This window comes from Pseudoalteromonas sp. NJ631 (assembly GCF_000276645.1).
Classification (GTDB): domain Bacteria; phylum Pseudomonadota; class Gammaproteobacteria; order Enterobacterales; family Alteromonadaceae; genus Pseudoalteromonas; species Pseudoalteromonas piscicida.
On the sequence record NZ_AKXJ01000021.1, the window covers coordinates 1 to 56,990 of the forward strand.

The 56,990-nt window shown below is 45.0% G+C and carries 58 protein-coding genes, 2 tRNA genes and 1 pseudogene (1 of these 61 running past the window's edge); 22 read left to right on the plus strand and 39 right to left on the minus strand.

Annotation, left to right across the window (positions count from 1 at the left end; all coding sequences use genetic code 11):
• Positions 1-310: 310 nt before the first annotated feature.
• The gene (locus A587_RS0122350) at positions 311-496 is read left to right on the plus strand and encodes a hypothetical protein (RefSeq protein WP_010378060.1); all 186 of its coding nucleotides are present in this window, start codon (positions 311-313) and stop codon (positions 494-496) included.
• Between the two features lie 17 nt (positions 497-513).
• Here the strand turns inward: A587_RS0122350 and A587_RS0122355 are convergent, their stop codons facing one another.
• From A587_RS0122355 to A587_RS0122375, 5 genes are all read right to left on the minus strand, one after another.
• Entirely contained in the window at positions 514-894 is a 381-nt protein-coding gene (locus A587_RS0122355) for a hypothetical protein (RefSeq protein ID WP_017219369.1), read from the minus strand.
• Between the two features lie 8 nt (positions 895-902).
• The gene (locus tag A587_RS0122360) at positions 903-1,403 is read right to left on the minus strand and encodes a hypothetical protein (protein ID WP_017219370.1); all 501 of its coding nucleotides are present in this window, start codon (positions 1,401-1,403) and stop codon (positions 903-905) included.
• Positions 1,404-1,510: 107 nt separating this feature from the next.
• On the minus strand, positions 1,511-2,887 hold the full coding sequence (locus A587_RS0122365; RefSeq protein ID WP_010378065.1) for a class II fumarate hydratase: 1,377 nt from the start codon (positions 2,885-2,887) through the stop codon (positions 1,511-1,513).
• An 8-nt stretch (positions 2,888-2,895) separates the two neighbouring features.
• A complete protein-coding gene (locus A587_RS0122370; protein WP_017219371.1) occupies positions 2,896-3,306 on the minus strand; it encodes a hypothetical protein in 411 nt (136 codons plus the stop codon).
• A 117-nt stretch (positions 3,307-3,423) separates the two neighbouring features.
• Positions 3,424-3,606 (minus strand): hypothetical protein, encoded by a 183-nt coding sequence (locus A587_RS0122375; protein ID WP_010378070.1) that lies wholly within the window; start codon positions 3,604-3,606, stop codon positions 3,424-3,426.
• A 166-nt stretch (positions 3,607-3,772) separates the two neighbouring features.
• Between A587_RS0122375 and A587_RS0122380 the strand changes: the two genes are divergently transcribed.
• The gene (locus A587_RS0122380; protein WP_017219372.1) at positions 3,773-4,363 is read left to right on the plus strand and encodes a DUF938 domain-containing protein; all 591 of its coding nucleotides are present in this window, start codon (positions 3,773-3,775) and stop codon (positions 4,361-4,363) included.
• On the opposite strand, the pseudogene A587_RS24300 reads toward A587_RS0122380, so the two are convergent.
• The 3 genes and pseudogenes from A587_RS24300 to A587_RS0122395 form a co-directional block, all read right to left on the minus strand.
• Positions 4,343-5,482 (minus strand): annotated as a pseudogene (locus tag A587_RS24300) (GNAT family N-acetyltransferase). The gene A587_RS0122380 and the pseudogene A587_RS24300 sit on opposite strands and share 21 nt — an antisense overlap.
• Positions 5,466-6,740: an alpha/beta hydrolase gene (locus A587_RS0122390; protein ID WP_017219375.1), complete on the minus strand. Its 1,275-nt coding sequence runs from the start codon at positions 6,738-6,740 to the stop codon at positions 5,466-5,468. Before A587_RS0122390 ends, A587_RS24300 begins: the two are co-directional and overlap by 17 nt.
• Before the next feature lie 63 nt (positions 6,741-6,803).
• Positions 6,804-7,271, minus strand: coding sequence for an Lrp/AsnC family transcriptional regulator (locus tag A587_RS0122395; RefSeq protein ID WP_026001098.1), 468 nt, complete (start codon positions 7,269-7,271; stop codon positions 6,804-6,806).
• Positions 7,272-7,387: 116 nt separating this feature from the next.
• On the opposite strand from A587_RS0122395, the gene A587_RS0122400 reads away from it, so the two are divergent.
• Both A587_RS0122400 and A587_RS0122405 read left to right on the plus strand, forming a co-directional pair.
• The gene (locus A587_RS0122400) at positions 7,388-8,575 is read left to right on the plus strand and encodes a PrnB family protein (protein WP_017219376.1); all 1,188 of its coding nucleotides are present in this window, start codon (positions 7,388-7,390) and stop codon (positions 8,573-8,575) included.
• Positions 8,562-9,674 (plus strand): aminotransferase class V-fold PLP-dependent enzyme, encoded by a 1,113-nt coding sequence (locus tag A587_RS0122405; RefSeq protein WP_017219377.1) that lies wholly within the window; start codon positions 8,562-8,564, stop codon positions 9,672-9,674. Before A587_RS0122400 ends, A587_RS0122405 begins: the two co-directional genes overlap by 14 nt.
• Here A587_RS0122405 and A587_RS0122410 read toward each other — a convergent pair.
• The 4 genes from A587_RS0122410 to A587_RS25230 all read right to left on the minus strand — a co-directional run bounded on the left by A587_RS0122410 (position 9,671) and on the right by A587_RS25230 (position 11,120).
• The gene (locus A587_RS0122410; RefSeq protein ID WP_017219378.1) at positions 9,671-10,420 is read right to left on the minus strand and encodes an MBL fold metallo-hydrolase; all 750 of its coding nucleotides are present in this window, start codon (positions 10,418-10,420) and stop codon (positions 9,671-9,673) included. The two genes, A587_RS0122405 and A587_RS0122410, sit on opposite strands and share 4 nt — an antisense overlap.
• A 127-nt stretch (positions 10,421-10,547) precedes the next feature.
• Positions 10,548-10,640: transfer RNA gene (locus tag A587_RS0122415), tRNA-Ser, on the minus strand.
• 18 nt (positions 10,641-10,658) lie between these two features.
• Positions 10,659-10,749: transfer RNA gene (locus tag A587_RS0122420), tRNA-Ser, on the minus strand.
• Positions 10,750-10,973: 224 nt separating this feature from the next.
• Complete coding sequence (locus A587_RS25230; protein ID WP_017219379.1) at positions 10,974-11,120, minus strand: hypothetical protein; 147 nt, start codon at positions 11,118-11,120, stop codon at positions 10,974-10,976.
• 285 nt (positions 11,121-11,405) lie between these two features.
• Between A587_RS25230 and A587_RS0122430 the strand changes: the two genes are divergently transcribed.
• Entirely contained in the window at positions 11,406-12,248 is an 843-nt protein-coding gene (locus A587_RS0122430) for a diacylglycerol/lipid kinase family protein (protein WP_017219380.1), read from the plus strand.
• A 41-nt stretch (positions 12,249-12,289) separates the two neighbouring features.
• Here A587_RS0122430 and A587_RS0122435 read toward each other — a convergent pair whose 3' ends face one another.
• On the minus strand, positions 12,290-13,204 hold the full coding sequence (locus A587_RS0122435; protein ID WP_017219381.1) for a DMT family transporter: 915 nt from the start codon (positions 13,202-13,204) through the stop codon (positions 12,290-12,292).
• Between A587_RS0122435 and A587_RS0122440 the strand changes: the two genes are divergently transcribed.
• Positions 13,203-14,762, plus strand: coding sequence for an aminotransferase-like domain-containing protein (locus A587_RS0122440; RefSeq protein ID WP_017219382.1), 1,560 nt, complete (start codon positions 13,203-13,205; stop codon positions 14,760-14,762). The two genes, A587_RS0122435 and A587_RS0122440, sit on opposite strands and share 2 nt — an antisense overlap.
• 38 nt (positions 14,763-14,800) lie before the next feature.
• Here the strand turns inward: A587_RS0122440 and A587_RS0122445 are convergent, their stop codons facing one another.
• Entirely contained in the window at positions 14,801-15,586 is a 786-nt protein-coding gene (locus A587_RS0122445) for a YggN family protein (protein ID WP_017219383.1), read from the minus strand.
• Positions 15,587-15,874: 288 nt separating this feature from the next.
• Here A587_RS0122445 and A587_RS24305 point away from each other — a divergent pair, with 288 nt between their 5' ends.
• Positions 15,875-16,060 carry a PA3496 family putative envelope integrity protein gene (locus A587_RS24305; RefSeq protein WP_010604204.1) on the plus strand — a complete coding sequence of 62 codons (186 nt, stop codon included), beginning with the start codon at positions 15,875-15,877 and terminating at the stop codon, positions 16,058-16,060.
• Between the two features lie 189 nt (positions 16,061-16,249).
• Here the strand turns inward: A587_RS24305 and A587_RS0122455 are convergent, their stop codons facing one another.
• The 3 genes from A587_RS0122455 to A587_RS0122465 form a co-directional block, all read right to left on the minus strand.
• On the minus strand, positions 16,250-16,696 hold the full coding sequence (locus tag A587_RS0122455) for a c-type cytochrome (RefSeq protein WP_010378096.1): 447 nt from the start codon (positions 16,694-16,696) through the stop codon (positions 16,250-16,252).
• Positions 16,697-16,797: 101 nt separating this feature from the next.
• Positions 16,798-17,262 carry a DUF2721 domain-containing protein gene (locus A587_RS0122460; protein ID WP_017219384.1) on the minus strand — a complete coding sequence of 155 codons (465 nt, stop codon included), beginning with the start codon at positions 17,260-17,262 and terminating at the stop codon, positions 16,798-16,800.
• Positions 17,263-17,274: 12 nt separating this feature from the next.
• Positions 17,275-17,787, minus strand: coding sequence for a TlpA family protein disulfide reductase (locus A587_RS0122465; RefSeq protein WP_017219385.1), 513 nt, complete (start codon positions 17,785-17,787; stop codon positions 17,275-17,277).
• A gap of 106 nt (positions 17,788-17,893) precedes the next feature.
• Here A587_RS0122465 and A587_RS0122470 point away from each other — a divergent pair, with 106 nt between their 5' ends.
• Positions 17,894-18,322 (plus strand): YqaA family protein, encoded by a 429-nt coding sequence (locus A587_RS0122470; protein ID WP_017219386.1) that lies wholly within the window; start codon positions 17,894-17,896, stop codon positions 18,320-18,322.
• Between the two features lie 44 nt (positions 18,323-18,366).
• On the opposite strand, the gene folX is transcribed toward A587_RS0122470, so the two are convergent.
• The 6 genes from folX to A587_RS0122500 form a co-directional block, all read right to left on the minus strand.
• Positions 18,367-18,729: a dihydroneopterin triphosphate 2'-epimerase gene (gene folX, locus A587_RS0122475; protein WP_010378103.1), complete on the minus strand. Its 363-nt coding sequence runs from the start codon at positions 18,727-18,729 to the stop codon at positions 18,367-18,369.
• 7 nt (positions 18,730-18,736) lie between these two features.
• Positions 18,737-19,291, minus strand: coding sequence for a GTP cyclohydrolase I FolE (gene folE, locus A587_RS0122480; protein WP_010378105.1), 555 nt, complete (start codon positions 19,289-19,291; stop codon positions 18,737-18,739).
• A 6-nt stretch (positions 19,292-19,297) separates the two neighbouring features.
• Complete coding sequence (gene folM, locus A587_RS0122485) at positions 19,298-20,014, minus strand: dihydromonapterin reductase (protein ID WP_017219387.1); 717 nt, start codon at positions 20,012-20,014, stop codon at positions 19,298-19,300.
• Positions 20,015-20,084: 70 nt separating this feature from the next.
• Entirely contained in the window at positions 20,085-20,921 is an 837-nt protein-coding gene (gene nadE, locus A587_RS0122490) for an ammonia-dependent NAD(+) synthetase (RefSeq protein ID WP_017219388.1), read from the minus strand.
• Positions 20,922-20,981: 60 nt separating this feature from the next.
• Complete coding sequence (locus A587_RS0122495) at positions 20,982-21,608, minus strand: YceH family protein (protein WP_017219389.1); 627 nt, start codon at positions 21,606-21,608, stop codon at positions 20,982-20,984.
• A gap of 95 nt (positions 21,609-21,703) precedes the next feature.
• On the minus strand, positions 21,704-25,060 hold the full coding sequence (locus A587_RS0122500) for an ATP-binding protein (RefSeq protein ID WP_017219390.1): 3,357 nt from the start codon (positions 25,058-25,060) through the stop codon (positions 21,704-21,706).
• A gap of 195 nt (positions 25,061-25,255) precedes the next feature.
• Here A587_RS0122500 and A587_RS0122505 point away from each other — a divergent pair, with 195 nt between their 5' ends.
• Entirely contained in the window at positions 25,256-27,541 is a 2,286-nt protein-coding gene (locus A587_RS0122505) for a penicillin acylase family protein (RefSeq protein WP_017219391.1), read from the plus strand.
• A gap of 27 nt (positions 27,542-27,568) precedes the next feature.
• Here A587_RS0122505 and A587_RS0122510 read toward each other — a convergent pair whose 3' ends face one another.
• Complete coding sequence (locus A587_RS0122510) at positions 27,569-28,639, minus strand: GGDEF domain-containing protein (RefSeq protein ID WP_017219392.1); 1,071 nt, start codon at positions 28,637-28,639, stop codon at positions 27,569-27,571.
• A gap of 157 nt (positions 28,640-28,796) precedes the next feature.
• On the opposite strand from A587_RS0122510, the gene A587_RS0122515 reads away from it, so the two are divergent.
• Together A587_RS0122515 and A587_RS0122520 are read left to right on the plus strand one after the other, a co-directional pair.
• On the plus strand, positions 28,797-30,323 hold the full coding sequence (locus A587_RS0122515; protein ID WP_010378119.1) for a carbon-nitrogen hydrolase family protein: 1,527 nt from the start codon (positions 28,797-28,799) through the stop codon (positions 30,321-30,323).
• 1 nt (position 30,324) lies between these two features.
• The gene (locus A587_RS0122520; protein WP_017219393.1) at positions 30,325-30,639 is read left to right on the plus strand and encodes a DMT family transporter; all 315 of its coding nucleotides are present in this window, start codon (positions 30,325-30,327) and stop codon (positions 30,637-30,639) included.
• Here A587_RS0122520 and A587_RS0122525 read toward each other — a convergent pair.
• On the minus strand, positions 30,626-31,495 hold the full coding sequence (locus A587_RS0122525) for a DMT family transporter (protein ID WP_017219394.1): 870 nt from the start codon (positions 31,493-31,495) through the stop codon (positions 30,626-30,628). The genes A587_RS0122520 and A587_RS0122525 overlap by 14 nt on opposite strands.
• A gap of 305 nt (positions 31,496-31,800) precedes the next feature.
• On the opposite strand from A587_RS0122525, the gene A587_RS0122530 reads away from it, so the two are divergent.
• On the plus strand, positions 31,801-32,187 hold the full coding sequence (locus A587_RS0122530; RefSeq protein WP_017219395.1) for an MAPEG family protein: 387 nt from the start codon (positions 31,801-31,803) through the stop codon (positions 32,185-32,187).
• Between the two features lie 23 nt (positions 32,188-32,210).
• Here the strand turns inward: A587_RS0122530 and A587_RS0122535 are convergent, their stop codons facing one another.
• Positions 32,211-32,903, minus strand: a complete 693-nt coding sequence (locus tag A587_RS0122535; RefSeq protein ID WP_026001100.1) for a pseudouridine synthase — start codon at positions 32,901-32,903, stop codon at positions 32,211-32,213.
• 80 nt (positions 32,904-32,983) lie between these two features.
• Here A587_RS0122535 and A587_RS0122540 point away from each other — a divergent pair, with 80 nt between their 5' ends.
• The gene (locus tag A587_RS0122540; RefSeq protein WP_017219397.1) at positions 32,984-33,289 is read left to right on the plus strand and encodes a DUF6482 family protein; all 306 of its coding nucleotides are present in this window, start codon (positions 32,984-32,986) and stop codon (positions 33,287-33,289) included.
• A gap of 3 nt (positions 33,290-33,292) precedes the next feature.
• Here A587_RS0122540 and A587_RS0122545 read toward each other — a convergent pair whose 3' ends face one another.
• Positions 33,293-34,162 (minus strand): dTDP-4-dehydrorhamnose reductase family protein, encoded by an 870-nt coding sequence (locus tag A587_RS0122545; RefSeq protein ID WP_017219398.1) that lies wholly within the window; start codon positions 34,160-34,162, stop codon positions 33,293-33,295.
• Positions 34,163-34,276: 114 nt separating this feature from the next.
• Here A587_RS0122545 and A587_RS0122550 point away from each other — a divergent pair, with 114 nt between their 5' ends.
• Positions 34,277-35,617 (plus strand): hypothetical protein, encoded by a 1,341-nt coding sequence (locus tag A587_RS0122550; protein WP_017219399.1) that lies wholly within the window; start codon positions 34,277-34,279, stop codon positions 35,615-35,617.
• 29 nt (positions 35,618-35,646) lie between these two features.
• On the opposite strand, the gene A587_RS0122555 is transcribed toward A587_RS0122550, so the two are convergent.
• The 7 genes from A587_RS0122555 to lptM form a co-directional block, all read right to left on the minus strand.
• Positions 35,647-37,158 (minus strand): peptide MFS transporter, encoded by a 1,512-nt coding sequence (locus A587_RS0122555; RefSeq protein WP_017219400.1) that lies wholly within the window; start codon positions 37,156-37,158, stop codon positions 35,647-35,649.
• An 84-nt stretch (positions 37,159-37,242) separates the two neighbouring features.
• Positions 37,243-37,944, minus strand: coding sequence for an HAD-IA family hydrolase (locus A587_RS0122560; protein WP_017219401.1), 702 nt, complete (start codon positions 37,942-37,944; stop codon positions 37,243-37,245).
• 2 nt (positions 37,945-37,946) lie between these two features.
• Positions 37,947-38,870, minus strand: a complete 924-nt coding sequence (locus A587_RS0122565) for a tyrosine recombinase XerC (protein ID WP_017219402.1) — start codon at positions 38,868-38,870, stop codon at positions 37,947-37,949.
• A complete protein-coding gene (locus tag A587_RS0122570) occupies positions 38,867-39,493 on the minus strand; it encodes a DUF484 family protein (protein WP_017219403.1) in 627 nt (208 codons plus the stop codon). Before A587_RS0122570 ends, A587_RS0122565 begins: the two co-directional genes overlap by 4 nt.
• Positions 39,490-40,320, minus strand: a complete 831-nt coding sequence (gene dapF / locus A587_RS0122575) for a diaminopimelate epimerase (RefSeq protein ID WP_010378136.1) — start codon at positions 40,318-40,320, stop codon at positions 39,490-39,492. Before dapF ends, A587_RS0122570 begins: the two co-directional genes overlap by 4 nt.
• 127 nt (positions 40,321-40,447) lie before the next feature.
• Positions 40,448-41,701 carry a diaminopimelate decarboxylase gene (gene lysA, locus A587_RS0122580; RefSeq protein ID WP_017219404.1) on the minus strand — a complete coding sequence of 418 codons (1,254 nt, stop codon included), beginning with the start codon at positions 41,699-41,701 and terminating at the stop codon, positions 40,448-40,450.
• 1 nt (position 41,702) lies between these two features.
• Complete coding sequence (gene lptM, locus A587_RS24860) at positions 41,703-41,879, minus strand: LPS translocon maturation chaperone LptM (protein ID WP_017219405.1); 177 nt, start codon at positions 41,877-41,879, stop codon at positions 41,703-41,705.
• Positions 41,880-42,034: 155 nt separating this feature from the next.
• On the opposite strand from lptM, the gene cyaY reads away from it, so the two are divergent.
• From cyaY to add, 7 genes are all read left to right on the plus strand, one after another.
• Positions 42,035-42,355 (plus strand): iron donor protein CyaY, encoded by a 321-nt coding sequence (gene cyaY / locus A587_RS0122590; protein ID WP_010378141.1) that lies wholly within the window; start codon positions 42,035-42,037, stop codon positions 42,353-42,355.
• Entirely contained in the window at positions 42,355-43,011 is a 657-nt protein-coding gene (locus A587_RS0122595; RefSeq protein ID WP_010604231.1) for an alpha/beta hydrolase, read from the plus strand. Before cyaY ends, A587_RS0122595 begins: the two co-directional genes overlap by 1 nt.
• A 45-nt stretch (positions 43,012-43,056) precedes the next feature.
• On the plus strand, positions 43,057-43,920 hold the full coding sequence (locus A587_RS24925) for a DUF2914 domain-containing protein (protein WP_017219406.1): 864 nt from the start codon (positions 43,057-43,059) through the stop codon (positions 43,918-43,920).
• 103 nt (positions 43,921-44,023) lie between these two features.
• Positions 44,024-44,962 carry a hydroxymethylbilane synthase gene (hemC, locus tag A587_RS0122605; RefSeq protein ID WP_017219407.1) on the plus strand — a complete coding sequence of 313 codons (939 nt, stop codon included), beginning with the start codon at positions 44,024-44,026 and terminating at the stop codon, positions 44,960-44,962.
• Complete coding sequence (locus tag A587_RS0122610; RefSeq protein ID WP_017219408.1) at positions 44,963-46,780, plus strand: uroporphyrinogen-III C-methyltransferase; 1,818 nt, start codon at positions 44,963-44,965, stop codon at positions 46,778-46,780.
• On the plus strand, positions 46,777-47,880 hold the full coding sequence (locus A587_RS0122615) for a heme biosynthesis HemY N-terminal domain-containing protein (protein ID WP_017219409.1): 1,104 nt from the start codon (positions 46,777-46,779) through the stop codon (positions 47,878-47,880). Before A587_RS0122610 ends, A587_RS0122615 begins: the two co-directional genes overlap by 4 nt.
• Before the next feature lie 132 nt (positions 47,881-48,012).
• Positions 48,013-49,008 (plus strand): adenosine deaminase, encoded by a 996-nt coding sequence (gene add, locus A587_RS0122620; protein ID WP_017219410.1) that lies wholly within the window; start codon positions 48,013-48,015, stop codon positions 49,006-49,008.
• A gap of 20 nt (positions 49,009-49,028) precedes the next feature.
• Here add and A587_RS0122625 read toward each other — a convergent pair whose 3' ends face one another.
• The 3 genes from A587_RS0122625 to ubiD form a co-directional block, all read right to left on the minus strand.
• Positions 49,029-49,439 (minus strand): CBS domain-containing protein, encoded by a 411-nt coding sequence (locus A587_RS0122625; protein WP_232288104.1) that lies wholly within the window; start codon positions 49,437-49,439, stop codon positions 49,029-49,031.
• Positions 49,440-49,791: 352 nt separating this feature from the next.
• The gene (gene fre, locus A587_RS0122630; RefSeq protein WP_017219412.1) at positions 49,792-50,505 is read right to left on the minus strand and encodes an NAD(P)H-flavin reductase; all 714 of its coding nucleotides are present in this window, start codon (positions 50,503-50,505) and stop codon (positions 49,792-49,794) included.
• Between the two features lie 77 nt (positions 50,506-50,582).
• Positions 50,583-52,055 (minus strand): 4-hydroxy-3-polyprenylbenzoate decarboxylase, encoded by a 1,473-nt coding sequence (gene ubiD, locus A587_RS0122635; protein WP_017219413.1) that lies wholly within the window; start codon positions 52,053-52,055, stop codon positions 50,583-50,585.
• A 316-nt stretch (positions 52,056-52,371) separates the two neighbouring features.
• Here ubiD and A587_RS0122640 point away from each other — a divergent pair, with 316 nt between their 5' ends.
• A complete protein-coding gene (locus tag A587_RS0122640) occupies positions 52,372-54,984 on the plus strand; it encodes a sensor domain-containing protein (protein WP_017219414.1) in 2,613 nt (870 codons plus the stop codon).
• On the opposite strand, the gene A587_RS0122645 is transcribed toward A587_RS0122640, so the two are convergent.
• Both A587_RS0122645 and A587_RS0122650 read right to left on the minus strand, forming a co-directional pair.
• A complete protein-coding gene (locus A587_RS0122645) occupies positions 54,981-55,751 on the minus strand; it encodes a tetratricopeptide repeat protein (protein WP_017219415.1) in 771 nt (256 codons plus the stop codon). The two genes, A587_RS0122640 and A587_RS0122645, sit on opposite strands and share 4 nt — an antisense overlap.
• Before the next feature lie 89 nt (positions 55,752-55,840).
• Positions 55,841-56,990, minus strand: partial view of a M20/M25/M40 family metallo-hydrolase gene (locus A587_RS0122650; RefSeq protein WP_017219416.1) — the 3' portion only. 245 nt of this gene lie beyond the right edge of the window; only the last 1,150 of its 1,395 coding nucleotides appear in the window; its start codon lies off the right edge, out of view; it ends in the stop codon at positions 55,841-55,843.

Consider the following 56,990-nt stretch of genomic DNA (forward strand, 5'->3'; position numbering starts at 1 on the left):
GAAATTTGAGATATAAAAAATCTCGCAAGCTAATCAACACATCGCGAGGTAAACTCGCTCCCACCACAGTATCAGCACAGCGCAATATGGTAGGGGGTGGTTCACCCACCGATAGGTTGCAATGAAATTCCGGAAAAAACCTCGCGAGGTAAACTCGCTCCTACCACAGTATCAGCACAGCGCAATATGGTAGGGGGCGGTTCACCCGCTGAGCATTTGCAAGCAAGAAGCAGCTATATGGTTTTATGCAATAAGGGCTATAAGGAAGGGTCAATTAACGATATGATGGGCTAAAAACAGGGGATTTAGCGTGTCATTTCATTTAATTGCACTGTTGGTAATATTTGCATTGTTTGGTACTTCAGCCACTTACCTAATTCGCTTTATGTATAGCTATTGGATTAAGAAGCAGCTTGAAGTGAAGTATATTATTAATGCGAGTATTTGTGCGCTGTTAGTGATGGTGATCTCAGTGATCAATGAGCTTATCCGATAACCTGAGTGCTCATCAGTCTATAGAGGTACAGCCTGACAGGTATGGGCAATACATAGTGTTTGTATTGGCATCACAGGTTCACAACTAACCGCTGGCGCTTTTCCTTTGTTATTCTGCTTTTCTTGCTCAGTAATAGCGCTAACGACTGCTTCTACATCTTGCTCATCAGTATGCTTCGTTGAATAGATCAGGTATTCTCTTGGTCCACCACAGGTTAATCGCTCACCTACTCCAATTACTTTACACTGATAGCTTGCATCACATCCTATATTTGCTCTTATATCGCTGAGTGTATGCGCAGTATTAGAGCGACTTGTTGTATCGCTTGGTGTCATTTCACAGCCAGATAACGCCGCAATTAGTGTGCCGATGCAAGCGAGAGAAATAGCTAACTTCATTATTGCCTCTAGTATGTAGGACGACTATTTTCTAGTTTAACACACTTATTTTCAACGCATTGTGTTGCGGGTTCAATTAAATGCTGACAGATACTCATCATCTGATTTTGCATATTATAGGCGCGCTCTAATGTAGTAATTTGCTCCGCTAGCTGCTCAACTTGCGCCTCATCTGCTGATCTTGTTGAATACACTAGATAAGAAGAAGGGCCACCACAGGCACGATCGCCAACGGCAATGACTTTACAATGGGTATCGTTATCACAGCTTTTGTCGGCCACGATGTTTTCCAATGATTGTTTATGGGTTTTGATATCAGAGGTATCGAGCTTTTTACCATCTTGTTGAATAGGCAAGCTTGCTTCTTTTGATTCTTTAATTTCGGTGTGCTTTTCGCTTACAGTTTTGGTTTCCTGTGCTTTTTGTTCTGTGGTTTCTTTTTTAGTTACTTCTTCTTGGCAACCAAACAGCAAAAAGGTTGTCAGTAAAGTGGGGATCATCTTGTTCATTATATGCTCTCCTAATGTTTGCTAATTAAACTACGCAAGTCCTTAAGGAATAGCAAGCTCTGCAGCCTGCATACACTATATGTGATTGCAGGCTTTGAAGGACGGCGCTATAGACCGCCTTTGGTGAGTTTTTGTGGATCGAGTAATGATTGAAGTTCGTCTTCACTCAGATCGGTTTGCTCAGCAGCGACCTCAATGATTGGACGTCCTTCTTTGTAGGCAAGCTTGGCAATTTGTGCTGCTTTTTCATACCCGATCACAGGATTTAACGCGGTAACTAAAATCGGGTTTTTAGCCAGTGCCTTTTGAATATTCTGCTCATTTACTTTAAAGCTTGAGATAGCTTTGTCCGCAAGTAGCCTCGCGGTATTTGAGAGGATCTCAATGCTTTGCAAAATATTTAATGCAATCACCGGCAACATAACATTCAGCTCAAAATTGCCAGACTGGCCTGCAACACTAATCGTTGCATCATTACCTATCACTTGAGCACTGGCCATTGCAGCCGCTTCTGGAATAACTGGGTTTACTTTACCTGGCATGATTGAAGAGCCTGGTTGTAGCGCCTCAAGTTCGATTTCACCTAGGCCAGCAAGCGGTCCTGAATTCATCCAGCGTAAGTCATTGGCTATCTTCATTTGTGCTACTGCAAAGGTTTTAAGTTGGCCTGAAAGTCCCACTATCGCGTCTTGTGAACCGATATGATAGAAAAAGTTATTGCCTTTACTGAAGCGGATCCCGATGTTAGTGCTCAGGTTTTGGCTAAATAACTTAGCGAACTGTGGATCGGCATTAATACCTGTGCCGACCGCTGTTCCACCTTGACCTAACTCGTAGACTTTTTCTAAGGAATGAACAATGCCCTGACAGGCGTTATCTACTTGCGCTTGCCAGCCACTTAATGTTTGTGCAAAGGTCACCGGCATTGCATCCATCAAGTGCGTACGGCCAGTTTTGACGTGATGGCCAACTTGCTCTGCTTTTTGTTCAATACTACTAGATAAGTGTTTTAGTGCAGGCAGAAGGTCATACACTGCTGTGATTGCACTACTCACGTGAATCGCTGTTGGGATCACATCGTTTGAGCTTTGACCCATGTTAACGTCATCATTAGGATGAATTGCGACACCGCTTAATTCAGTCGCTAGAGTAGCTATCACTTCGTTGGCATTCATGTTTGAACTGGTACCAGAGCCAGTCTGAAAGACATCCACTGGAAATTGATCTAAGTGTTTGCCATCAATTAGCTGCTGACAGGCACTCACAATTGCTTTTGCTTTATCACTTGATAGATGGCCAAGGGATTGATTGGTTTCTGCTGCGGCTTGTTTGATGTAGGCCAATGCTTTGATAAAGCTACCTGGCATTGTGATCCCGCTAATAGGAAAGTTATTTACAGCGCGCTGTGTTTGCGCTTTGTAGAGCGCATGCTCAGGAACATCTAATGTTCCCATACTATCGGATTCTTGACGAAATGTAGTCATCGTTGCTCCTAATAAAAAGGGTTAAACTGCTGGCAGGTTTGGCACGCATCTCGCTGGAGCTTCAAAAATTGCTGTGACGAAGTATGGTGATGTTTATAAAACCGTTTTAGTGCCAACAAAGGCTTAAATAATTGATCCATGCATTGTTTACGTATGGCGGTATCAACGAGTGGATCGGCAATCTGTTCTAACAGTTCGGACAATGTATTTTTAAGATAAAGCTCTTGCAGCAGCGGGTTATTATGGCGCTCGTACCATTTTGCCATGCCTATGCCTGCCGAAATATATTCCGCAACCAAGAGCGGCGCCTCGAGTTGTGGTCGCTGGCAGTGGCGATTAAGCTTCGCACGATAAGTTTGTAATAAAGTAGCTAGCTGCATAAATACAAAACCAAACGATGTAATGATAATGGTTATCATTACATCGTTTGGTTGGCAATTCAAGCTTTAGTATTCGCACTGCCAAACAATTTGTTTAGCATTCACCATAGCAGCTCACTATGAGTCTAAAATGAATTTAAGAAAGTGTGATTGAGCTTAATTATAGCCGAGGAGATATTGCTGCTCTGAATGCTCTTTCTCTTGTTCTTCGAGTTGCATCAGGTTGGCGACTTCTTGTCGGTAAGCGCGACTTTTCGTGAAGGTATTTTTACGCTTCTTCAGAACAAGTCCTTCGCTTTTAAGTTGGCTTGGCATTTGGGTGATCTCTGAAATTTTCATGCTCGCTTCTCCTCTTAGTACTCTTTAAACTTAGCAGAAGTTGTACCAAAATAAATTTCTTTTCTAATTTTAATTGCTTAGTAGAAGTTTTAGCTATTTGCCTTGCAATTGAGATAAATTCTTGCCTCAATGAGGCGCATAAATCGATCAAAATAGTGCAAACGAAATGACAAAACCTTACTCTCAAGCGTGTGAAAACAATAAACGGCCAATATTAGAAAAGCTCACTCCCTATCTAAATAAACCGTTGAAAGTGCTAGAGGTAGGCTCTGGTACGGGTCAGCATGCGGTGCACTTTGCTGCGGCGTTACCGTATTTAACGTGGCAGACGGCGGACAGGGAGGTTAATCACGCAGGTATTCAAGCGTGGCTTGATGACGCGGAGTTGGAAAATGCTTTACCGCCACTCACGCTAGACTTACACCATGCGTGGCCTGTTAATCAGCGTTATGATGTGATCTATACCGCGAATACCTTGCACATTGTGTCATTAACGCTCGTTGAGCGCTTAATCGCAGGAGTTGGACGACACCTTAAAGAAAGCGGCTACCTGATAGTTTATGGGCCGTTTAATTATCAAGGTAAATTCACCAGCGAGAGTAACCGAGAGTTTGATGCGTATTTAAAATCGCAAGACAAAGAGAGTGGCATTCGCGATCAAGAATGGGTATTGGCGCTTGCAGCAGAGCAAGGACTTACACTACAGCAAGACTATGCGATGCCGGCTAATAATCGCTTATTGGTGTTTAAACGGTAGTTTTGCTTGGCACTCGGTAAAGTAATGCTCGAGTGCGTCAGCTTCGCGCTTGGTAAAATCCTCAAGCGCTTGTTGAAAGTCAGGTTGAAATAAGCGGTGATACGATTGCCTCCACACCGGCTCAAAACCCCTCACTAACTTGTGCTCACCTTGAGCGCCCGCGTCAAAGACTGCAAGCTGATTAGCAATGGCGTACTCTATGCCTTGATAGTAACACAGCTCAAAATGCAAAAAGTCGTAACTATCCTCAATTGCGCCCCAATAGCGACCATACAAGGTATCGCCATCCACAAGATATAAACTGGTGGCGATAATTTCGTGGTTTAAGTAAGCGCAGCAAAGACGAAGCTTATCTGGCATCGAGGTGATAACTTGCTGAAAAAAATCGCGAGAGAGATAGCCGTGGTGTCGCGAACGTTTAAGGTAGGTGAGTTGGTAGCTGAGAAAAAACGCATCAAGTTGTGCTGTGCTTATTTCTCTGCCAACAGTCCAGCTTATGTTAATACCTTGGGCGGTCACAGCTTGGCGTTCTTTCATGACCATTTTACGCTTTCTTGATGTGAGTCGTGCGAGAAAATCATCGAACTCGGCGTAACCTCGATTATGCTAATGAAATTGCACATTGCGGCGCATCGTTAAATGACTTTGAGTGAGAAAATCGCTTTCACGACAAAAATTAATATGGACTCCACTAATGCCTAGTTGGGTGAGGCTCGTGAGCGTAGCGTCAATATATTCAAGCAAGCAAGAAGATAGTCGTTTAGTTAATATTCTTGGCCCTTGAGTTGGCGTAAAGGGGACGCCACACAGCCATTTCGGATAGTAATCAAATCCATGGCGCTCGTAGGCTTCAGCAAAAGCCCAATCAAAAACGTACTCGCCATAAGAATGCGATTTAATATAGCCTGGTAAAATTGCAATCAACTCGCCCTGGCGTTCAATCATTAAGTGATGCGGTATCCAGCCAGTCTCTTTGCTGGTGCAGCCGCTCAACTCTAATGCAAGCAGCCACGCGTAGCTCGTAAATACATGTGATGGTGAAACACAGTCCCACTGTGCTTCTGTCACTTCAGTTAGAGAATGAATAAACCTGTGTTGGTACTCAGTCATTGTGGCCATCAAAAAATGCGAGCAGTGCTTGCTCAAAGTTGCTGTAATCAGGGTTAAACGTGATCCGCGCAAGAGCTGTGTATTGCGTCATGCTTTTCTCGTGACGCTCGCCAAAATGGACGGTTTTACCTGTGCGGCAGTTGATGAAGGCTTGGTCTTCTAAGTGGTAACTGGTGCAATTACGATAAGGCCCTTTGCGGCCGTAAAAAATATGTTCAGGCGGCTGCAAAATACCAATATGAGACATATCGACAATGTTGTCGGCTTTCACGCTACGATAATTCACACCTTGCTTAGTCGATGGTGTTTCCGAATAGATAAATTGGGTCAACGTTGACTTAGGTTGCCACTTTTCTAGCAGCCTTGCCGTTGCATGATTGTCTATGGTGGTATCGACATCGCTATAGCTGATAAACATCGGTACATCTGGCAAAGTGGTGAGTGATTTGAGTGGCGCCATAGCCTGATGGGCTAACGTTGCGCCATGCCATGGGAAAGATTCATATTTGGCGAAATCCAAATCTGCGTCTTCATCTATCCAATTGACAAATGGCACGTAATCAATCCATTTGGCTAGCCAACCGTTCTTATTATGTGGCTCCGTGGCGGGTGAGATAAGTGCAACAGAGCCTAAATTATTGGGTTTGCGCTTCGCTATGCTACTCAGCACCAAGGCGGCACCTGTGGAATAACCAAGTACGGAAAAATGCTTAAAATCTTGGCTCGTCTGTGCGATGGCATAATCCGTATGGGTTTGCCAATCGTCAATATCAACTTCGGTTAAATCGCTTGGTGCAGTCGCGTGGCCTGGCAGTAACATGGTTCTGACATTGTATCCTGCTTCATAGAGTGCTGCCGCAAGGTAGTGAAAAGTAAAAGGAGAATCGGTCAGACCATGGATAAGTAAAATGGCGTGATCTTTGTTGTCATGCTCAAGTGAAAATGGCGCGATTAAGTCACTTACCTTGGGGTTTTTCAGGTTGAGGAATGTTGCAGTGGGCGTCATTAACGGGCACGGCAGTGTAGCGCGAGGATTGCGGCTTTCAATAATTTGCTTGGTAGAACGAATATAATCGTTATAGTTTTTTATATTCCCTACATCGACGGTGACGGGGCCTTTATCGATTGCTTCGCGAAATAATCCCGATGCTTTGCTCTTGGTGAATAGCGACATATCACTCACTTGGGTAACACAGTTTTGTGCGATGACCAAAGGTGAGCCAAGCAGGCTAAAAGCAAATACTGTGGAGGTAAGGTAGTGGCGCATAGTCGGTCCTTATGAGCATAAAATCACATGCAGTATAGCGAGAACAGGTGACGATAAAAATGGTTAGCGGATCGGTAATATGCGTTTCGCAAAAGTTTGCTTGAGGACAATCGTTGATTCAATCCCGCTAATCACCTTACAGGCGCCCAGTTGATGTTTGGCAAATTGTTCATAGCTGGGCAAATCCTTTGCTACGATTTCCAATAGGTAATCATGACTTCCGGAGATCACTGAACAGCTGATCACCTGATCTTCAGATTCCACGTGTTGTTCAAATAAATGCGCTGCGGTTGCGGTATTTTCACTGAGTTTTATAAATGCATAAACCAAAATACTTAGGTCAACTTGCGCTCTATCCAGTGCCGCATGATAGCCTGAAATTACTCCTGTATCTTGCAAGCGTTTTACGCGTCGAAGACAGGGAGTATCGGAAAGGTTTGCCTTTTCGGCGAGTGAGGCATTACTCAACCGTGCATTATGTTGCAAGGCGTTAAGGAGCAATTTGTCCTTGGCATCTAGATTTACCGACATAAACCAAATAAAAGAGTGATTCTTGCTAATCAGTATTAAACTTTTAGAGAAAATTGGCAAATTATGCTCGTGGTGATTTGCTAGCCTTAACTGTGGAATAATCACGAGAAGTAATAATGAGTCCATTAGCCGTACAATTTGACGCTTGGATTAGAGGTCCGTTTGTGGACCTTAACGACAAGCTTGAACATCTTTATTGGCAGCAACAGGATAAAGCAAACGTTGAAGGCGTTGGTGAAACGCTAAAAGCACAGTTATTAGAAGAAGGTAATCAACTGATCCAAGCCTTGTTAGAAGAAGGTAATACCGACGAAGGCTTTGAGCAAGCATTCGACTTACTCGGTAACGTTGGTCTATTTATGGCTGCATGCAGACGCCACGAAATTACCGAGCCAAGCCGTGAAAGGGTGTCTCCACTAACACAAGCATCGGCACTGGCTATGCACATCGGTGCCTCTTTGGGAGTTACACCACGCTTCGCAACGGCTCATCTCACCACACACAACCGGGCAATCAACGGCGTGTATAAGCGCTTTACTTCTCATCCGGCAGAGCGCTTATTCATCGACTACAATACGCAGGCCATTCTTGCCTATAAACGCGCGTCCGAATCGTTAATGAAAGTGCATCATTTGGGAATTTCTCATCCTATGTCATTGGTGCTACTCAAACAAGTTAAGCAAGCGCTGCTTGAGGTGATAGAGTCTAATCGAGAGTTATTTAAGGAACTAGATACCGAGGCATTCTTTTATGTTGTACGACCCTATTACAAACCTTACCGAGTTGGTAAAGAGGTCTATCGTGGCGCAAACGCTGGAGATTTTGCGGGTATCAATGTTATCGATATGATGTTGGGGTTATGCCCGGCGAATGACATTAGTTACGGTCAAATGCTGGTGGAAAAATTCCTCTATATGATGCCAGAAGACCAAGCAACCCTGCGTGAATGCATGCGTACGCCTAATTTAATGGATGCGTTTCTGAGTGCATTGAAAGGGCCGAAAAGTGATTGGTTTGGCCCTGCCTGTAGCTTGTTTATACAAGTGTGTAAGCTGCATGGAGATACGGCCATACAACATCACAATCAACTCGTCGAAAAGTATATCGCCAAACCTTCGCAGGCAATGCAGCAACAGCACTTAAGCAAAGTGACCGCCAGTGGTCCACCGATTGAAGTCTTACTCAAAGAACTCGCAGACTTAAGAGATAGACGAGCAGCTGCCGAGCGCGCTGATATCTTTACTCGGCATCATGACTTAAAACGACTACGCCAAGCAATAGGGGTTAAGCATGAAGCAATATAGGGATGATTTTCACCTGCCTACGGGTCACTATTTATTGAGTCATTCCGTTGGTCGTATGTTGAAATCTGCAGCGGAAGATTTTCATCAGCAATTTATGGTGCCGTGGCAACAACAAAATCAAGAGCCTTGGCAGCAGTGGCTAAGTGGAATTGATCGCTTTACCTCAGCCCTAGCTTCCCTATTACACTCCGATGCGCGCCTGTTTTGTCCGCAAACAAACCTTTCCAGTGGTTTAACGAAATGGACGATGAGTTTGCCCGAAAGTGGCATTCGCAAAGTACGCGTATTGATGAGTGAGCAAGACTTCCCCAGCATGGGATTTGCGTTACAAAACGCGCTGGACAATATTGAGATTGTTTATATTCCCGAAGCGATGAATATGCACGACCTAAGTGTGTGGCAGCAATATATTGACGAGCAAATTGACTGGGTATTTGTCAGTCATGTTTATTCGAACAGCGGTCAGCAGGCGCCTGTCGCTGACATCATTAGCCTTGCTAACCAATATGGCTGTCGAAGCATTATTGATATTGCTCAGTCACTTAGTGTATTACCAATAAATTTAAGCGAGTGGGGCGCGGATTGCGTTATCGGCTCTTGTGTGAAATGGAGCTGCGGTGGCCCTGGCGCCGGTTTTATTTGGGTGAATGAAGATGTCTTGCCTTATTGCGAGCCAAAAGATGTTGGCTGGTTTTCGCATCAAAATCCATTCGAGTTTGATATTCATCATTTTGCGCTGAGTGAAAGTGCGCTGCGTTTTTGGGGCGGTACACCAAGTGTGGCACCTTATATCTATGCGGGGCACAGCCTTGGCTATTTTGCCGAGCTTGGGATTGAGCAAGTAAGAGCGTACAACTTTGCTTTGTTATCTGAGTTACAAGCGGCATTGCCTGAATTTTATCGCTCTCCTACAGCACAGAGTGCTTGCTCGGGGACCGCTATTTTGCATTTTGGCTCGCGGCATGAGGCAGTGATGGAGCAGCTTAAGCGAGCAGGCATTGCTGTGGATAATCGTCGCTACGGTATTCGTGTCTCACCACATATTTATAATAGTCAGGAGGACATCGCGCAGTTGGTGCAGGTTATCAACGAAAGCTAGCTTCCCAACCCTAGTGCTTTTTTAGTCTTCTTCTTCACCGAGCGCCAATGTGTCATTGGCTGCTTGGGCGCGCGCGCTATCAATGCGTTGAAATCAATTTCTTCAGCAAGTACCTCTCCTTGATGTGCCAAGATCACTGAGTGGGGTTGTAGTGCCTCGACTTTGGCAAGAGATTGGCGATACAAGCGTGGATAGAATACTGGAAAAGGTGCAACAAATTGCCCTTTCACTTTTACCGTCAAATCCGCCACATAGATGCGCTTACTGGGGAGATGATACAAGCTCAAATCTCTATCCGTATGACCGGGTGTGTGTATCGCTTGCCATTCGTTAAAGTGGGGCAAGCTATCACCATCGGCTAGGTAAAAGTCTGGTGATAATTGTCTTGGGTACCAAAGATTGCGTTTGGCCTTGCGCTTTCTCCCTGCAACCCAAAGTGCCAGTGCCATATCGGAGAGGTGCATCATGACCCCATCAATACCACGATACCACTGACTGGGGGCATTTGCGGCCGCAATCTTTGCGCCCGTGAGTTTTTTGAGTTTGTGCGCGCCACCGGCATGATCTGGGTGCATATGCGTGACCACAATCAGCTTGAGTGCGCTTAGTGGCTTTTGCAGTTGTTGGATGTAGTTGCAGACCAACTCAACATCGGCACGACAGCAACCATCGAGTAACAGCAGGCCCGTTTCGTGTTCAACCAGATAAATATGTTGAATATAGCCTTCTAAGACATGGATTTTCATTAGTCACACTCATTTCCCCAATTAGATCTCAACATAGCATAGGTTAAAGACATCTGACCAGTTGTGTGTGGAAGTGATAAATCGCAGACATAAAAAAACCGCAATTAAGCGGTTTTCTTATAAGTGATGGCGGAGAAGGAGGGATTCGAACCCTCGATAGGGCTACAAACCCTATACTCCCTTAGCAGGGGAGCGCCTTCAGCCACTCGGCCACCTCTCCGGCGCAATACTTTAAAAATGGCGGAGAGATAGGGATTTGAACCCTAGATACGCTATTAACGTATGCCGGTTTTCAAGACCGGTGCTTTCAACCACTCAGCCATCTCTCCATGGGCAAAGATAATACTTAGCGATTTAGGCGCTGTAAACCGTTTTTAAACTGTTTGCTTAAAAAATGTGCTAAAAGTGAGGTTTTTTTAAAATTGTGCTAGAAATTAGCGGTTTGACGAAGAGGTTTTGTACAAAAATGCTGGTTGAAGTGGTGCTTTTATGGTCTATTGAAACAAATGCTGACGAGAGCATGGCGGGTTGGGACGCCATGCTCTGTGCAGACTTACTTATACATAATCACGTCTTTTAACGCTAAGTGTTGACCACATACTGCCAACCACTTCGTCCAATTGATACGACGTTGTTTAGTTGGTTGTGTTTGGTTAAACGTGTTTTGTGATGGGCTGCAAGGTGCAGCTGAATTAAGCATGTCTGGCTCCTAATAAGCAATGATTGAAAACAAGGCTATTTTGCACGCAATCTGTTTAAATTTAAAACGATAAAAATTGATGTTTTCGGATAAAAATAACTAATGAATTAATGATTTATTCATTTTTGTTTTAATGGGTTTTTTGCATGTTTATGCATGGCTTTGATTGTCTTGGTTAGGCTGTAACCCAATTAATATGGGTGTTTGTGGTTTTTGTTTTTGATTTTTGGTTTTAGTTTTGGTTTTTTATTCATATAAGTTGAGTTTTTGTATTTAAGGGTTTTTATGCTGGTGGTAGTCAACCCTTTAGCGGGTGCTGAGGGGAAAGCGCAAATTGCATGGTTAAAGCAACAATTAACACAACAACAGTTGACGGCAACTTGGTTTAATACCACTGGAAACTTTGTCGCAGATAGGGACGCAATTGCTCAAGCTGCTACGACGGGAGTTAGCGTGGTGGTGATTGGGGGGGATGGCACGTTGCATCTAGTCGCCAATGCCATTGCTGAGCGGGATAACACGCTTGCGTTGCTGCCTGCGGGGACTGGCAACGATTTTGCTCGGCAGTTTAATTATTCCAAAGCACAGTGGCGAGCAGCTGTATTTTCAGATCAGGTCACAAGTATTGATTTGGGTAAAGTGGACGGGCGCTGGTTTGTCAATGTTGCTGGGATTGGTTTTAACGCGCATGTCATGAATAACTTAGGACAAACCAAACGTTTAGGTAAGCTGAGCTATACCTATGCGGGACTAATGTCGCTGTTTACTGCCAAGCTCATTCGCTATCGCAGTAACGTGTGGCCTGAGCTGGGTATGATGTTGTTACTTGCGAATGGCAAACACTTTGGAGCAGGGTTAACTCCCGCTCCTATGGCTTGCCTTGATGACGGTCAGCTGGAGCTACTGTGGTTCACGCCGCAAACGCATTGGCAGCGGGTGATATTGTTTGTCAATATGCTGCTTAAACGTCATATGGGTACAAGAAATGTGCACCACGGCCGCATTGCAGAGCTTTTTATCGAACAAGAGGGTTATGACATTGAGGCTGATGGTGAGATTGTTGGGCGCACGCCTGCGACGATAACCTGCTGCCGCCGAGCTCTGAGCATAAAAAAAGCGCCATTATAAAATGGCGCTGAAAAGTAAGAAGCTAAAGCATTGGTAAGACTTCAACTTCTAACTGGGGACCGAATGGACAACCAAGCGTAGATGCGATCTAAAGGCGTGAGTACAATCGCATTACCTAGGATGACCAAAATAAACCCAATAAATGTATTTTGCTGCCACTCAAAGCCTTCAAATAAGGTACTCAAGGCCACGGCAACAAAAGGAAATAACACTATCAAATAACTCGCTTTCTCAGGCCCAATATTCTTGAGTAGTGAGAAATAACAACCAAAGGCAATGACGGTGCCAAACACGCTGAGGTAAATCAGAGACCACCAATATGATGCCGGCGCTTGGTTGATAAACTGATGTTCACTAAAGGTGACATAGGTTGCTAACATGACAGCGCTGTAAAGCATGCCCCACGCATTTCCCGCCATAACATCAATTTGCTGATTGGAATTGCGTACGCTCACCATATTACCGAGTGACGCGACCACTGTTCCTAATAGAGCTAATGATAATCCCAAGAAGGCCTCGCTTTGCAAATCAAATGCGACCAAATCGTGCCAAAACAAGCTGACTATCCCAAGCGTGCCCAGTGATGCGCCAAAGTAAATTCGCTTTGCAATAGGTTTGGCAAAAAACAACTTAGTGTTGACGATGTTAACGACCAATAATAATGAAAACGCAATTGATGCCATCGCTGACGTTAAATGTGCCTGAGCCCAATACAAGAAGAGATAGTTAGCACCAAAATTACACAGCGCTAAGAGGATGAAAAAGCCGTGATCTCGGCGAGAAAATCGCATTGGCACACGCTTATAGATGACAAACGCCCACATACAAACCGCGGCGAGGCCAAAGCGGTAAAACAGCGACACAAACTCGTTGATGCTGCCAAGTTGGTATTCAATGGCAAGCCATGTTGATCCCCAAATCAACACAGTGATGGCGTAAAGAAATAGATTTTTCATGATCGGCTCTAGATTCAAACAGCAGTGGAAGTATGTAGTTTACGCTGTTATTCTGTATAAGCTATATACAGAATTTACTAATTTATACCTATACAGATTATTGCTTATGAGTACCGTTATTCAACGCCAACATTCCGCCTTTCTCTATCAGCAGGTGATCCAAATGATCTTGTCGATGGCAGAACAAGAGTCAATTTTACCGGGCGAAAAGCTTCCCTCATTGCGTGTTATGGCGCAAAACTTAAATGTCAGTATCCCAACGGTAAAGCAGGCCTATCAAGCACTTGAAGATCAAGGAAAAGTCATTGCCAAAGAGAAGTCCGGCTACTTTTTATGCCACAGAGCTTCGCACAACGACTCACCGAAGCGTGCACGATTGCCCGCCAAACCTGTAGTGGTTAACAAGCAGGCGTTGATTGAACAAGTGTATAAGGGGATCCATCAGCCACATGCAATCCCCTTAGGTATCGCTAACCCCATTGCCATTGCGGGTACCGAGCAGGTTCTTGCCAAAATTATGCGCCGCGCAATGAAAGAAGCAGGGAATGAACTCATTAATTATGGTCCTATGGATGGTTTAGATAGTTTAAAAAAGCAAATCGTGCGGCGTTATTTGGATATGGGCTTAGCAATAGACATGGATGAAGTGGTGATCACCAATGGCGCGCAAGAAGCATTGGCGATTGCGTTACAAGCGGTAACCAAGCCCGGAGACGTGATAGCGATTGAATCTCCCTGTTATTTTGGCATTGTTGAACTGGCTGAAAACTTAGGGTTAAAGGCCATTGAAATACCTGTTTGCCCGGATGATGGTATTTGGCTGAGCGACCTTGAACGGGCACTTGAAAAGCATGATATTCAAGCGTGTGTGTTTTCTACCAGTATTAGTAACCCGCTTGGTAGCTTTATGCCAGATACGAGACGTGCGCAGCTGGTGGCACTATTAGAGCAACGTGACGTGGTGTTGATAGAAGACGATGTGTATGGTGATTTATATTTTACCGAGCAGCGCGGCATACCGGCACAAGCATTTAGCCAAAAGGGTTTAGTGATCACATGTGCGTCATTTTCAAAAACCGCAGCGCCCAGCTATCGAGTGGGTTGGATGGTCGCCAGTCAATTTAGTGCAAAAGCAAAGCGCATAAAACGTGCGTTGAGTTGTTCGTCATCTTTAATGAATCAATGGGCTCTGGCGGACTTTCTCAGCTCCGGAGGCTACGAGCGCCATTTAAAGTTGGTCCGTAAACGGTTAATTGAGAATCGAGATCGTATGATCCAAGCGGTGAATGTTGCATTTGGTAGTGAGGTAAGAGTCAGTCGCCCGCAAGGCGGTTGTGTGCTGTGGCTAGACTTAGGTAAGCACGTTGATGGTGCCTTGTTGTTCCAAAAAGCCTTGGAGTGCGGGATCAGTATTACGCCTGGTACGTTATTTAGTGCCAGCAAAAAGTATCAAAATTGTATACGTATCAGTTATGGTTTGCCGTGGGATGCGTCGGTAGAGCAAGCGATTAAAACGCTGGGGGAGTTGGCTGATGCACAAAGGAAAGGGTTGGCATAACGTATTCTGAATTAAAAGTAAGTTATGCCAACGTCAGATTATTTAAATTTAAACAGTTGGTACTCTGACATTGCGGGAATAGACTTTGCGACAATGGCTTCGTTTTTCGCTATTTGTTCAAAGTCGCCACACAGTGCGTCTGCTTTTTTCTCAATAGATTCAGCCTGTTGTTCAACTTTGGTTTCGATTTGTGTTGCGAAGTTTTCCATACGCTGTTCAAAGCTGCTCATATCACCATTTGCATCTGACATTTCGTTGCCAATCGCAACCAGTAAGCTACCTATCGATTGCATCATGGCACCTTGTACCGCGGTCTCGATTTTTTCTTCAAACTGATTATCAAAATTTTGGCCAAACTCATCAAAGGTTTGCTTGCCCATCACAAACGCACCTTGCTGATAAAACGTATTTTGCACTTCTGTTTCGAGGTCATCGATCACGGCATGGATGCTATCTAAACTGGTTAAATTAAAGGTTTGCGCCACTTCATTAAGGGCAACGCCCGCTAGCTTTATGCCTTCAAAAGCAATATCAGCCACTTGTGGTAGGCGGCCTCTTAGTTCATCACCGTATTGCGTGAGCATCGTTTTTTGCTGTGTATTAAGCGTGATGCGCTCGCCATTGAGTGTCAGTTCGCCAAGGTTGTTGATCTCAGCTGTTTTGTTTTTGGCCGTTGTGATCACCAAGTTATCAGGCGTGATCCTAACGTCATTCTGAAATTCTACTTCACAATTGTCACCGCTAAACGTGATGTTATTTTTTTCGTGTGCAGCGACAGTGGTTGTCATCATTGTTGCTGCTGTTAGTAGTAAAATTTTATTCATGGTCGATCCTTATTGGCTCAGTTGCATGATTATTGTTACAAGAACAATGCCAAATATAAACTCAAATAAAATCAATATATTGTATTTTATTGTTGAAAGTTAATGTGCTCTAAAAGTGATGAAATTGACTAAAATATAGTTGTTTTTGTCAAAATGAATTAGGCAATAAAAAATTTTTATTGTAAGGATAAGAAACTCTCACTTTTCAGAATGACAATTTAGCGCTAAATAGTGATCTTGAGAGACGGCTCTCATTTTATTAATGACTATTTTATTTTGGAGTTAGTTGTGGGTAAGACATTCTCTTACGATGCGCTTGATGATGATTTTGCAGACGATGAATTTGAAAAGTTGGGTCGTAACCAACATGATAAGCAAAAGCGTAAAGTCAAAAGAAAGCTAGACGACTACTTAGAGCAAAAACGCCTACGTAGAAATCTAGGCGATGATGATTTCGACTATATTGATGATTGATCACTAGACGTCATCTACGAGTCTAGCACTGACAGTAATTCAATTTGGCTGTGTGATTAAGCAGGGCTGTGGGTTACTCAGTGCGATGTCTGAGTCACTGTGTCGTTGGTGATAACCAAGCGAGTGACGAACTATTCAGATAGTAAGCAGCCGCAAATATGCGGCTGTTTTGTTTTTATACGATTGGTATTAATCTTTAAAAGATTTATGGCAGTCTTTACAGCCTTTTGCCCAATCTTTAAATGCAGAAGCAATCAGCTTTTTGTCGCCAGAGTCAGCTGCAACAGCCAGTGCTTGAGCATACTCAGCAAATTGCTTGGCTTTACCATCGAACTCAGCTCTGTTTGACCAAACGGCTGGTAGGGCATCAGTATTGCCTTTGTCAGAACCGTCGATAAATGCTTCCCAAGGCATTTGCGATAATTGTGCAGCATTGTGAGCACGTTGCTTAAATACTTCAGCATCAAATGGCACTTTGCCTTTTAGCATGTCGCCCATATTGCCAATCTGGAAACGGATCAATTGGAAAGACGCTTGGCGGTATTCAATTGCATCTTCAGCCGATTCAAACATAGTGTTAGCTTGCGCTGTTGCTGCAAGACAGCTAAATAGTGTGACGGTAAGTAGTTTCTTCATAGTAAACCCCTAATATTTTTCCCTATTTTCAATGTAAATTACAAATATAATCAAACAATTGCGATAAGTGCCCTGTGACGGAAGCAACTAGTTTTAAATAATCAACTCTCGATGTCTTTGAATATCATGCCCCTGCGCATACTGCGGGTGGCTAAAAAGATTTCTCCCAGCAAAGAGACAAACGCGCCAATAAGCAGCACCATAGCCGCGATAAAACAAGACGATAAAGTAATACCCAATGGCATACTGTACAAGTGCGACATGAACAGCAGCATAACCACTGCACACACAAGCAACGCACTGAGTACACTCATGCTAAATGCAACGTGGATAAAACGAGACCGTTTTAATAGTGCGCGCATTTCACGGCTAAAGTGCATTTTGAGCTCTTCATCTTGCGTGGTATTGATTTTGCGATCAAGTAAACGCGCCCTATCCGTGATCCGTGCTAAGCGGTTTGATAGTACCCCTAAGGTCGCAGCAATACCCGTAATTAAAAATACAGGGGCAACGGCGGTTTGGATAACTTTGGCCATTGTGAGAATGCTAACGACTTCTGGATTCATATAGTTACCTCGTTAATTCCAGTTTAGTTTTGATAAGGTGTTGGGTTGCTCACCGATGAGGGTTTGCATCACTCGGTTGCGTTCATCAAGCAAGATGACTCTAGGAATGCCTTTATTGGCATACGTGTTGTAAATATCTCGATTGGGATCGGCAACAAAATGGATGGGCAATTGCATGGTTTCGTTGAACTGCTCAAGCGTAGTGTTAGTTTCTTCTCGGCCAATGGCAACGATGGTTAACTCGGCCTGGGTGAGTAATTCAGATTGTTTTAGTTCACTCAATAAACGTTGCGAATCGGAGCACCACGTCGCGAATAAAATCACCAACTTTTTGTGATTAGCATCGAACCTAACAGCTTGGTTTTTGATATCAGTAAATTGCAAATGTTTAAAGGAGTCGCCGGTGTGGATATAGGTCTGATAGCCATCGTCTGCTTGTGGTTGTGCTTCGTTAGAGGCCTTACAGCCACTTAATCCGGTGGTGAGAACGGTACTAAGTAGTAACATTTTTATTGTTGTTTTCATGTCTATTCCTTGTTTCCGTGTCAGTGTTTTTGAAGTCTTGCGCGCATTTCAGTATATTGCCCCACTTAGATGATTTCTTAAAGTCCAATTTCTTATAGCCGTTGATATGATTTATCTTTCTTTATTTGGGCTTGCTTTTATTGCCGCAACACTATTACCTGCGTCGTCGGAGCTGGCGCTGAGTGGGCTCGTTGTGAAACAACAGGGTGAATTAGGTTGGTTATGGCTGGCTGCGACAACAGGTAATTTACTTGGTAGCTGTGTGAACTATTATCTTGGCTGGTTTATCGCTAAGTGGCGGGATAAGCGCTGGTTTCCGGTTTCTCAACAGCAATATGATAAGGCTTGTGGGCTATTTAATCGTTACGGTAAGTTTTCATTGCTATTTGCTTGGCTACCCATAGTCGGAGATCCTTTGACTGTGGTAGCGGGGTCTCTACGGACCTCTTTTTGGTGGTTTTTTGTGTTAGTCGCGCTCGGTAAAGGCGCTCGTTATGCACTGGTGATTTACCTTGCCTTACAGGTGATTTCTTAACACCAGAAGGCAAGGAAGTGAATATCAGAGTCTTATCTCTTAGTTTAGCTTCTGTACCAATCGAGCGTCAGTGACACTGAGTCAGCAAACCGTAAAGCGTGCGGTTTATCTACGGTGACTTTTGCATACGTCACGTCTTGATGTTGATGACATTCAGCAAGTATGTCAGCCACTAATTTCTCAAGTAACAAAAAATGCCCTTCTTCTACCAGTGTGATGACAGCTTTGGTCACTGTTTTGTAGTTAAGCGCGTGAGCCACATTATCATGATCTAAACATGCCGTATCCGCTGGGTAGTGAATTTCAATATTGATCACGACATCTTGTTTTTTTTCCCGCTCCTCGGGATTAAAACCAATAAAGGTACGTAGCCTTAAATTCGTCACCTTAATAATGGCATTCGACATAGCGTGCTTATCCTTTCACTAACTGTAAAAATTCGTTGCGGGTTTTGGGGTCGCTTCTGAAGTTACCAAGCATCACAGAAGTTCGCATACTAGAGTTTTGTTTTTCAACCCCACGCATCATCATACACATATGTTTGGCTTCAACGATCACGCCAACGCCTTTTGCGCCGGTGACTTCCTCAACGGCCTTGGCGATTTGATGAGTTAGCTGCTCTTGGATTTGAAAACGTCGGGCAAACATATCAACAATGCGGGCAAATTTAGACAAGCCAAGCACTTTACCATTAGGTATATAAGCGATGTGACAACGACCAACGAAAGGTAGAAGGTGATGCTCACACATAGAGTACAACTCTATATCTTGAACCAGCACCATATCATCGGCATCCGAGCTGAATACCGCGTTGTTGGTGATTTCATCCAGTGTTTGACGGTAGCCCTGAGTCAGATATTCCATCGCTTTCGCTGCGCGCTTTGGCGTATCTAATAATCCTTCGCGGTCTGCATCTTCACCCACGGCTTCAATAATCGTTTTATAACTCTGTTGTAATTTGTCTTGCATAATGCGTTACCTCAAATGGCGGCCACCGTCGATTTGTACCGTGCGTCCTGTCATATAGTTGCTAGAGAGTATCATGTCGACACTATTGATAACTTCTTTGCTACCAGGCTCAATTCCCATAATAGACTTTTTCAAGGTTTTTGCCTTGTACTCGTCACTATCGTCTTGATTAAAGATGATAAGAGAAGGTGCAATGCTATTCACTTTGATGTTAGGTGCAAACTTAGCGGCAAATGACCGTGTTAAGTTATCTAATGCAGCTTTACTTGCGGCATAGGCAATGTGTTTTGGACTGCCTTTTTCTACTACATAGTCAGTAATATGGATCACATCGCTGACGTTATTGTTGGCTGTCAACAAGTCGCTCAAGGCATGATTTATCAAGTAGGGGACTTTAGCGTGGATCCGCATCATATTGTCGAATAATGCTGAAAAGTCAGGGTTGTTGGCTTCACAATCCCAGCTCGATGCATTGTGGATTATGGCACTGAGCGCGCCGGTATGGGCACGAATTTGGTTGTTGAGTTGTGTGATTGCTTCTGGCTCGTCAAAATCAGCCTTGATACAAATAGCACCTTGCGATTCGAGTTCATTGATAACTTGGTGCTTGGTGCGATACGTCAATATGACGGCTTGCTGTTTAGCGAGAAAGTGTTTCACCAAAGCAAGTCCAATGCGCTGTGCGCCACCAGTAATTAAAATAGGTGCGGCTGCTGGGCTCATAAGTTCATCACCTTGTGAATTGAGAGATTAGGGGGCAGGATGAATAATTAATTATCTCCTGCCAACAATATTATTGTTCGTCGTATACCGTAGGAATTGGCTGACGCTTGTGTTGGGTGCGCTGATAGATGGTAATAAGTTTGTCGTTCACTTCACTGCTAACAGGCTTACCCTCAAGGAAGTCATCAATATTGTCATAGCTTAGTCCCAGCGCCTCTTCATCGGAGAGGCCTGGACGGTCGCATTCAAGATCGGCTGTCGGTACTTTATGTACTAGTCCGGCAGGTGCCCCGAGAAAAGCCGCTAGTGCGCGAACTTGGCGTTTTGATAAGCCAAACAAGGGCGCTAAGTCGCAGGCGCCGTCACCAAACTTGGTATAAAAGCCCGTGATGTTTTCAGCGCTGTGATCGGTGCCGACTACTAAACCGCGAGTCAGGCCTGCTATTTCGTACTGTGCTACCATGCGCTGGCGTGCTTTTACGTTTCCTTTAATAAAATCCACGCTGGCTTGTGAAGGCAGTGGCACGCTTCCACCCGCCATGGCTGCAAGTGCTTGCTCGTGCATGGCATCGGCCGCAGGCTTGATGTTGACTGTTAAGCGCTGACTCGGTTGGATAAACTCAAGTGCAAGTTGCGCTTCATCTTCATCAGCTTGAACGCCATACGGCAAGCGCATGGCAATAAATTTATAAGCCCCAGTACCATGTTCAGCATTAAGTTCATCGATAGCTAGCTGGCATAGGCGTCCACAGGTTGACGAATCAACTCCTCCGCTTATGCCAAGCACAAGGGTGAAGCAGCCAGAGGCTTGTAATCGTGCTTTTAAAAATGAGACACGTCGTTTGACTTCAAATTCTGGGTCAATAATTGGCTGAACTTTCATTTCAGCCATGATTGCTTCACGCATACTGGTTCCTCAATACTATCGGGGCGATAAACTTCTATTATGTTGGTGCTGACGCGCTTTTTAAAGCCCTAAATGTGCTTTGATGGTAGCGAGCTCTTGCTTTAATTGCTCAATCTCGGCAATTAAGCTTTCGATTTCGCTGTCATTTTGGGTGCTGGTGATGAGTTCCTCAGGCGCTGTTGGTTCAACGACTTGGTCACCAAACAAGTGTTGATAACGACTTTCTCGTTTTCCAGGTTCTCTGGCAAGCTTAACTACATAATCATGTTCTTGCATCGCACTTAATGTCGATTCAACATCCTGTACGGAGCTGAACTCTGCGAGGCGGCTGCTGCGGGTACGCAGTTCACCTGGCGTTTGTGGTCCACGCAGTAACAACAAACAGATTATCGCTTTTTGTTTCGCGTTGACTTTAAGGTGGCCAAAATCACTGTTACAAAAACGCTGGCTGTACTTGTCGACGCGACCAGACAGTGCTTCGTCGCAGGTAATTAAGCGTTTTTCTTGTAGGCGAGTCAGTGTGTCTAATACGTCATTTTGAGAGAGTTCCATCACCGGCTCGCGATTGGACTTTTGATTACACGCATTGGTGAGGCCATTGAGAGACATGGGGTATTGTTCTGGGGTGGTGACTTGCTTTTCGATTAAGCTACCCAGTACGCGTTGCTCTTGAGTATCTAATTGCATCACTTTCCTTATTTTTGTTGTTGCTGATGAGATGTATAACATCATCTTGATAGTAGCAATATAATATCAATATTTACTGTAGCAAAGTATGCGAGCTAACTTTGTTGGGCCGTAGACGAAGGTGCCTGCATTGTTTGCTGTGGTTTTATTTGCAGAAGTTTGGCTTTTAGCTCATCAAAGTCAATGGGTTTGGTGAGGTAATCATCCATACCAGCATCAAGACACTTTTCTCTATCACCTTGCATCGCGTTGGCGGTGAGTGCAACGATCACGCTATGCTGATGGATTTTTCCGGCAACCCCTTGGCGGATCTGCTGTGCTGCCTGATAACCATCCATCACCGGCATCTGACAATCCATTAGAATTACATCGTAAGGTTTGTTAGTTGATTGTAAGTGTGCAAGCGCTAACTCGCCATTTTCTTGGCAGACTACTTTTGCGCCTAAACGTTCTAACATCGTCATCGCAACGGTTTGGTTTATCCGATTATCTTCCACCAATAAGATTGAGCATGCTAACAGAGGATCAGCACTGACCTGTGAGTTGGTTTTGACTGATTTCGGCTTGTCTGGGTCTTGATAATCAGAGTTGAACACCTGAAGTGCTGCATATGGCGTGATGGGATAGTACACCCGCTCGCAAGAGGAAAATAGCGAGAGCGTTTCGCTACTTTGTTCTTCAACGGCAAGCACATGAACGATCTGTTGTTGTGTTAGCTGCGTTTTGAGGGCTTGTTGCTTTTTCCGCGGGGCGGCATTGAGTAATTTGGCATCCAAAATAACAGCAAGATGTGAGGACGGTTGTTGCAGTTGTGTCATGAGCATATCAAGTTGCTGCACGTGTAAGCACGTGATATGCCAAGGCTTCAGTAGTTTACTGTAGTCTTCATTGATTTCACTTAATATATATAACGTTGAGTTATCAGACTTTTCATGCACGGTAATGGGCTTTGCCGCTGTTAGTAGTACATTACAGGAAAACGTGCTGCCAACGTGTTCTTTACTAAATGCTTGTAGGTCACCACCGAGCAATTGAGACAGTTGCTTTGCAATGGTGAGACCAAGCCCAGTACCACCATATTGTCGAGTGGTTGATAAATCAGCTTGGGTAAATGAATCAAAAACTTTATTGAGCTTTTCCTTTGAAATACCAATACCGGTATCTTCTACACTGCACCATAACCGAGTTTGATCGCCCGTTTGTTCGGTATGGCAGCTTAATGTCACGGAGCCATCATGGGTGAACTTAATCGCATTGCTTAGTAAATTATTAAGAATTTGTTTGAGGCGATTTGGATCCGTTTGCGCGGTATGGACTTTCATGCCCGATAAATCGATGTGTAGCCGGTTATTGTTGGCATCAGCGGCGCGCACAAACGCTGACAGCATATTGCTTAGCATTTCGATAAGATCGAACTCAACAAATTCTATCGTTAGCTTACCAGCCTCAATTTTGGAAAAGTCGAGAATGTCATTAATGATGGTGAGCAAGGATTTCGCTGAACTATGTGCCAAAGAGAGCTGGTGGTGTTGGGTCGAAGTGAGTTGTGAGTGCATTACAAGCTCAACCATGCCCATTACGCCATTGAGTGGAGTGCGTATTTCATGACTCATACTGGCTAAAAACTCTGCTTTCATTTTAGCGGATTGTTCTGCTAAGTCTTTATCAATGATGGCTTGATTTTTTGCCTTTTGATGGGCTTTATTAATAAAAAGGCTTCCTAACATGGCGGCGATAGATTTCATTAAACGGAGATCGCTTTGACCCCAAACTGGACTTACAACATCGTACTCTGCACAAAGAACGCCTAAGGTTTGGTTTTTATGACTGATGGGGCAGCAAAGCATCGCCTTAATTTCAAAAGGTTCAAGGTACGTCGTGGTGAGGGTCATTGTTGCAGGGTGGTTTTCAGCTTGTTCCGCCGCAATTATTTGGCCACTCTCAATTTCACTAAAGAATGCTGGTGCTATTGCTTTTCGCCAAGGAGGAAAGTGCTCTAAGTTATCCATCGCTGCATTTGAAAAACACACTGGGATCAGCTGGTTTTTATCCTCATTAAATTGCCAAATACTCACTTTATTCACCTCCACTCCTTTTCTACAGGTATCTGCGCAGAGTGTGAGTGCTTTGTTGAGATGGTTATTTAAGATGGCTTCGTGAGAGCTCAAATGGGCAAGGAGCTCATTATTTTTGGCGAATTTATCATGTTCCATTTCCATGATTTTGCGTTTATGGATGTTTTGAATGGAACCAAAAATGTGGCTAGTGCGTTTGCCACTGCGAATAGAGCGTGCTTTCACCAGCACCCATAAGTCATCCAGATTTTGAGTTTGGATAATAAATTCTTCTTCGAACTCATGGCCTGTTTTTATAAGTTCATCCACACAGTCTTGCAAACGCTTTCTGTGCAAACCTGCTTTGAAAAACTCTGTCGTATTCATCCAAGTGGGCTGAAACTGTCTCGGCACGCAGAAAATACTACGAGTGACGTCCGACCAAATAATATCGCGTGTTTTGACGTTAATTTCCCATGCACCAACTTCTGCGAGTATGCCCATATTGGTCAGTGATAAAGCATTGCGTTGTAGTTGCGATAGCAGTCGAGTGATGAAGATAAATGCGGCAATAAAGATGATAATCAAGGCGATGATAGCTAAGCGAAAAGGCCACACTGCAGTTGCCGCTGGTTGCCAACCAATGCGAGGCACGGCGTAGAGTTCCCATTCACCTGAGGGCACGTTAACACTAAATGCGAGGGGGGCAAGCGAATGAATATTACTATTGCCATAAAAGTAATCTCCATCTCGGCCTTTGCCATCAACACCTTGAATAGCAATCAGATATTGACTTTCTAATGCGGTAAAGTCTGCTTGTTGATACAGACTATCCATATCGAGCACGACAGAGAGTAAACCCCAGAAATGAGTTTTGTCTGTGTAAACGGGAACTCTTGCGATTAAACCTGTGCCTCCTTGCAGCAACTCCAGTGGACCTGCCATCACGATTTCGCGACTTTCTTTGGCGAGTAATGCGCCGTATTTTTGCGTCGGATGGGTTTGGTAGTCCAAGCCTATGGCTTTTTCATTGCCCTTCAATGGGTAAATATAGTCGAGCCGCATATCTGGAGCTGCTCCGATATTACGAAGGATTTGGCTACTATCGAATAGGGGTTTTGCGAGCTGTTCGAAGCGAGCTTGAGAGAGCTCGGATTGACCAGAAAGGGCAATGCCTAGCCCTCTGACAAGTTGTACATTTTTTGCCAGAATACCTTCTATTTTAGTGCGGTAGACATTCACTTCCTCGGTCGAGCGGCTCTTTTCTATCGCGATTAAGCGGCGATAGTTTACTTGATCAACATACCATGCCACCGCGATTATCACGACTAGCAAAAGCCAGAAGCTATATTTCACAAAGCGAAATTTAAGTGGTGATGTCGATAGTTCAGAGATCATGGTGCTTCTGTGTTGAAGACGATGATTTAACTATAGTTCAGTCCTCGCAAAGCGAAATCTAATTAACCAAAATAAAATGCTTTAACTTGATTGTCTTATAACTGTGACAAAGTCGAGAATATTGGTTTATTAGCCAATGACATGCTATATCTTCTAGGCATAAATTAGCGCTGGATACATTGTTAAGGGATGGTCATGCTTACTTGGATTAAACGAATTGTTGTCGCTCTGCTGTTACTGGTATTGCTTGGTACTGCAAGTATATATGGCTTGCTTGCGCTGAGCTTGCCTGCACTGGATGGTAAAGGAAGTACATCGGAGATTGATAATACAGTAACGGTAGCGCGCGATGCCATGGGGCAAGCTGTGGTGTCGGCTGACACCCGAGCAGATGCGTCGTATGGATTGGGTTTTGCACATGGTCAGGACCGCTTTTTTCAAATGGACTTGTTGCGTCGCAATGCCGCTGGTGAATTGAGTGAGTTATTTGGCTCGGCGGCCATTGGCCTTGATGAAAGCATGCGATTCCATCAATTCAGAAAACGGGCAAAGCTTATCGTGATGTCCTTACCTGAGGCGCATAGGCAAATCCTTGAGCGTTATACACAAGGGGTGAACGATGGGCGAGTACAATCTGGCTTCACCAGTTTTGAATACCTGCTTCTAGGTGCAACTCCTGCACCATGGCAGCCAGAAGACAGCTTACTCACTATTTTTAGCATGTATCTAGACTTGCAAGCAGGTACTTATGAGCGCGATGAAACCCTAATTGCGCTTAAGCAGCAATATGGTCAAGATATGCTCGATTTTATCTTGCAGCCTAGTCAATATCAGGCTGCTTTGGATAACAGTGTACTTACGGCATCGCCAGTTACTATTCCTGCATTACAGCAACAAATCGTGCAAGCTCAGCCATCACATATTGCTGATGTGCCGCTTTACGGCAGTAATAATTGGGCCGTAACTGGTGCGCTTACAAAGACAGGATCGGCAATGTTATCCGACGATATGCACCTTGGCTTAAATGTGCCGTCGATTTGGTATCGTGCCCAGCTTAATTATCAGGATCAGGGCCATGCAATTCAGGTAACTGGGGTGTCGTTACCAGGCGCTCCAGCCATTGTGGTTGGAAGCAATAATCGCATAGCGTGGGGATTCACCAATGGTTATTTAGATACAGCCGATTGGATTGAGCTTGACGCAGACACCAAGACGCAGTTCATTGCTGAAGAAATTAAATTGCCTGATGGCAAAAGTCATACCTATCAATTAGAAATGAGTACATTTGGTCCCGTTAAACAACTTGGAGATAAGAAGCTAGCGCTGAGTTGGGTTGCTCATCAACCCTATGCCGTAAACCTAGAGCTTGTGCAACTTGAGTGCTTAACCGAAGTTCAGCAAGCAACAGAGCATGCCAAAAAGGTAGGGATCCCTGTACAAAATTTGATGGTGGTAGACAGTAAAGGAGCAGCTGCTTGGACGCCGATGGGGGCTATTCCTGCACGTAAAATGACTCATAACACGGCGTTGAATACAGAGCTATATGAGCAAGCGTGGCAGAACAACGAACAAGTTCGCCCGGTTGTGCAAAACCCTGAAAACGGTAAATTGTGGACGGCTAACTCTCGCGTGGTTTCAGTTGCAGATAATCAAAGGTTTGGTGATGGCGGCTATGCGTTAGGTGCACGTGCCGTGCAGATCCGCGATGGACTTTTAGCTCAGCAGCAGTTTACGGAAGCGGATTTCTATCAGCTGCAATTGGACAATCGCGCTAAGTTTTTAGCGCCGTGGCACGAGCACTTAGTATCCCTATTGCAAAACCAACATTCCGCATCTTTTGAAAATGATATTTCGCTCCTTAATGACTGGCAGGGCTGTGCGTGTGCCGATTCAGTCGGTTACACCTTGGTGAAAGCCTACCGCAATGCACTGATCGACACTCTTTTCGCACCCTTGGAGCAGCACTTAAACACGCAAAAATTGTCGCTGAAGCCGGTTAAGCGTTATCTTGAACCCGGACTCTGGCAGCTCTTAACCGAGCAGCCAAATAGCTGGTTGGGCGAGCATGGCTCTTGGGTTGAGTTAGAGTTGGCTGCTTACAAGCTTGCCAAGCAGCAACTTAGCGAAAGATATGGCAGTAATATGGCTGCTTGGCGCTGGGGGGATGTCAATGCACTTAAGGTGCAGCATCCTTTTTCAAAACAAATGCCAATGCTGAGTGGTTTGTTAGATATGCCAACCACACAAGCTTTTGGTGATACCTTTATGCCTGCGGTGCAGGGTAAATCTTTCGGCGCATCGCAGCGCTTTATCGCACAGCCCGGCCATTTACAAAATGCAATTTTAACGGTTGCTGGTGGCCAAAGTGGACATCCGTTATCGGCGTTTTATCGTACGGGGTTTAATGACTATGCTGAAGGAGGTAACACCCCTTTGTTACCGGGAAAAATAACTCACCAGATCGTCATTTCACCTAAGTAAGGCTTTGCACTGAACGTATCGGAGGGGTTAACTTACGCCCTCCGATACACGCAAAATAGGTGCTGCGGTAACGCGGTTTCGACCTGAATGTTTGCTATCGTAAAGTGCGGCATCCGCATGTTGAATGACAACCTCAAAAGATTGACTAGGGTCCCAATTTGCAACGCCAAAACTCATGGTGACTTTAAGTATTTCGTTTTCAAAACTGGTGGCTTCGATGGCTCGTCGTAATTTTTCCATACGCTGCATTGCTTCTCCACTAGAGCAAGGCGCTAGCACGATTAAAAACTCTTCACCACCCCAACGAACGGCAATATCTGCAGGGTGAATATGTGCTTTGATTGTCTCGGCTACGCTTTTTAAGATTTGATCACCTTTGTCATGGCCAAAGGTGTCATTGATTTTTTTAAAGTGGTCGATATCCGCCATCACCAAACATAAAGGAGAGTGAGTGGAGATACAGCTTTCTTTAGCATGGGTGATTAACTCGCGCGCATAGCGACGGTTGAACATTTGTGTGAGCGGGTCGTGTGCAGCGAGCTCTTCTAGCTTGTCTCTTTGTTGCACCGTCATTTTACGTATGTGGCTGATCGTGTAGATCATCGGAATCCCACATATGAGCACATTGGCAAAATGGACATAGGGAATTAACTGTTGATAGCGATATTGATAGGCAATATCACCAAACAGTAATTCTAAGACTGCGAATAGCGTGATTAACACAACGGAATAAATTACGGCATTACGTAATCTGAGTTGGTAATCTAGCAGCATGAGGCAAGATACTGTCCAGAGATAGTACTGAAATCCAAGTGACATGCCGAGATAGGCACACACCAGCGTCGCATGTATGGCGACTTCAAGGCAGAAAACCCGCAGTGCAATCGAGGGTTTGCTCGCATCAATGAGTTTAATGCCAGCGTACCACATCAGCACACTACCCACGTTTACCAAAGCAAGCATGTTCACCTCTAAATGCCAAAAGACAACAATGAGGCCGGCGTGTAGCCACATGCAATACGCGGCCACGCGTCGTAATAATGCAAATTTTAATGCTTCTACTTGGTCTGGTTTGCTATAAGGGTGGTATTTAGTCAAACGTAAGCTCTTGTGGTATTCACAATAAAATAAGTATAGAAGCTCTATTGTGATTTGCCGCCTATTTGACCTAAGCTCTGGTTATTCGCTCAGCATCCAGCAAGGTTCGCTGTAGTAGAGTGAGAGATAGGTAGATAATAAAAGCTTTGGAGTTGATATGTCTGTAGAAAAAGCGCGGATCACGCTATGTAACCTAGAAAAGTCTGACTACGATCAGGTTAAATCATTAATGGATGAAGCCTACCCTGATCTCGGTGGTGCGTGGCCTAGTCATACGATATTTAGGTTGATTGACCAGTTTCCTGAGGGGCAGATCGGTGTCAAAGACGGTGAGCGTCTCGTCGGTATCGCGCTGAGTGTTCAAGTTGACTATCAAACCTTTTCTAACCCGCATACCTATGAAGACATTGTTGACGCGCATAGCCGAATTTTTAGTGATAGTAATGCTGATGCGCTGTACGGGTTGGACGTAGTGATAGCCAAAAGCCATCGTGGTCTACGTCTAGGTCGACGACTGTATGATGCCCGTAAAGAGCTTTGTCGTCAGTACAACTTACGCGCGATTTTAGCGGGTGGTCGTATTCCGCTTTACAAGCAATTCCGTGGCAGTATGTCGCCAATGGAGTATATAAACAAAGTCGATCATAAAGAATTACACGACCCCATTCTAAGCTTCCAACTTGCCAACGACTTCCAAGTAAAGCGACTACTTAAGCAATATCTGCCGGAAGATCAGGACTCCGAAGGCTATGCGACCCTACTTGAGTGGAATAACATTCTCTTCGAGCCTACCGATACCGTGATCGAAAGTAAGAAAACCATCGTCAGAGTGGGGGCCGTGCAGTGGCAGATGCGCCGGGTGGAATCGGTAGAGGAGTTAATGAAGCAGGTTGAGTATTTCGTGGATACGGTCTCGGATTACCAAAGTGACTTTATCCTGTTCCCTGAATTCTTCAACGCGCCACTAATGGGACTCGGAAGCTATAGAAATCAGACCGAAGCTATTCGTGCATTGGCGACGTATACCGAGCAGTTTAGAGCCGCGATGTCGCAAATGGCGATTGAGTACAATGCCAATATTATCACGGGCTCTATGCCGCTACTTGAGGGCGACAAGCTCTATAACGTCAGTTACTTATGTCACCGCTCTGGCAAAGTGGATGAACAACGTAAAATTCATATCACCCCTCACGAAGACTACGATTGGGTTATCAAAGGCGGTGATAAAATAGAGGTGTTCGATACGGACGCGGGCCGAGTAGGGATCCAAGTATGCTACGACGTGGAGTTTCCAGAGCTATCACGGATCATGGCTGAAAAAGGGCTAGATATTTTGTTTGTACCATTTTGGACTGATACGAAAAACAGCTACTTAAGGGTAAGGCACTGTGCACAGGCCCGTGCGGTTGAAAACGAATGCTATGTGGTTATTGCTGGAAGCGTTGGTAACTTACCTCAGGTAGAAAGCCTAGATGTGCAGTACGCGCAGTCAGCGGTGTTGACGCCATCGGACTTTGCTTTTCCTCATGATGCCGCGCTCAACGAAGCAACGCCAAATACGGAAATGCTGTTATTTAGTGACTTAGACTTAGATAAACTCAAAATATTGCATAGTGAAGGGACGGTGCGTAATTTACGAGACCGAAGAAAAGACCTGTATTCCGTGGAGTTGAAACAAAAATAGTATGGCGTGGGTTTATTTAATTATGGCTGGCCTGTTTGAAATAGGTTGGCCCGTTGGTCTGAAAATGGCGCAACAAGCCGATACTCGTTGGTTAGGCATAGTGATAGCCGTTGGTTTTATGGCCATGAGCGGCTGGATGTTATGGCTGGCGCAAAAGCAAATTCCATTGGGTACCTCGTATGCCGTGTGGACGGGTATTGGCGCGGCAGGCACATTCTTAGTGGGTATCTTCTTTTACGGTGACCCAAGTAGTTTTATGCGCTACTTGGGCGTATTACTTATCATCAGTGGGGTTGTGGTACTTAAGTTAGCATAACCAAAATCGCCGCGATGGCGATGAGTAAGAGTCCCATTGAGTCGCGCTTCTTCACCGGCGCTTTGAGCCATAAGAATGAGATAAGCAAAGTAAAAAACACTTCGATTTGGCCGAGTGTTTTCACGTAAGCTACATGCTCAAGGCTCATTGCGCTAAACCAACCTATAGAACCTATGCAACTGCTAACACTAATTGCCAGCGTCAGTTTGCGACGTTGCCAAAGCACCCGCCAAGAGTGTGGTTCGCGTATCGTCATATACATACTCAGCATCACAGTTTGGCAAACCAGCACTAACAATAACACCCAAGCTGCACTGTGAGGAAAAGGTAGGCCCGATGCGATACTGGCTTCGCGAACCCAAAGAGAAGTGAGCGCGAAGCTTGTTCCACAGGCAAGTCCCACTAATGCAGTTTTACCATTGAAAGCGCGCAGACTAAAACCGCTCAATAACAACACCGCGATAGCACCGATAAAGACACCAAACCAACCAAGTAAAGTTAAGCTTGAGCCAAAAAAGAGTACGCCCAAAATCGCCGCCACGAGTGCCTCGCTCTTCGCAAGTCCAGCGCCTATGGCGTAATTATTTTGCTTAAACAGCACCACCATTAGACCCGTCGCGATGATTTGCATGACACTGGCACCCAGCACAAAGGCTAAAAAGTCATCGTTAATGGCGAGCGGCTCTGCGGGAGCAATCTGGTAAAGGCTCCAAAGATATAACCCCGCAAGCGGGCTGGCTAAAATAAATCTTGCGAGGGTGACGCTGGCTGTGGAGGCGCTTTCACTCAGTTTGCTTTGAAAGGCATTTCGCCAAGCCTGAGAAAAAGCAGCTAGTAAGGTGAACAAAATCCACATGAGAGGTGACTCTACAATGCTCGAATATGTATCAGCATACCGGATAGGAGCGAGTCTGAATAAATGAATTATCGTGATAGTGAAAATAATTCAATGTGTATTCAAGGTGCTAGGGAAGCAACTCTTGTGGTTGGCGCACTGCGACAATTTGCCACATGTTCAATTTTCAGTATCACGATATGATTAAAGTCGATGCTACAAGATTGGGCCATAAGTTAGGGTATTACGTATTCACTTATGGCTTTTCTTTTTAACGCTATTCTGCTCTACTGAGTTGAATAATCAAAAGGTTGAAGGAGTATCTTGTGGGTATACTAATCATCTGTGCAATTATTGCCATCTTACTACCTTATTTTGCCAAAATTCCTGTGGCAGTGGCGATGAACAAAGAAGGGGGCTATGACAACAAGCACCCGCGTGAACAGCAAAAGAAACTAACTGGGCTAGGGTCAAGAGCACTGGCCGCGCATCAAAACTGTTTTGAGTCATTATCTGTTTTTGCTGTCGCCTTAGCCGTTGCGTTTGGCACCCAAACCTACACTTCTCTAGTCGAATGGCTAGCCATAGGCCATATTGTCGCTCGAGCATTATATTGTGTGTTGTATTGGGCGAATATTGATGTGCTGCGCTCCATCGTATGGGCGCTAGGGCTCGGCTGTGCTATCGCCATTATTGTGGTGTGTGGTTTATAGTCGCCCTTTGCGTGACTCTACACTTAGGTTAACTGAATTAACTCTGCTGAAATCTCTTTCACTTCAGCGGAGTTAACCTCCAACGTTGTCAATGCTAAGTTTGCGATACGCACTCGGTATAAGTCGATAACCCGATAACCACAGTGATGTGCCATTCTTCTTATCTGGCGATTGAGGCCTTGTCGTAACACTATTCTAAAGCGGTCATGTGCGATTTGTTCAACGATACAGGGGAGTGTCATTTGGCCCTTCACTGGCACACCGGCTGCCATTTTAAGGCAAAAACTTGGATCCAGAGGCTTGTCGACTTGCACCTCATATTCTTTCTCTTGATGATGGTCAGGGTGGATTAACTGCTGACACAGTTCCCCATCATTGGTGAGTAGTAGTAACCCCCGGCTGTCTTTGTCTAACCGACCTATCGGATAAACACGACACGATTTAGGTAGTACATGGTAGATACTAGCAGGGTCATCTGGATTCACTTTGCAGTCTATACCAACAGGTTTATGGTAAACAAAGAGTCTTCTCGCTTGCGGCGGCGCGACCAGTTCACCATCGACCATAATGCAATCGGTCAAATTGATGTGATCTATGTGGTTGGCCAAGCGGCCATTTACGGTCACTCTTGCGCTATCAATTAAGCGAGACGCTTGTCGCCTAGAGCAAACACCGCAGTGGCTGAGATATTTGGCCAAACGCATCGGATAGGACATAGACATTCACTGATCAAAAAGAGATAACAGCGCGTATTGTAGGGCAACAGACTGTTTGGATCTATGCATGGGGAATATCAATGGCCATTGCGTTTTCAAAGTTAAAACAACATCAACCGCTGCAAAAGGTAATAGTGCATTCCATTGATTTAGCGCTTTATCAAGTCAGTGTGCTTATTAATAACGTGGAATATTATGTCACGGAAGAAAATGGCGAGTTTTTAAAAGCACATAACCCGCTGCAAATTCAAAAACGCCTGCTTGATATTCGCTACATGGAAATGGTGATTAGGCATCAAAGCGCTTATGACGAGATGGTAGGGCACCCAGTTTCAGCCAATGACAATACATTAGAAGTGCCCTTTGGTCGTAATAACCTGTTTTAAGCGTTATCTGTGTTTAGTAAGTACTTCACTCACCGCGGTTGCAAAATCGCGTTGGTGAGCGATCCCCATGTTAATCAATCTGGTGTCTTTTAGAGCACAATTTTGTGGTCTTGTGGCATCGTCGCTCGGTTGGCTCAGCGGCACGAGATCTTGCGTCGGTAGCTGCAAAGCCTGCGCCATGGCCAGCGCCATTTCATACTTAGTTAATGCTTGATTGCCACTGATATGAATAATCCCACTAAGACTAGGCTGTGCGATAACATCTTTGAGCGTTAGCGCAATATCATTGACGTGGGTGGGGTAGCGAATGGCCCAATGATCGTGACTGGAAGCTGGGTTGGCTAACAGCTGTTTTGCAATAACGGTTACCGCAGATTCTTCCAGCGTTTTTACCTCGCCGTATAATACTGGCACTCGTACTATGGTGTGTAATGCGCTATCCGCCAGTATGGCACGTTCCGCAGCTTGCTTGGTTTGGCCGTAGAAGTTCACAGGATTAGTGATATCCGTTTCAACATAAGGTGCTGAGGTGCCGTCAAACACATAGTCAGTACTAATAAAGAAAAATCGAATATCTCTTTCGCGGCAGGCTTGGGCTAAGAACTCGGTTGCCGCAACATTGAGCGCAAGCGTGGCCGCTTGATCTCGCTCACATTGCTCTGGCCTACGCTCTGCTGCTGCATGAATAAGTACCTCTGGGTTGTGATTATCTAAGAAATCTAAAACCGAATTGTGGTCAGCCAAGTCAAGTTTGTGAAGTGGCGCGGCTGCTCGGCTAAAGCCACATCCTAAAATCTCGTGGGTACTACTTAGCTCTTGGCAAAGTGCGCGGCCAAGTAAGCCCGTTGCACCAGTGATCATGACTTTAGACATATAAAACAGCATCCTTTTTTAAAAGAGCCAGTACAGTAGCAAAGTCGGAAGAAAAACTACAGATTTGTATCAGATTACGCTAAGGTTAAGATAAGGCTAAAAAAGGGACAAAAAATGAAAAAAAATATTTTGCTAGCTGGTTTGTTTACGGTGAGTGTGCAAGTGAGTGCGACCCAAATATTTGCGAAAAACAGTGATTGTGTCATTGATGACAGTAAAGCGCCCATTGAAATATACAAGCAAAGCTCAAAGTCAATGCGTTTGTTGGGAGGGCAAGAGGCGAGTAATGGTGAGCTATCGGATGTTGTCACTGTGCTGTTTGACGATGTTAGATTGTCACTATTTGACGCATTATCCGAAGAAGCTAAAGCGTTTGAGAAAGGTATAATTATTAAAAATGCTTCATTTAAAAGAACGGCTGATGGGTGGTCGAAAAGAGCTGTTGTATCCGGGAAAGTTGTAGCTCAGCCCGTTTTATCTTGTCATTATACTGAAGTACTTACAGCAAAAAACACTGAGCTGATATCTGGTGCTGTTTTTTCATCCAAACCAACGACCCATTCAATTACTTATAACACAACGATTGATCCGAACAAAAGTCGACTCAAGCCAAAGCTAACAGAGGTACTTGATACATCTGTTACTACCGACCAAGTATTTGGTATTAAGCTCGGAGACTCTTTTTCACAAGCGGAAGAAAAAATAGGCCGTTTTACGATGCAATGGCCTATTAATGCTTATCAAAAGTTTGCATTTATTGGTCGCAATAACGTGTTTTTATTTGAACATGATAAGCTCGTCGGGTACCAATATGCATTCAATCTTCTTCCTATCAGTCTTGCAAATCTAATTGATATTTATGATGTTTCTCTTGCGACACCACTAAGTCACCAGCAAACTCAAATTGCAAACCGTGACTTGGACGAGATGACGGTTTCTGCACTTAAGGAAAAGTTTCCTGACATTAAGTTTTTTGTCGAGGGTAGATATACTACCGATCCGAAGACCAAATTATCTGCCCTAACCATAGGCAAAACAGAGATTGCGAAACCAATCGCTCCTGCATGCTGGAGTGGTCAAGAAGACATCAAAGCTTTTATTACAAAGCATCAGGGCGACTTAATGCAATGGCGTGGCATAGATAAAAAAACGCTATTTTACACCGGGTGTAATCAGTTAATTGAACAAAGCCAATTTGGCCGAGTGATAGGAGTTAAGCTGTTAGAGAGTTGGTCATTAAGCAATGCTAATTTATCTGGATTGAGCGTGATATCGAATGTACTTACTCCTTGGCAATTCTATGGGGTGAATTATCTTGACCCTGAAAGTCGAGCGTCTCAAATAGGTTCGATTGAACATCTATATGGCACGATAGAAGTAGTAAACTCTGATTGGGTTGGCCATTTCAAATCTTATGACGGCCAGCTTGTTTCTGCTGAGTTTGAGAAGATGTAGAAGTCATCACTCCTACATCTCCAATTCGTTTAAGCCGTTTGCTCTGTCAGCGGCTTTTCAGATTGCTTTTCCCAATGCTTGGTTTTTAGACCAAGTACACCGACAAATACACCAATACCGATAGTAAATAGCGCAATTTGTAGGTATAGATTTGGTAAGTCTTCGATATTATTAGGATCAAAGCTACCAGCGAGCAGACCCGAGAAGATATTACCAATTGAGTAAGTGAGTACAAAAACTCCCATCATTTGCCCAGCAAAACGTTTGGGGGATAACTTACTTACTGCGCTCAACGCTACTGGGCTTAAACAAAGCTCACCCACGGTGTGCAGAAAGTAAGTGGTGATCAACCACATTGGTGCTACTTGTAGGCCTTGGGCTGCATATTGAGAAGCGAAAAACATTACAATAAATCCGCTCGCCATGATGATAAGGCCAATCGCACATTTCACGCTATAGGTTGGCGTGATCATGCGCTTAGCCAAGTTAATCCAAAGCGCAGCAAAGAAAGGGGATAACACGATAATGAAGAAAGCGTTGGCTGATTGGAACCAAGCGGTTGGAATGCTAAAACTGCCGATTAATCTGTCGGTGTAATCGCGGGCAAATAGATTAAGCGACGAGCCTGCTTGTTCAAAACCAGACCAAAAACAGGTGGATGCAACACAAACCAAAAACAGTGCCCACATCCGGCGCTTTTCATCGGCATCAAGATTACCGCCAAAGTAGATATAACCGTAATACAAAAAGAATGTGATAGTAAAAGCAATCGCAACATATTTTGCGAGCTCTACAGGATTAATCACAAAAACACCTGCAAATGCCGTTGCCGTTATTGCTGCAACAACCGCAATAACTAAAGCTATCGCCCCCCAAGCTTTAGCACTTTGACTTCCCGTCATTGGATTGGTTGGCGCATTGCCAACGGTAGCGATGTGTTTGTCTGTTAGGCGATAATTGACTAGACCGATTGCCATGCCTACCGCGGCTGCACCAAAGGCCCAGTGCCAACCAACGTTTTCCATAAAGTAGCCACATACCGCATAGCCGATCACAGACCCTAGGTTGATCCCCATATAGTAAATAGCGTAGCCACTATCGCGGCGGTTATCTTCATCGTTATAAAGCTGGCCAACCATAGCGCTAATATTTGGTTTTAATAAACCTGTCCCACTGGCAACAAAGATAAGGCCAACAAAAAAGGAAAATTGACTTGGGATGGCAAGAATGATGTGGCCGCACATGATGATAATGCCGCCGTACCAAACTGCACGTTGGCCACCCAATAAACGGTCTGCTATCCAGCCTCCCGGTAGACCTAAGAAATAAACCGAGCCAGTATAGAGGCCATACACTGCGGCAGCGGAGGCGACGGTGAAGCCAAGACCTTCTTGCTGTAAGGTGGCCGTCATGAAAAGTACTAACATGGCACGCATGCCATAATAACTCATTCGTTCCCACATCTCGGTGAGAAACAGAGTCTGCAGGCCTTTTGGATGACCAAAAAAGCCTGTATCACTTGTTGTGTCCTGTGATGACATATTTCACTTCCATTATTATCGTTTTTTGGAAGTCAATATTAGTACGTTATTCAAGCACCGAATGCAACCGCATGAAAGGAAACATTACATCATCTTTTTTAACATTTGTATGTCATCGATTTCCACATTGGCCAATCCTTTGTACTGGTATGGCGCAAATTGATTGCGAAGCCAAACACTCGGGCAGCCGGCACGGTGTGCTCCTTGCACATCGGTATCTAAGCTATCGCCAACATGCAAAAGTTGATGTGGTGCAAGGTTAAAATGCTGGCAGGCAAGCTGGTAAAGCTCAGGGTGAGGTTTTGCGCGGCCATCAATTCCGGCGCGAAGCACTAAGTCAAAACTATCGCGAAGATTAAATTTATCTATCTCGACATTACCATTAGTGATAGCAATGATGTGATATTGACTGCGTAACTGAGCAAGCAGGTTGATGACGGCGCCGCTGACCGTGATATTACTGCGGGCATCGGCAAATGCTTGATAGGCCTGTAGCGCGCGCTGTTTACTTGTTGCGGTATCAAACCCCAATGCTGTGAAGCCCCACTCAAGTGCCACTTGACGCCACTTTGTCACATCTTCTGCAAGCGCACTGTTTTGTTTGAGCGCTTCGTTTCGACACAGAGACCAGAATGATCTCCCTTTCGCTTGCCACTCGGGAATAGTATTCAGGTGCGCTGTCATGGCGTTAACGGCCGCAATGATAACAGGCCTGTTGTCGTATAGCGTATCGTCTAAATCAAAACTGATGGCGGCAATGTCTGAAATGGGCTTATTGAATCGCATTGTTACTCGTCTTTTTGCTTTTTCGCTCTTGGGTGAGCGCTATCATACACTTTTGCTAAATGTTGAAAATCTAAATGGGTGTAGACCTGAGTGGCTGATAAGCTGGCATGGCCAAGCATCTCTTGTACCGCGCGCAAGTCACCGCTGGATTCTAGCATGTGGCTGGCGAACGAGTGCCTCAGTTTATGGGGGTGAATAGGTGTACTAACCCCTTGTTTCAGACCCCATTCTTTCATTCTTGCGCGGACATGGCGAGGACTGATCCGGCGCTTTAATTTGCTCACAAAAAGCGCTGGTTCTTCCAACGTTGCAAATTGCGACCTTATTTTGAGCCAATCAGCTAGTGCGTTTAGCGCTTTACCACCGACAGGCACAACACGCTCCTTGCCGCCTTTACCAAGCACGCGTATTTCACCGTCTTTGACATCCAATAGGTTTGCGCCAACCAACTCGCTTAATCGCAAACCACTAGAGTACATTAATTCCATCATGGCTTTGTCACGAATGGCAAGCGCATCATCGGCCTGAATTTCCAGAAGTTGTCCCATTTGGTCAACATCAAGGTTCTTTGGGAGTGGCTTTTGAAACTTAGGCCCTCGGATCCCTTGTGCGGGATTGACGACAGCCTGTTGCGATTGTGACTTGAGCTTGAGAAATTTATATAAGCTCCGAATACAACTGAGTTTAAGGTTGATGGTTCTTGGGCTGTAATTTTGACCGCGAAGCTTCATGCTGTAGCGGCGGATTTGCTCGCCACTGACTTCAAGCCAAGAGGAGGCGTGTTCACAAAAGTACTGCGCTGCTTGGATAAGCTGAGTGTTGTATTGGGTTAGCGTATGTTCTGAGTAGTGCTTTTCGTGGCGCAAGTGTGCCATAAAGGCGGTTACTGGTTGCGTCCAATCTTCCGATAGTGGTGTTAGGCTCATGCCAGCGCTTCGAGCTTAAGCGATAATGTTTGAATAAAAGCCGTGATCAACATATTGTCATGTTGTGGCGAAAAGTGTTCTGGTGAGCGGCTGGCAAAGGCCAGAATAAAGCGACCTTTGTCTGACGCATCAACGCGGTAAAGTGCTACCGATCCTACTTCAATATCGGCAAACAAGAGTTCAGCTTGTGACTGACTGAGTCGTCCTAAGTAGCAGTTGTTACTGCTCAGTTTAGCTGACACTAGTTCCAAAAGCGTGTCATCGATGTTGATGAGTTTACATGCTTGGATGTCCGGGTGGTCCTCAAAGCGCTGTGTTAACGTATGATTGATAGCACTCAACTCAGTACAACGCATGATAGCCAATTGGCATTCACTCAATTGCTTGAAAACCAGCTCGTTGGCTTTTGCATAATGGACCATGTCTTCGATCTGTTGCTGTAGTGAGTTGACTTTGTCGCGGAGCATCCGCTGTTGGTGCAAAGCAAGGTTTGGGAGCCCTTGCTGCTGGTGGTGTAGCTGCAAATCCAATAGCACATAAGGGTGCCTGAGCAAAAAATCAGGATGCTTGCGCAGGTACTCAATGACTAATTGTTCAGTTGAATTCGCTTCTTTTATGGTCATATTGCGATTTGCCCATCAAAAACATGCTCCGCCGGTCCGGTCATTTTCACTACTTGACCTTGACCACCCCAACGCACCTGAAGACTACCTCCTGGTAGGTCGACCCTAACGGTTTCTTCTAACTTACCTTGCATTATGCCTGCAACTACGGCGGCACATGCCCCTGTGCCACAGGCAAGCGTTTCGCCAGCGCCGCGCTCCCAAACACGTAGCTTAACGTATTCACGAGACACTACTTCCATAAAGCCAATATTGGCCTTTTGTGGGAAACGTTCATGGTGTTCAAGGAGTGGTCCGAGTGTAGCTACCTCAGCGGTTTCTACACTATCGACAATAATCACGCCATGAGGATTGCCCATAGAAACCGTGCTACAAAACACCGTATGTTCGTCGGCTCTTAAAATATAGGTGTTTTCTTGTTTGTTTGCACGAAACGGAATGGCTTGTGGGTTAAAGTTCGGTTTGCCCATATTCACGGTAACTTGGCCGTCTTTTTCGGTATAAAGGGTGATATTGCCGCCCTTTGTAGAGACACAAACCTTGTGTTTGTTCGTTAAGCCCTTCATGCGCACAAAACGAGCAAAACAGCGAGCACCGTTACCACATTGCTCAACTTCGTTACCATCGGCATTGAAAATACGATAATGAAAATCTAAGTCCGGGGAATAAGGCGCTTCAACCATCAACAGCTGATCAAAGCCAATTCCAAAGTGGCGATCGGCTAACTTCTTAATTTGGTCTCGAGACAAAAACACATTTTGGGTGACATTATCTATCACCACAAAGTCGTTGCCTAAACCATGCATTTTTGAAAAGTTTATAAACATAGAGTGGTTATCTTTTGGTATAAAACCATGGCCTCACTTTGCTAATACTTTGCCATGGATACCTCGGCTAGGGAAGCTGCTTGGCATTAAGCCTTGTTTTGCATCCCTAGGACGTATCCAAGTCGGATTATTGTGGCAGTAGTTGCTCAAATTGCCACAGAGATTCTAACGGCTCTCTTTGGCGGATTAGATGGTGTTGGTTGTTATCAACCATGACTTCTGCACAGCGGGGGCGTGAGTTGTAATTTGAACTCATGGTAAAGCCATAAGCGCCTGCACTACGCTGTACTAATAAGTCGCCCGCCTTAATTTTAAGTACTCGGTCTTTACCTAGAAAATCACCCGTTTCACATACTGGACCAACCACGTCGTAATTTATCGCGTCAACGTCGTCTCGCGGTGTGACTGGTACGATATTTTGCCAAGCCTGATAAAGCGATGGTCGTAACATGTCGTTCATGCCGGCATCAACAATGGCAAAATGCTTATGCTCGGTTGGCTTAATAAATTCGACTTTAGTCACCAGCACACCGGCATTGGCGGCAATCGCTCTACCAGGCTCAAAAATGAGTTCTAGATCATTGAACTGCGCCAATCGTGCTTTAATCTCTGCAGCGTAAGCACTCGGATGCGGCGGTTTTTCACCGTCATAAGGCACGCCAAGACCGCCACCGATATCGAGGTGATGCAAGTAAATTCCCGCTTTTTCAAGTTGAGAAATTAGAGCCAGCACTTTATCTAACGCAGCTAAAAATGGATTAACCTCAACCAACTGAGAGCCGATGTGGAAGTCGATCCCAACCACTTTTAAACCCGGTAGGGCATAAGCGAGTTGGTAAACATCAAATGCGGCTTTGATATCAATACCAAATTTGTTCTCTTTTAACCCAGTTGAAATATAAGGGTGAGTTTTTGCATCGATATCTGGGTTTACACGCAATGAAATTGGCGCAATCTTATCTAGTCTGGTTGCCACTTCACTGATCCGATGAAGCTCTGCAATCGACTCAACATTAAAGCATTTAATACCAGTCTCAAGCGCAAACGCGATTTCATCTTCCGTTTTCGCAACACCGGAAAAAACGACTTTTTGGGGATCTCCCCCAGCTTTTAGCACTCGCGCAAGTTCGCCCTTCGACACGATATCAAAGCCAGAGCCAAGCTGAGCCAAGACGTTCAACACGGCAATATTTGAATTCGCCTTTACTGCGTAGCACACCAAGTGGGGATGACCGGCTGCGGCATCCGTAAAAGCGTGATAATGCCGCGCTAAAGTCTTCTTCGAGTAGACATAGCAGGGAGTGCCATATTGCTCGGCGACTGTGGTTATGGCGACATCTTCAGCGAATAGCTCGCCGTTTTGATAATTGAAATAATCCATTTTAACGCTCCTGTTGTTCTGCTTCAGGCTGCTTTGCTTGTGCTGCTTTCGGTTGGTTTGATTTTTTAGCCTGTTGTTCAGGCAAATAAAGCGGACCGCTTTGACCGCAACCCGATAATCCGATTAAAGTAGTAAAAACAAGTGCCGCTACGCTAAATTTATAAGGTGTCGCTTTCATTAGATAATTCGTGTCAGTGCCTTTATAATCGCAGAGTAACAGAATTGATAAAAAAAGCAGCTTTTCGCTATTGAAATTTCGTCTTCATCAAATTGCTCAAATAGCGAGTTAAGCTTAGGCACCATGCTGCAGTGCGTCAGTAAGAGGAAATCACGATGACAGAAAGTGAATATCATGAGTTAGCCGATGCGCTAATGTTGACTATTGAAGAGCAGATCGATGATTGTGACGCTGATTTAGATTACGAATCAGCATCGGGAATTCTAGAGATTATTTTCCCTGACAAGAGCAAAATTGTTATCAACAAACAAGCACCATTGCACCAAGTCTGGGTGGCGACTAAGTTTAATGGTCATCACTTCGAGTTGCGTGGCGATCAGTGGATTGATAATCGCTCCGGTGCTGAGTTTTGGCAATTTATGAGCGACGCGGCGACTAAGCAGGCAAATATCGCAATAGAGTGGCAGCACGATTAATGTTGGAATTTGTAGATTATCCTGCCAAAGGACAACATAAAGCGAGTATTATTTGGCTCCATGGTTTAGGCGATTCAGGTAACGGCTTTTTACCGATTGCATCTGAGTTAAACCTGCCTGACGAATTGGGTGCACACTTTATTTTCCCACATGCACCAGAACAACCGGTCACCATAAATGGTGGCATGGTGATGCGTGCTTGGTATGACATTAAATCATTTGATCTGGATAAAAGAGCGGATGAGCAAGGTGTGCGAGACTCATCAGCTCAGGTCGAAGCGTTAATTCAGGCACAGTTAGATAAAGGTATTCCAGCTAACCGTATTATCCTAGCTGGTTTTTCTCAAGGGGGAGTGATTGCGCTCCATCTTGCACCGCGTTTAACTGTTAAATTGGCCGGTGTCATGGCACTATCAACTTATATGTGTGTGCCTGAAAAGCTCAGCGCAGAAGCACAGCAAAGCGAGCTCACTATTTTTATGGCGCATGGCAGTGCTGATCCTGTCGTGCCGATGTTTGCAGGTGAGCACGCATTTAACACGTTACAACAGCAAGGCTATGAAGTGAGCTGGCAAGACTACCCAATGGAGCATCAGGTCTGTCTTGAAGAGTTAAAAGCCATTCGCGCTTGGTTAATAACGAGACTGAGCGATTAATATTAAGTGGTATAAGGTACTGGTGACAGATACAGGAGCAAAGCAATGTCACAAAAGATTGTCATAAAAACGTCGGTGAGTAAGCAACCCTCAGAGCCCTCAGCGGTGACCTATCAATGGCACTGGAAACGCATTTTTATGGCAACGGCAGCATTTGCTGGCATTGCAACCGCGGGTGTTTATGGTGTCGTGGATAACGTCAACGCAGATGAAGATGATGTCCAAGTGGCAGTACCTATACATGCCACCATAGCGCAAACCGATACATCGCTGAGTGATTCTCCTGCATCGGTAGTCTCTAATGAGGAGCATGAGGGCGAGCAGCTAAGTGCTGATACCTCAGCCGATAGCGTGTTAACGACACCTGAACTCACTCCTGCTGGTGCCGCGACGACCTCAATAGAGGTCGCTCAAGTCATTGCGTTAGACCAGGAACAGCAACAAGCTTCTGAAGAAACAGAAACAGAAACAGAAACAGAAACAGAAACAGAAACAGAAACAGAAACAAAAAATCAATTTGATGCTGAAGCGCGTATAGCCAGTGTCGCGCTAGGGGCAAAAATCGACACGCAATTTATCAGCCGCGCTGTACTCACTACTCTGATTGATGACCGCGAACCAACGAACGTGTTGAAAGACGTGATTGCGACCACTCAGTTTAGTGACAAGCTTTACTTTTTCACTGAAGTACACGCGCTTAAAGATCAAGTGGTGTCGCACCTGTGGTTTCATCAAGACGAGCTGATGGCAGAAGTGGAGCTGCCGATCCAAGCCGCGCGCTATCGTACTTATTCAAGTAAGAACGTCATGCCGAGTCAAACCGGGGATTGGCGTGTTGAGGTGGTGACGCAGTCTGGACAACTGCTTGCCCAAAAGACGTTCCGTATTGTGGATAATAGTCAGCAATAATCTTACTCGCAGTATCGTGTATGGCAGCACGCGACTGACTGCCATCACCACACAGTTAACTCTTTGCAGTGGCAATAAAGCTGCAATAAATGAAAGGCAAATCATGACAGAACAAGTTTCCATATTACGTATTGCAACGCGCAAAAGTGCTTTGGCGCTATGGCAAGCCGAATTTGTGAAGGCAGAGCTTGAAAAACACCATGCTAATCTGAAAGTAGAGCTCGTGCCGATGTCGACTAAAGGCGATAAGATCTTAGATACGCCACTGGCAAAAATTGGCGGTAAAGGGTTGTTCGTCAAAGAGCTTGAGCAGGCCATGTTAGAAGGGCGCGCAGATATTGCAGTGCATTCAATGAAAGATGTACCAGTTGATTTCCCTGAAGGGCTAGAGCTGCACACTATTTGCGAACGCGAAGACCCAAGAGACGCGTTTGTGTCTAATACTTATACCTCACTTGCAGAGTTGCCTGAGGGCGCAGTGGTTGGCACATCAAGCCTGCGTCGCCAATGTCAAATTCGAGCAGCGCGCCCAGACTTAGTCATTAAGGATTTACGTGGCAATGTGAATACTCGCCTAGCTAAGCTAGATGCGGGTGAGTTTGATGCCATTATTTTGGCCGCCGCGGGACTTATCCGCTTAGAAATGGTGGATAGAATCGCAAGTTATATTGAACCAGAAGATTCATTACCGGCCAATGGTCAAGGCGCTGTCGGCATCGAATGTCGTAGCGATGATGCTCAAACCAAAGCATTCCTCGCACCACTGGAACACACTGATACACGTATTCGTGTACTTGCCGAGCGTGCAATGAACCGCCGTTTGGAAGGGGGGTGTCAGGTTCCAATCGGCGCTTACGCAGAAGTCTCGGGCGATCAGGTGCACTTGCGCGGCTTAGTGGGTGCTGTCGATGGCAGCGAAATCTTGCGCGGCGAATGCTCAGGTACGGTTGCAGAGGCTGAGCAACTTGGAATTCAATTGGCAGAATCTTTACTTGCGCAAGGTGCAGATAAAATTCTTGCTGAGGTTTATAGGGACGCTTAAATGAAAGTTGTGCTAACTCGACCCGTTGGCAAATCAGAGTCTTTATCTGAGTTACTGACACAGCAGCAAATTAGCTCAGTGATTTGCCCAGTATTACAGCTTAACGAAGTGGCAGTGAGTGACACCGCCAAAGCAATGATAAGCGAAGCCGAGTTAGCTATTTTTGTCTCGCCCGATGCGGTGCGATACTTTCACCAATTAGAAGTTCCATTAGCCGGACATTGCGCAGCTTTTGCTGTTGGCGAAGGCACGGCCGATGCTATCCAGCAGACCCTAAATATCAAGGCTAAATACCCTAAACAACCTGATTCCGAAGGTTTGCTTGCACTCCCGCAGCTGTCCTCTGTTGAGGGCAGGCGTGTATTGTTGGTCAAAGGGAAGGGCGGGCGTCCCGTCATTGCGCAAACTTTAAAAGCGCGGGGAGCCATCCTTGACAGTTTGGTGGTTTATGAACGCGTTGCCGTAAAAGACAATGCTGATGTCTGGTTAGACCACTGGCGAAGCCAGCAGATTGAAGGTATAGTCATTACCAGTAATAGTGCAGCGGATGCGATTTTTAATACGCAGTCGTCAGCAAGTAAAGATTGGTTGGCTCAGCGCACTTTCTTTGTTGTGAGCCAACGTATTGCTGAGCATGTACAGCAATCCTATAACATCGAACAGTCTCAAATTGTGGTATGTCATGGCCCTGATAATCGTGCCATCGCAGGGAGTATCATCGACTATACCAAGCAGCAAGGGCGCAAAATGACTCAGTCTGAATCGCAAACAAAGAATACAAATACCCAGCAAGCAGCAAAAGCAGCAGAGCAAACCGTAACGCCACATCACGCGAAGCCTGGTGTGAGTAAGGTTGCACTCCTTGCATTATTAGTGGCACTGGGTAGTGGCGCTGGTGCTGGCTATGTTTATTTGCAACAGCAACAACAGTTGCAACAAGCGTTACTGGCTAACCAAGCGATTAACGCTGAAAATCAGTTATTAAACACGCAGCTGAGTGGCGCTAAATCGCAACTTCAGCGAGTAGAAAATGTGCTTGATTCGCTACAAGACAATGTCGCAAAGCGATTGGCTGAGCAGCAGCAACATGTAGAAACTCAGTTAACGCAGACGCTTGCCAAGGCGCAGCAGCAAGTAAGCGGTGCAGTGGCCTCTGAGGTATTGTATTTACAGCGCCTTGCTGCATTTAAGGTGGCGGCAGAGCAAGATTATCTTGGCGCAATCGCCATTCTGCAGCGCTTGCAAGAGAGTCTAGAGTCTGAGTCAAACACGGCCGCTGTTAAGCAGGCGATTGCTACCGACATTGCGGCTTTGAAGGCCTTGCCTAAGCCACAAACGGAGTCACTCTATTTTGAACTTCATGGTTTATTGTCTCAAGTTGATACGCTAACGATCAAAACCAAGCAAATTCCGCAAAAGACAGCGAGTGAAGATGCTGCGCTATCGCAACAGGTAGATGATTGGCAAGCGAACTTAAAGCGCTCCTGGCAGGGATTGGTTGATGACTTTATTACCATACGTCACCATGATGAAGTGGTGATAGATCCACTGCTAGATAAAAACGAGCAGCTGCTTATACGCACGCAGCTGCGTGCTTATTTAACCCAAGCACAAACCGCATTAATGGATCAACAAGCGAGCATTTACTTCAGTGCGCTTGATAGTGCAGCCGACACGTTGGCGCGTTATTTTGATACGCAACAAGCGCCTGTTAGCGCGATGCAGCAGGCTTTAAACAAGCTGAGCCGCAGTGAAGTGCAGCGCCAAGAGTCGATTGAGCTTGCCACCCCAGCAGCAGTAAAAGGGTGGCTAAAATGATGGCAAAAATCATCACCTTCGCGCTTATCTTTATCGCGCTAGCCGCTAGTCATTTACTCATTGATGAGAAAGGCTATGTGTTGATCTCTTTCAATCAAACCACGATTGAAGGCAGCATAGTGTCTTTCACTATCTTGCTGTTGCTTGCCATCACAGCTTTAGTGCTGTTGGGTAAGGTAGTGCGTTGGTCGTGGCATCGCCTAGTCAATACGAAAGGTCATTTTTCCAGAAAGCGTAAGTTAAAAGCGCTGCAAGTATGGAACGAAAGTTTGTGGCTATTTATTAACGGCGAAGTGGAACAAGCCGCAACCTTGTTGACGAAAACGCCGCAGCCGGATGAGCGCCAAGACTATGTGCGTGCTATCGCAGCCAAAGCGGCGTTAAAGCAAGGAGATGTTGTCAAAGCGAATACAGAGCTAGAAGCAATATCGGATGACAACCAAGGGCAGCTTGCTGCATTGTGGCTAGAAGCAAATAATAGTGAACAGGCGTTGGCTTTACTTGATGACAAAATGTCTGCGGCTAAACCAACTTCAGCGGTGCTTAGTGGTTACATTTTAGCATGTCTACAGGCTAAGCAACCTGAGCTGGCAGCTGCACAAATCGCAAAATGGCATAAAAAGCTTAACTGGAGTGATACACAGTGGCAGAGTGTGTTCGAGCGCATGTTTGTGATAGCCCCTGAGCAAGCAGATACTTTGTTTAATACGCTACCTAAGGCAGTAAAAGCGCATGCAATACCAGCCCTTAATAAGGTGAAGCTGCAACAGGGGCGCATAGCGGAAGTGTTGGGGGAGCTCAAGAAGCTGCTCAAACAAGGTCAATATCACCAGCTGGCCGACTATCTGCAACACAGCACGCAAAGTAGTAATGAACTCAAGTTAGCACTACAGCAGCAATTGAAAAAACATCCAGATGACAAGGAGTTGCTGTTCTCATTGGCTTGCCTTTGCAATGCTGAGGGGGATTATGAACTTGCTGCGAAGATCTTTGATTCCTTAAGCGCAAACCCTTGGGAAGCGCGCTGGAGTAAGCAAGCTCAGCTCGCCTACGAAAAAATGCATACCTACGAGAAAGCGTATTTAATCGCAAAATCGTAACGAAAAGCCTGCGCAGCAATGTGCAGGCTTTTTTGTATTAAAGTTAGCTATACTCAATTCTGACATATGTCCTTGCTATCTCAGTTTAGGTGCGTATGATCCCAAAAATTTTAACTGCAAATCGAGTCTCTTATGATCAATAACACACTTCCACTATTAGATTTACATCGCCACTTAGATGGTAACGTTCGTGCTACAACGATTTTAGAACTTGGCCAGCAGTTTAATATGGATTTACCGGCAACGGATCTCGAAGGTCTACGCCCGCATGTTCAAGTGTTGGATAATGCACCCAATCTAATAGCGTTTCTTGAAAAACTAGATTGGGGTGTAAAGGTACTAGGTGACTATGATGCTTGTCGCCGTATTGCGATTGAAAATGTTGCTGACGCAGTTGCACAAGGTATTGATTACACTGAGCTAAGGTTCAGTCCTTACTACATGGCAAAAACCCATAATCTACACCCGCAGGGCGTTGTTGAAGCCGTAGTCGACGGTGTACAAAGTGCAGTCAAGGGTCAAGACATCAAGGTTAACCTGATCGGGATTATGTCACGCACATTTGGTGTGGAGAAATGCCAATATGAACTAGACGCGCTACTTGCCTTTAAAGAGCAGTTGGTTGCGATTGACCTCGCGGGTGACGAACTGGGCTTCCCGGGCGAGCTGTTTATTGAACATTATAAGCAGGTTCGCGATGCTTACCTTGGTGTGACGGTACATGCTGGCGAAGCTGAGGGCGCGGTAAGTATCTGGCAAGCCATTAAAGAACTAGGTGCAACACGTATCGGTCACGGAGTTAAAGCAATCCATGACCCAGCTCTAATGGATTATTTACGTGATAATCGTATTGGGATCGAGTCTTGCCTAACCAGTAACATCCAAACAAGCACTGTCGAAAGTTTAACCACGCATCCATTGAAAGCATTTTTAGATCATGGTGTATTGGCAACCATCAATACCGATGACCCTGCGGTTCAAGGTATCGAGTTGGATAACGAGTATAGCCATGCAGCTGCGGCGGCAGGTTTAGATTTGAGTGATATCCATCAAGCGCAGCGCAATGCGGTTGAGATTGCCTTTTTAAGCGAAGCTGATAAAAAAGCGTTGCTTGCTAAGAAAGCGTAGGCTGAAGTTGCTGTGTGGGATCATCCCGCACAGTTAAGATAACTCTCTTTTAGCGCCGCAACGACTTGGCTGCGTGTCACAATACCAATCACTTTGCCTTCATTGAGTACGGGATAAACCTTAGGGCTATTTTGCTGCATGCGTTGTGCAAGGTCGACAACGGTTGTTGCAGCTTCAATGCTGAGGGCAGGCGTAGCCAGTAAGTCTCTCAGATGTACTTTACCATCACAAAAGTAGCTGGAATTAAGCAAAGGCTTGAGCAGCTGCTGCTCTGAAATAAATCCAACAAGATGACGCTGTGCATCAATCACTGGCGCACCAATTAAATGATGCTTTTGTAGCAAACTAATTGCGTCGGTTAGTTCAGTCTCGGCGGTTAACAGTGGGAAATCAGGTGACATGATGTCACGAACATAGAGTTTACTCATCATACTTCTCGCGGTGTTTGTGTGTAGTGTGAGAGTAGCGGCTGAGATTGCTTTGGTAAAATGGATTATTTTGATTGGTTTGTTCTGTTTTTTCAATGTGTGACTAAAGACCAGCCACACATTGGATAAATTGCTATTAAATAACTTGTCTTAAGTTACTTAACCTGAGGTTTGGATAAGGAATGTTCCAACTCATTGTTTCTAAAGCACAACTTAGTTTTTTCCTTGTCTAGCCAGAGAGTTTTAGGGAAAACAAGGCGAATTTACGCACCAATAGCTGGCTATTGGAAGTGAATTCAACGCAGTTAGCGCTAAAACTGGCTGCTAGAAAGGCATTAATTATCCGCAGCTCAGGTTACTTAATAAACGCAAAAGCGTCGGCGTACATAAAGTCGCGCTCAGCACCATGATTGATAAAGTCATCACGCACGATACCTATCATGTCAAAGCGGCCAGCCATATAAATGCTGTACGGCTCTAAAGAAACGATATCTTTCATCACAGCCTGATGAACGAAACCGCGATGACCTTGCCATGCTTCACTGGCATTTTCTACCACAGGAATAAACTGAAAGTGTTTATTTGAGGCGGCCCAAGCTTCCATCTCCGCTTTTGCATACAACGCTGCTTCTTCTTTTACACCCCAGTAAAATAATACTGGTTGGTCGTAACCCGTTTCAGCCAAGTGATCGGCCATAGATTTGACATAAGAAAACCCTGTGCCGCCGGCAAGTAGTACTAGTGGACGCGCTTGATCAACACGGATCTGAGATACGCCAAGACCAACTTCTAATGCAACGGTTTGCTTTGTATCAAAAGCGTTACGTAGGTGATCTAGTGACTGCATGGCATAAGAGTCAGCGCCAGAAGCACCGATATGTAACTCTAACTGCTCTGTTTTTGAAGGACTGCTGGCAATCGAGAAAGCACGTTTGTCTTTTTCACCAAGTACCAATTGCAGATACTGGCCGGCTTCAAATTGCACCGCTTCTTCAGGTTTTAATATAACTTTGTGAACAAATTCCGTAAGAGGTGTAATTGAGACAACCTCTGCTGCTAATACTTGCATGTGTTACCTTTATTAAGCACGTGGCTAAAGTCTGTGCACTCTAGCATAGCTGAGTGCACAATGTTAGATGATATATGTCATTTGATGGTGATCCCTAGGGTATCCCAAATTTCGTCAACGCGTTGTTTAACCTCGGGATCCATAACGATAGGCTCGCCCCATTCACGGTCGGTCTCACCCGGCCATTTGTTGGTTGCGTCCATACCCATTTTAGAACCAAGTCCGGACACAGGGGAAGCAAAATCGAGATAATCGATAGGCGTGCTTTCAACTAAGGTGGTGTCTCTTGCGGGATCCATACGTGTGGTTATCGCCCAAATTACATCATTCCAGTCGCGAGCATTTACATCATCATCGCAAACAATGACAAACTTGGTGTACATAAATTGTCTAAGGAAAGACCATACACCCATCATCACGCGTTTAGCATGCCCCGGATACTGCTTTTTCATGGTGACGACCGCCATGCGGTATGAGCAGCCTTCTGGTGGAAGGTAAAAATCGACGATTTCCGGAAATTGCTTTTGTAAAATCGGCACGAATACTTCGTTGAGGGCAACACCAAGAATGGCTGGCTCATCAGGCGGGCGGCCTGTATAAGTGCTGTGATAAATAGGTTCTTTGCGATGCGTCATATGGGTGACAGTCATTACAGGGAAGTCGTCAACTTCATTGTAGTAGCCGGTATGATCGCCATAAGGGCCTTCTGGCGCGAGTTCGCCCGGTTGAATATATCCTTCTAAGACGATTTCGGCACTCGCTGGTACTTGCAGCTCGTTAGAAATAGATTTAACGACCTGCGTTTTACTACCACGCAGTAGACCTGCAAATGCATATTCGCTCAAGGTATCTGGAACCGGGGTCACCGCACCTAAAATCGTCGCCGGATCAGCGCCAAGTGCAACTGATACCGGATACGGTTCGCCCGGATGCTCTTTGCACCACTCTTGAAAATCAAGCGCGCCACCGCGATGTGATAGCCAGCGCATAATAATTTTGTTTTTACCCAATAACTGCTGACGATAAATCCCTAGGTTCTGACGCTTTTTATAAGGACCTTTGGTTACCGTTAACCCCCATGTGATTAAAGGTGCGGCATCACCAGGCCAGCAATGTTGAATAGGTAGTTTAGTGAGATCGACCTCATCACCGCTCAATACGACTTCTTGGCATGGGGCTTTTTTCACTTCTTTGGCAGGCATATTCAACACTTGTTTGAATACCGGTAGCTGGCCAATGGCTTCTTTAATTCCCTTCGGTGGATCGGGTTCTTTTAAAAAAGCGAGTAACTTGCCTACTTCTCTAAGTTCACTGACATCGCTTTGTCCCATCCCCATTGCAACGCGCTTTGGTGTGCCAAATAGGTTAGCCAGTACCGGAATGTCATAACCAACAGGGTTTTCAAATAGGATAGCGGGTCCACCTGCTCGCAGCGTTCGGTCTGCAATTTCAGTCATTTCTAGTTTGGTGGAAATGGGCTGCTTGACGCGAACAAGTTCTCCTTGTTTTTCAAGCTGGGCTATAAAATCTCGTAAGTCTTGGTATTTCATCGGCGCACTATGAGTTGAGTTTGGCCTAGTATATCAACTAGGCATATTTTTCCTAGCTGTACGGATGGGGTGGTGAAAAGGTTTAGTTACTCACTTTTGCGTCTACACTATTGCGAAATAGACTACACTTTCAGAACTTATCGGCTTGTCAGTACGCCGGAGCAAGTGTATAAATTGTTATAAAAAGATGTGTGTGTTGAGTTGTTTTGATATGAAACAAGCAAGAATCGACTTTCGATGTAGCTCACATACCCTTTGCGCTATAGTCGCCGCGGTTGCATAAAACGATATCCTGAGGGGTCTGAGTTTGAAGTTGATGTCAAAATTGCTCGGGGGGCTGCTGTTGCTGTTTTGTATTTCAGCACCAGCTAACGAGTTACCATATTATACTTTTTCTAATCATAGCGCGGTGATGTTGATCATCGAGCCTACGTCTGGAAAAATTTTGGATGCCAATAAAGCTGCCGCCGCATTCTATGGTTATAGCGAGGCGGTACTAGAATCAAAAGTCATTCAAGATATCAACTTATTTACCGCCGAGCAGGTTGCCAATGAGCGTCAAGCAGCTTTAAATGAAGGCCGCAACTATTTTATCTTCCAACATCAAACTGCAGACGGTAGTGTGAAAACAGTAAGTGTTCACTCAACGCCGTTTGAAAATAGTGATGGCAAACCTAGATTACTTTCTATCATTCAAGATATGAGTGAAAAGCGTAAGCTACAGCAAGATCTCTGGCACTACCAAGCTAACCTTGAGCAGCAGGTCTTGTTACAGACTGAAAAAATCAAGCAAGCCAATATGGTACAGGTCATTTTGTTAACTGCGGTAATTGCTGTGCTTATTCTATCGATGGCGGTATTGATGACCGTTTTGGTCAGGCTAAGGCGCTCCAATCAGCGAGCACAAGATCAAGGCGCAAAACTCAGTGCCATTTTTGATGGTATTAAAGCATACTTGGTGTTTACGGATGAAACTCATCACATAGAAGCCGCTAATGGTTCAGTATTAAAGGATTTTGATAGTTTAGAAGCGTTAAAATCAAAATCTATTTATACCTTATTTGATGTGCTTGATAGTGAAAAGCTGCTAACGGAAGGTACGCTGGAGTGCCAACTCGATGCGCGTTTTGACTATCGTAATGTTCGGGTTTCTTGTGCCCCTGTGGTGAGTGAAACACAAGCAAAACTTGGTTTTATCTATGTTATTCAGGATATTACGGAAGAACTTGAGAATGAGCGAGAGCAGCGTTTAGCAAGTACGGTATTTGCGACAACCACGGAAGGCGTGTTGGTCTCCGATAAACATAATCAAATCCAAATGGTAAATCGCGCATTTAGCGAAATTACAGGCTTTGGCATGGATGAAGTGATAGGGGAGACTCCATCAATCCTAAACTCTGGGCGTCACGATGAGCGCTTTTTCAATGCGTTATATGATGACTTGGTTAATAAAGGCCATTGGGAAGGAGAGATTTGGAACAAGCGCAAAAATGGTGAAATTTATCCGAGTTGGCTGCAGGTATCCGCAGTATTTAATGAAGCTCGGGAAATTGATATGTATGTAGCTCTATTCAGCGATATTACCTCGAGAAAACGTAATGAACAGTTGATGTGGCAGCAAGCCAACTTTGATAGTTTGACGGGCCTTGCAAATCGCCATCATTATCACGTTAAATTTGATTTAGCGTTAAAACGAGCAGCTCAGCTAGAAGAGCGCTTTGCTATTTGTTTTATCGATCTTGACCGCTTTAAAGCAGTGAATGACACGCTTGGGCACCATATTGGTGATCTATTACTCAAAGAAGCAGCAAACCGTATTAATGAGTGCGTGCGCAGCTCTGATACCGTTGCAAGGTTAGGTGGGGATGAGTTTGCTTTATTGTTACAAGATATAAGTTCTATCAGTGATTTAGAGCTGGTTGCGACGAAGATTTTACGTGCGTTAGCCAACCCTTTTCATTTGGAAGGGCACGAAGCTTATGTCTCCGGTAGTATGGGGATCACGCTTTACCCAGATGACGGCACCGACCGAAAAATTTTGCTCCGTAATGCCGACAGTGCAATGTATAAAGCCAAGGAACATGGTCGCGACTGTTTTCAATTCTATACTTCAGCGATGCATCAACATGCCAAAGCGCGTAGCGTGTTAGAAAGCGCTTTGCATAAAGCACTGTCTAATCGAGAATTATCACTGGTGTACCAGCCCATTTTTTCACAGCTTGGCAGCGGCGACCTCGTTGGCTGCGAGGTGTTGTTAAGATGGAAAAGTGAGTTGCTGGGCCATGTTTCACCCGATCAGTTTATTCCCGTTTGCGAAGAACTAGGCCTTATCTTACCCATTGGGGAGTGGGTGTTATATCACGCTTGTTCTCAAGTTAAAGCCTGGCAAGACAACTACGGTAGACCCTTATTTATTGCAGTTAACGTTTCTAGTATTCAGTTTAAACGCCAAGATATGGTTGAGCTAGTAAGAAAAGTACTTAGAGATACCAAACTGGAAGCAAAGTATCTGACATTGGAAATCACAGAGTCGGTACTGGTTGAAAACTCAGACAAAATATTGTCACAATTAAAAGCATTAAGAGAAATGGGCGTAGAACTGGCGATTGACGACTTCGGTACTGGATATTCGTCGTTGAGTTATCTCAAGCGCTTCCCGCTTTCTAAATTGAAAATTGATAGAACCTTTATTCGTGATTTACCTGAAGATGAAGAAGATAAGGCGCTCGTCAGTGCGATTATCTTGATGGCGCACAAATTGAACCTAAAGGTCATTGCAGAAGGGGTTGAAACCCCTGCACAATGCATGTTTTTAAAGAATTTACTGTGTGATATGACACAAGGCTATTTTCATTCTAAGCCTGTGGCACAACAAGAGTTTGAAGCAAACGTTTTGACTATGCAGTATCACAAGCAAAGTCACAGTTAACAGGGGTAGTCTTGGCATAACTTAGCTAGGGCCGTTTGTGCTTTATGATTACCTTGCTCGGCGGCAAGTTTAAGCCAGTGGATCGCTTTTTTAATGTCTTTTGCACCACCTTCACCGTCGCGAAGCATTGTTCCATAGTTATATTGTGCCCAAGGGTTGCCAGTTTTAGCCGCTGCTGCAAATCCCGTTTTTGCTTCTTCAAAGTTTCCTTGGCTGTAAGCGTGAATTGCTTCTTGATTCTGTGCAGAGATCTTAGGTCCGTTATATAGTGGCTTCGGCTTTTTAAATCGTTGTCTAACAACACCGCCAAGTACATGGATCCCGACGGGTCTGTAGACTGAGACTATGGTGTCATCGTCAAGTAAGTCTAATAGGTTATCTTTTTCTAGCGTCAGCCTTTGTGGTTTAAAATAATGATCGGTCATTAGCATGCTGACACGGATATCTCGGGTGATGTTACGCATCGTACGGTAAGTGTAGGCGCTTTCCTTTACTTCAATGTTGTCATCTGTCAGCTCAGTAATTTGTAAGACCTGAAAAGCCGGATCATAAACTTGCCCAGTGTTTTTACCAGCATCAAAAATAATCAAGTCATCGATTTGTGGGGATGCTAAGTATGTTTGATAACTAGCGATTTGTTGTTGATGCTGGTTATAAAAGTAAAGTGCAATAGTGACCACAATCAGTGCCGACACGGGAACTTTATATTTACTGATAAAGTTGAATATTGTGTCGTAAAAGGAAAAAAATACGCTTTTGATTTCCATATTCTATTAGTTAGTTGTGTGTGGATATGTCTAAGGTAGGCAACTTGAGTGTAGGGGACAAGTGTACTTGTCCCCATAAGTGTAAGATTTTATTTCCCTGCCATTTTCGTTTTGGCGTCGGCTGCCATTAAGGCAAATACGGCGTATGCCGCGGTATTTTGCTTTAATTTTGCCGGATCGACTTTATCAAGCGTGTCATCAGCTGTGTGGTGATAATCAAAATAATCCGTGCCATCTTGGTGTAAAGCGAAGATTGGCGCCGATGTGGCATTTTTCAGCGGAATTAAGTCAGGACCACCATGTGCGCTATTCTTGCCAATATAAGTAACGCCGAGCGGCGCCAATTGCTTTGCAATCTCACGTACAACTGGTAAGGAAGCGGCATTTACGTTTGATTCAAACGCATACACTACATCTGCACCAAAATCGGACTCGGATGCGGCTACGATGCGGTCTAATTCTGCCTGATGCTTTTTAAAATAAGCTTTTGCTCCCCAGAGACCGAGTTCTTCTGCTGCAAATAGGACTACGCGGACACTACGTTTAGGGCGTTTTACATCGGCAATGTGCTTTGCTGCTGCCATCGTCAATGCAACACCAGCGCCATCATCGAGTGCACCAGTACCCAGATCCCAAGAGTCTAAGTGACCACCAATTAAGACATATTGCTCTGGAAATTCGGTGCCCGTGAATTCACCGATGACGTTGTAACTGGTTCCTTCACCTAAGTCCTCGGTTTGAATATTTAGCGCGACTTTAACGGCATGACCTGAGTTGATAAGGCGTGCTAGCTGATCTGCATCTGGGTTCGCAACTGCAGTGGACGGGATCTTTGTCACTCCCGCTTTATAGTGACTGCCGCCAGTATGCGCGAAGCGGTGGTGGCTGGTGCTGACTGAGCGCATCATATAGGCGATAGCGCCTTTTTTAGCGGCTTCTACGGCACCGCTATTACGAGCTCTTACCGCAGGTCCATAGCCATTACCATCAATGTCGCGGTTCATGCGGTAATTAATAAAGGCTATTTTACCTTTTAAGCTATTGTCTGGCGCAGCAATCAGCTCATCGAGGGTTTCAAATAAAACTACCTCACCACTTAGTCCATCTTTTGGTGTGCTGACGCTGTTACCGAGTGCGGTAAGGTGTAGCGGTTGTTCGCTCGGTATCAGGATTTTTGCAGATTCATGGTAGCGGCGCCATTCAGGAAAGGTCGCTTCCTCAAGCCAGACTTTGTCAAAG

Coding starts and splice junctions, on each gene's coding strand:
- A587_RS0122355 (WP_017219369.1), bottom strand. CDS start 894: ATGAAGTTAGCTATTTCTCTCGCTTGCATCGGCACACTAATTGCGGCG.
- A587_RS0122360 (WP_017219370.1), bottom strand. CDS start 1,403: ATGAACAAGATGATCCCCACTTTACTGACAACCTTTTTGCTGTTTGGT.
- A587_RS0122365 (WP_010378065.1), bottom strand. CDS start 2,887: ATGACTACATTTCGTCAAGAATCCGATAGTATGGGAACATTAGATGTT.
- A587_RS0122370 (WP_017219371.1), bottom strand. CDS start 3,306: ATGATAACCATTATCATTACATCGTTTGGTTTTGTATTTATGCAGCTA.
- A587_RS0122375 (WP_010378070.1), bottom strand. CDS start 3,606: ATGAAAATTTCAGAGATCACCCAAATGCCAAGCCAACTTAAAAGCGAA.
- A587_RS0122380 (WP_017219372.1), top strand. CDS start 3,773: ATGACAAAACCTTACTCTCAAGCGTGTGAAAACAATAAACGGCCAATA.
- A587_RS0122390 (WP_017219375.1), bottom strand. CDS start 6,740: ATGCGCCACTACCTTACCTCCACAGTATTTGCTTTTAGCCTGCTTGGC.
- A587_RS0122395 (WP_026001098.1), bottom strand. CDS start 7,271: ATGTCGGTAAATCTAGATGCCAAGGACAAATTGCTCCTTAACGCCTTG.
- A587_RS0122400 (WP_017219376.1), top strand. CDS start 7,388: ATGAGTCCATTAGCCGTACAATTTGACGCTTGGATTAGAGGTCCGTTT.
- A587_RS0122405 (WP_017219377.1), top strand. CDS start 8,562: ATGAAGCAATATAGGGATGATTTTCACCTGCCTACGGGTCACTATTTA.
- A587_RS0122410 (WP_017219378.1), bottom strand. CDS start 10,420: ATGAAAATCCATGTCTTAGAAGGCTATATTCAACATATTTATCTGGTT.
- A587_RS25230 (WP_017219379.1), bottom strand. CDS start 11,120: ATGCTTAATTCAGCTGCACCTTGCAGCCCATCACAAAACACGTTTAAC.
- A587_RS0122430 (WP_017219380.1), top strand. CDS start 11,406: ATGCTGGTGGTAGTCAACCCTTTAGCGGGTGCTGAGGGGAAAGCGCAA.
- A587_RS0122440 (WP_017219382.1), top strand. CDS start 13,203: ATGATCGGCTCTAGATTCAAACAGCAGTGGAAGTATGTAGTTTACGCT.
- A587_RS0122435 (WP_017219381.1), bottom strand. CDS start 13,204: ATGAAAAATCTATTTCTTTACGCCATCACTGTGTTGATTTGGGGATCA.
- A587_RS0122445 (WP_017219383.1), bottom strand. CDS start 15,586: ATGAATAAAATTTTACTACTAACAGCAGCAACAATGATGACAACCACT.
- A587_RS0122455 (WP_010378096.1), bottom strand. CDS start 16,696: ATGAAGAAACTACTTACCGTCACACTATTTAGCTGTCTTGCAGCAACA.
- A587_RS0122460 (WP_017219384.1), bottom strand. CDS start 17,262: ATGAATCCAGAAGTCGTTAGCATTCTCACAATGGCCAAAGTTATCCAA.
- A587_RS0122465 (WP_017219385.1), bottom strand. CDS start 17,787: ATGAAAACAACAATAAAAATGTTACTACTTAGTACCGTTCTCACCACC.
- A587_RS0122470 (WP_017219386.1), top strand. CDS start 17,894: ATGATTTATCTTTCTTTATTTGGGCTTGCTTTTATTGCCGCAACACTA.
- folX (WP_010378103.1), bottom strand. CDS start 18,729: ATGTCGAATGCCATTATTAAGGTGACGAATTTAAGGCTACGTACCTTT.
- folE (WP_010378105.1), bottom strand. CDS start 19,291: ATGCAAGACAAATTACAACAGAGTTATAAAACGATTATTGAAGCCGTG.
- folM (WP_017219387.1), bottom strand. CDS start 20,014: ATGAGCCCAGCAGCCGCACCTATTTTAATTACTGGTGGCGCACAGCGC.
- nadE (WP_017219388.1), bottom strand. CDS start 20,921: ATGCGTGAAGCAATCATGGCTGAAATGAAAGTTCAGCCAATTATTGAC.
- A587_RS0122495 (WP_017219389.1), bottom strand. CDS start 21,608: ATGCAATTAGATACTCAAGAGCAACGCGTACTGGGTAGCTTAATCGAA.
- A587_RS0122500 (WP_017219390.1), bottom strand. CDS start 25,060: ATGATCTCTGAACTATCGACATCACCACTTAAATTTCGCTTTGTGAAA.
- A587_RS0122505 (WP_017219391.1), top strand. CDS start 25,256: ATGCTTACTTGGATTAAACGAATTGTTGTCGCTCTGCTGTTACTGGTA.
- A587_RS0122515 (WP_010378119.1), top strand. CDS start 28,797: ATGTCTGTAGAAAAAGCGCGGATCACGCTATGTAACCTAGAAAAGTCT.
- A587_RS0122520 (WP_017219393.1), top strand. CDS start 30,325: ATGGCGTGGGTTTATTTAATTATGGCTGGCCTGTTTGAAATAGGTTGG.
- A587_RS0122525 (WP_017219394.1), bottom strand. CDS start 31,495: ATGTGGATTTTGTTCACCTTACTAGCTGCTTTTTCTCAGGCTTGGCGA.
- A587_RS0122535 (WP_026001100.1), bottom strand. CDS start 32,903: ATGTCCTATCCGATGCGTTTGGCCAAATATCTCAGCCACTGCGGTGTT.
- A587_RS0122540 (WP_017219397.1), top strand. CDS start 32,984: ATGGCCATTGCGTTTTCAAAGTTAAAACAACATCAACCGCTGCAAAAG.
- A587_RS0122545 (WP_017219398.1), bottom strand. CDS start 34,162: ATGTCTAAAGTCATGATCACTGGTGCAACGGGCTTACTTGGCCGCGCA.
- A587_RS0122550 (WP_017219399.1), top strand. CDS start 34,277: ATGAAAAAAAATATTTTGCTAGCTGGTTTGTTTACGGTGAGTGTGCAA.
- A587_RS0122555 (WP_017219400.1), bottom strand. CDS start 37,158: ATGTCATCACAGGACACAACAAGTGATACAGGCTTTTTTGGTCATCCA.
- A587_RS0122560 (WP_017219401.1), bottom strand. CDS start 37,944: ATGCGATTCAATAAGCCCATTTCAGACATTGCCGCCATCAGTTTTGAT.
- A587_RS0122565 (WP_017219402.1), bottom strand. CDS start 38,870: ATGAGCCTAACACCACTATCGGAAGATTGGACGCAACCAGTAACCGCC.
- A587_RS0122570 (WP_017219403.1), bottom strand. CDS start 39,493: ATGACCATAAAAGAAGCGAATTCAACTGAACAATTAGTCATTGAGTAC.
- dapF (WP_010378136.1), bottom strand. CDS start 40,320: ATGTTTATAAACTTTTCAAAAATGCATGGTTTAGGCAACGACTTTGTG.
- lysA (WP_017219404.1), bottom strand. CDS start 41,701: ATGGATTATTTCAATTATCAAAACGGCGAGCTATTCGCTGAAGATGTC.
- lptM (WP_017219405.1), bottom strand. CDS start 41,879: ATGAAAGCGACACCTTATAAATTTAGCGTAGCGGCACTTGTTTTTACT.
- cyaY (WP_010378141.1), top strand. CDS start 42,035: ATGACAGAAAGTGAATATCATGAGTTAGCCGATGCGCTAATGTTGACT.
- A587_RS0122595 (WP_010604231.1), top strand. CDS start 42,355: ATGTTGGAATTTGTAGATTATCCTGCCAAAGGACAACATAAAGCGAGT.
- A587_RS24925 (WP_017219406.1), top strand. CDS start 43,057: ATGTCACAAAAGATTGTCATAAAAACGTCGGTGAGTAAGCAACCCTCA.
- hemC (WP_017219407.1), top strand. CDS start 44,024: ATGACAGAACAAGTTTCCATATTACGTATTGCAACGCGCAAAAGTGCT.
- A587_RS0122610 (WP_017219408.1), top strand. CDS start 44,963: ATGAAAGTTGTGCTAACTCGACCCGTTGGCAAATCAGAGTCTTTATCT.
- A587_RS0122615 (WP_017219409.1), top strand. CDS start 46,777: ATGATGGCAAAAATCATCACCTTCGCGCTTATCTTTATCGCGCTAGCC.
- add (WP_017219410.1), top strand. CDS start 48,013: ATGATCAATAACACACTTCCACTATTAGATTTACATCGCCACTTAGAT.
- A587_RS0122625 (WP_232288104.1), bottom strand. CDS start 49,439: ATGATGAGTAAACTCTATGTTCGTGACATCATGTCACCTGATTTCCCA.
- fre (WP_017219412.1), bottom strand. CDS start 50,505: ATGCAAGTATTAGCAGCAGAGGTTGTCTCAATTACACCTCTTACGGAA.
- ubiD (WP_017219413.1), bottom strand. CDS start 52,055: ATGAAATACCAAGACTTACGAGATTTTATAGCCCAGCTTGAAAAACAA.
- A587_RS0122640 (WP_017219414.1), top strand. CDS start 52,372: ATGTCAAAATTGCTCGGGGGGCTGCTGTTGCTGTTTTGTATTTCAGCA.
- A587_RS0122645 (WP_017219415.1), bottom strand. CDS start 55,751: ATGGAAATCAAAAGCGTATTTTTTTCCTTTTACGACACAATATTCAAC.